Origin of the sequence: Eubacterium sp. 1001713B170207_170306_E7, assembly GCF_015547515.1 — a bacterium.
GTDB lineage: Bacteria > Bacillota > Clostridia > Eubacteriales > Eubacteriaceae > Eubacterium.
In genome coordinates this window covers 822,385-880,055 of sequence record NZ_JADMVE010000001.1, presented here as the reverse complement: position 1 = coordinate 880,055, position 57,671 = coordinate 822,385, and the positions used below count along the sequence as shown (strand labels likewise).

The window sequence follows — 57,671 nt, the reverse complement described above, 5'->3', positions numbered from 1 at the left end:
TATCCATATGAACATTGAATCCATACTCACCGAACGCATCGGTGAAACCGGGAAAAAACTGCATACCGGCCGCAGCCGTAACGATCAGGTTGCCACCGATATGCGTCTTTACGTTAAGGACATTTCCATGGAGCTCAAGGATCTGATCCGGAATCTGGGCCTTACACTGCTGGATATGGCCAGCAAGCACACCAAAACCATCATGCCGGGTTACACCCATCTGCAGCGCGCGCAGCCCATCACCTTTGCCCATCACCTCATGGCTTATGTCGAAATGTTCAGACGCGACATGAAGCGCCTTGACCAGGTTTATGACATGGCGGATACGCTCCCCCTTGGTTCCGGCGCTCTGGCCACCACCACCTACCCGCTGGACCGCTACTATGTTGCCAGTGAGCTGGGTTTTAAAAATGTATCCATGAACAGCCTTGACGGCGTGTCTGACCGGGACTTCTGTATTGATTTTCTGGAAGCCGTGTCTGTTTTTATGATGCATCTGAGCCGTTTTTCGGAAGAAATTATTCTGTGGTGTTCTTCAGAATTTAACTTTATTACACTGGACGATGCCTTCTCCACCGGCTCCAGCATTATGCCCCAGAAGAAAAATCCGGATATCGCGGAGCTGGTCCGTGGCAAAGCAGGCCGCACCTACGGTGACCTGCTGGGCTTTTTAACCACCATGAAGGGGATTCCTCTGGCCTATAATAAGGATATGCAGGAGGATAAGGAGCCCGTTTTTGACGCCTACGACACCGCTAAAATCTGCGCCATTACCTTTGAGAAAATGATCGGCACCATGACGGTTAACGGTGAGGTGATGCGCAAATCAGCCGCGGGCGGCTTCTCCAACGCGACTGACGCCGCAGACTGGCTTGTGAAGCACGGCGTGGCCTTCCGTGACGCCCACGCCATTATCGGAAAGCTGGTTTTCTATGCTTTGGAAAAGGGCAAAAGCCTGGATGAGCTGACACTGGAAGAATACAATGCCGTCGATCCGGTTTTCGACGAAAGCATTTACGAGGCCATCGACCTGCAGACCTGCGTTAATCAGCGCGATATTATCGGCGGTCCGGCAGAGAGCACGATCCGCCGCGCCATCGCTGTCAACCGGAGCCTTTTTCAGAAAGCTTAAACAAATCAACAATAAAAAACCAGGTACACAGCGGTAAGGCTGTGCACCTGGTTTTTTCGCATCGTTCTTTTAAGAGGGACTTGCCGTATCAGGAAATTTCGGACGCGCCGGTACAGCCGACAACATTCCCGCAGCATGGACAAAGGTTTTGTGGTGTCTGTATGATATTTTCCTTGACTGTGCCCCAGGGGGCTGCCTTACAATAAAGAAAAGGCCCATTCACAAAACAGGAGGAATACACATGCAAATCAAGGAGGCGTGCGGAAACTGCCATCTGACTAAAAAATCAATCCAATATTACGAGGATAAAGGCTTGATTTCACCCCGAAAGCTCGAAAATGGCTATCGGGATTACAGCATGGAGGATATTCGGACGCTCAAAGAAATCTTTGTACTCAGACGGCTTGACCTGAATGTCCGGGAGATCAAAGGCATCTTAGAGAGCACCGATAAACAGGCTGCCCTTAAGAAATACCAATATCTGGCAGATTTAAAGCAGGACCACCTTAAAACTCAGCGGGCGTCAGTCATGAAGCTTATTGCGGACGATGATATCGAGAAAGCGTTTCAGATTCTGCAAGCCTCTGAAAACCAGTGGTATACAGTCAAAGAGCGGCTTTTGTTCTCTTTTCCAGGGAATTATGGCCTGTTTATCGCACTGCATTTTGGAAAATTTCTCAACGGAAGAATTGATACAAAAGAAAAGGAATCTGCCTATCGTGCAGTGATTGAGTATCTGGACAGCGTCGAGCTTTACCTGGATCCTGAGCTTTCAGTCTGTCTGGAGGAAATAACCAGTGTCATGGATCCCGAATTGATGGCGACAGAAACAAGCCAGGCGTTAGACACAGCCTGTCAGGACATCGATGCCTATATGGCTCAAAACGGCGAAGCCATTGCCGCTTATTTCGAATATAAAAAAACCGACGCCTTTAAAAACAGTTTGGCAGGGCGTCTTGAACGCAGTCTTCTTGATTTTCAAAATAAAAGCGGCTACCTGAAAAATTTTATTCGCAATATGGAGATACTCAGCCCTGAGTATCAGACTTATCTTGCACAGCTGGAAAAAGCGAATGAATTGTTTATGGAAAAAATTCCGGAAGCCAAAGACTTGTACAGCGACAAAATATAAAACAAGCACGGCACATTTTTGCGCCGTGCTCATTATTTTTAAAAGCCAAGAAATACAATTTCGGACAATGCCGTATCGTATTCGCCGTCCTCAGGACCGGAGTAGGTATCCTCAATGGTAAAGCTCAGGGTATCGCCGCCGTGGACAGTTACCACTTCGGGTAACATAAAATACTGCGCGCCCCGGTCATTTTCCAGCTGCAAGGTGCAAAGTGGTGACCCGTCATACAGGTGTACCTTTAAGAGGCGGACACGCCCGTTTTCGGCAAATGCCTGGTCACTTTTGCAATATCCGTTTCGGATGAGAAAGCCTTTCATTTCCATGCTGTGGGCCGGCGTGATTAAAAGCCGTTCCCCTACACCAGAGCCAGACGCGCCTTCGACCCATGCTGTATCAAGGCTGTTATCCTTTAAATTTTCAGCGCCGTAGGAAATACCGGCCATCGGTGCCTTGGTTGAGGAAGCGCTGATCTGGTAGTCCTGTGTTCTCGGAATATTTTCTCCGCCAGAGGCCGCCCGCAATGTGCCGTAATCCTCATAGGCTTTGGCAGAGCCGGTATCCATTTCTGAGGCGGCAGTGGGCTGGACTGTAGCGGTGGGAGTTGGCGATTCTGCCTTCTCCTTTCCCTTGCTGCCATCAGTATAAATATTGACACAACCCGAAAAACAAAGACAGGCCGCCAAAATAAGCGCCGTTGCCGTTAACCTTTTCATTTCTGGTCCTCGCTTTCAAAAGTTTTTCTTTTTTTCATCATAGCACCTTTTTAAAGTCCTTGCAACTAAAAAATGAGCACGGCACATTTTTGCGCCGTGCTCATTTCTTTCGGTTCTCGTACGCTTCCATCTGCATGCGGTCTGCAATTTCAAGATCACGCATACCGGCCCGGGATTCCATATGGTGCCGGAACTCATGCCGCAGTGTTTTTTCCATCTGCTTTTTTAAAGCCTCGTCACTCAGGTAACCGTATACCCGCTCAAAGGATCCATAATAAATGACAATATAGCGCCCCATGATCGAATCGCGGTGATACTCCCCCATGATATAGAGGTCGTCCCCTGTGGCCTTGGGGTGGCGTTTGACTTCCGGCAAAAGCAGAATGCCCCCATTCAGCTCTTCGTAAAAAGCCGGCGGCAGTGTATTGGCAATGGCGTCCAGTGTTGTTTCAAATTGATCAATATCCATCATTTTATCCGCCTCCCTTCTTCAAATGCCATTTTGTATTCTTTACGGCGGTTCTTTAGTATGGTATAGTAAGACTATCATACCATGACATAAGGAGACCATCAAATGAATTGTGAAGAAACCTTAAATAAGCTGGATACTCTGGGCATTACCTATGAAAAAACAGACCACCCCGCTGTCTATACCATTGACGAGATGGATAATCTGGGCATTACGCTTAAGTGCAATGTCGTTAAAAACCTGTTTTTGCGCGACGCCAAAGGAAAACGCCATTTTCTCGTAGTGCTTGACAAGGATAAAAAAGCGGATCTGGCAGGAATCCGTGAGCAGCTGGGCTGCTCCAAACTCAGCTTTGCCTCAGAGGATCGCCTCATGAAGCATCTCCAGCTGACAAAGGGCGCGGTGACGCCACTGGGTGTATTCGGCAACCCTGAGGCCAATGTAGAGGTGGTTCTGGATAAGGATCTGGTGGGCTGCCCAAACCTTGGCGTACACCCCTGCGACAATACGGCAACGGTTATCCTCAGTTATGAGGATCTTATGAAATGCATTGAGGACAATGGCAACAGCATTGTTTTATTAAATATATAAAAGAAAGGCGGCGACACAATGCGTAAAGCAAATCGAGAAATTAAAGACGAACAGCTCATGCGGCAGATCCTGGAAACAGCGGATACCTGCCGTCTGGCATTAAACACCGGCGGGGCACCTTATATTGTTCCGCTCAGTTATGGATATACCCTGGAGGGCGGTGCGCTAACCCTCTTCTTTCATTGTGCCGATGAAGGCCGCAAGCTTGAGCTCATGGCCGGCGATAACCGGGTTGGATTTGAGCTGGACTGTGGACAAAAGCTGGTCACCGGGCCCAAAGCCTGTCATTACTCTACTCAGTTCATGAGTATCGTAGGATGGGGACTTCTGGAAAAGGTGACTGATTCTGACGCTAAAAAGACCGCTCTCAGCCACTTAATGCGCCATTACAGCGGCCGTGACGACTGGGATTTTGATGAAAAGGTGCTGAGCCACACCGCCGTTTTAAGGCTGGCAGTCCATGAATTTACTGGCAAGGCTAACCGAAAGGAGCGCGTATGATTCTTTTCAGCAGTGACTATTGTGAGGGGGCACATCCGAGAATTCTGGAAGCGTTAGCCCACACCAATTTTGAGCAGACCGAGGGTTATGAGGAAGACCCCCATTGCGACAACGCGCGCGCGTTAATCAAAAAAGCCATCGGCTGTCTGGCCTGCGATATCTATTTTTTATCTGGCGGTACCCAGACCAACATGGCTTTTATCGCCCATGCGTTAAAGCCCTGGCAGGCAGTGATTGCCGCTGAAACCGGCCATATCTGCACCCATGAGACCGGCGCCATCGAGGCGGCCGGGCATAAGATTATCACCATGCCGGCAGAGGACGGCAAGCTGACCCCGCAGTTAATCCAGTCGGGGGTTGATGCCCACACCGATCACCATATGGTCGCGCCCAAAATGGTTTACCTGTCCGATTCCACAGAAATCGGCACGGTTTATACAAAGGCTGAGCTGACCGCCATACGGCGTGTCTGCGACCAAAACAGCTTGTATCTTTATGTGGACGGCGCGCGCCTATCCTCTGCCCTTACAGCACCCGGAAACGATCTGGCGCTGTCTGATTTTCCGGAGCTCTGCGACGCCTTTTATATCGGAGGCACGAAATGCGGCGCCCTGTTCGGCGAGGCGCTGATCCTTGTCAACCCGGCGCTGGCGGAGGATTTTAATTTTACGCTGAAGCAGCGCGGCGGCCTTTTTGCCAAAGGGCGTATTCTTGGCATTCAGTTTGAGGAGCTTTTTAAAGACGGGCTTTATCTGGAACTTGGCGCTCACGCCAACGCGCTGGCCGCCCGGCTGAAGGCAGCCTTTGAGGACAAGGGCTTTCCCTTCCTGGTCGACTCCCACAGCAACCAGATTTTTCCGATACTGCCCAATGAGCTGATCACTGCGCTGAGAGAAAAAATCTCCTTCAGAGATCAGGAAGTTATCGACGATGGACATACCGCTGTGCGGTTTGTAACCTCCTGGGCCATGACCGATGCCATGGTGGACGTGTTGATAGAGGCTTTAGACAGGCTGTGCCATGAATAAATTACATCTGGCCTTCAGGGTATTCCTTCTGGCCACTGGCGTTATGGCGCTTGTAATCCGCCTCTCCACCCTGGTGGTGGATACCGCGCTGTCCATTGACTTTACAGGCTTTCAGACCTTTGCCCTTGTGAGCTTTGCCCTGTATGCGGCTCTTGCGGTTATCACGCTGGTTCTGTCCTTTTTATCGCTGAAAAAGACAAGCGGCTCGGCCATCCCGGGCCAGATCCTGTACATCGCCTGTCTGTTTGTGCTGCTGGCCGTTGTTTTAAACATGCCCGCCTTTTTTAAAGCCGCCACTTTAGACTTCTCCAGCGCTTCACCGGCATTTGTGGCGGTCAATTCGCCGTTTCTTTTTAATTACGGAAAGGGCTTTGGCAGTATCGCCATCGGTGATTTCACCAATTACTTTTTAGGCCTTGCCATAACGGTCAGTATGGTCATGGGCATTATCGCGCTGGCGCTTCTGGTGCGCTCCGCCAGAGAGACCCGCGGCTCTGTACGTTCCTCTCTGGGCGGCAAAACAGCGCCGCCGTCAATGCGTTATTCCAGGCCGGGCAGAACCGCGGATTACCGCCGGCCACGCGCGGCTGCAAAACGTGTGAGCTCTGAGGGGCAGGTGGACATATTTGACAGCAGCAATGTATTTTTTTCGCGTCACACCGAGGATGATATCTTTTAATCCTGATTTCTGTATTCTAAGTTAAAGGCATTGCGGAGTCAATGCCTTTTCTTTATAATAAGATTAAATGAATCCTGAAAGGAGTCTTTTATATGAAACTGACCGTACTTGTTGATAATCATACCAGCATCGACCATTACTACCTGGGTGAGCCAGGCCTGTGTTACTATATTGAGGACGAGGGCTCGCGCTTTCTTCTGGATACAGGCTATTCAGATATTTACATCGAAAACGCCAGACGCCTCGGCATTGATTTGTCAGCCATTGACACCATCGTGCTCTCCCACGGCCACAACGACCACACCGGCGGACTTCCAGCCTATTTTGATCATTTCGACAATCCCGGGCTTAAAATCATCGCCCATCCCGAGGCCCTGTCCGAAAAACAGTTTGACGGCGAAAGCATCGGGATCACCCTGTCTGAGATGACCCTGCATGAAAAAAGCCAGCTGATTTTAACCAAAGCGCCCTACAAGGTCAGCCCAAATTTTACTTTTTTAGGTGAAATTCCTCAGCTTATGGATTTCGAGCCGCGAAAGGCCATTGGAACCACCGGAGGAGAAAGCTGTAAAGATAATTCCGACTTTCTTTTTGACGATTCTGCGCTGGTCTACACCACGGCGGCAGGCATCTATATTGTGACAGGCTGCTCACATTCCGGGATCTGCAACATTGTAGAACACGCCAAAGCTGTTGCGGGCGACAGCCGGGTGCTTGGCATTATCGGGGGCTTTCATTTGTTCAAGCTGGGCGAACAGGTCGACCAGACAATCCAGTATTTTAAAGACAACCATATCGAAAGCCTGCTTCCCTGCCACTGCACCTCTTTCCGGGTAAGGGCCGCCATCCATCAGGCCGTTCCGCTTAAGCGGGAGGTTGGTGTCGGGCTGACCCTGGAGTGGTGAGGCCATGGACGATAAAGTTCGCTGGACCATCAGCCAGAAAATTCTGCTGGCCCTTACGCTGATCAGCTTTTTCGGGATGATCATTTATCTGATTGTCTGCTGGGACCAGATTCCTGAACGGCTGATCTCAAAATTTAACGCTGAGGGTGAGGTGATCCGCTACAGTAAAAAAGCCTTTACGCTGGTACCCATGATCATGATCGAAAGCATTATGTTTGTAATCATCACCATCATCAGCTTTTTTCCAGCGGCGGTCACAAATATCAATGCCACCAGGCACATTGAGGATGGCCTGAACATTTACAACGCATCCGCTTTTGAGCGCATACGCCTCTTGACACGCACCATTATCCTCATTGCGGACCTGCTTTTTGTCAATCTTTTTAACACCATTTTTCTGTCCATGATTTATTCGGGCGATGTTATGGTGCAGAACAGAGTAACACTCTATATTATTATTGGTTTTGCAGTTTTGCTTGCCGCTGCCATTCTTTTTTATTATTTTCGCCTGCGGCAGATTATGAAAGGACATTCACGCTGAACATGAAAAAATACACGACGCTTCTGTTTGATGCCGACGGCACGCTGATGGATTTTAAAAAAACAGAGGCCCAGGCTCTGGACCAGACCTTTAGAAAATATGGCGTTCATCCGACAAGGGAGATTCTGGACCTTTACGCGGACATCAACCACGGCCTCTGGAAAGATTTTGAGCATGGGCTGATTGACAAGGATACGCTGGTTACCAGCCGCTTCCGGCTTTTATTTCTTGAGCTCGGGCTGGATATTGACGGCGATGCCTTTGAGGCCGATTATCAGCCGGCTTTGGGACGGGGGGCCTTTCTCATTGACGGGGCCTATGACCTCTGCCGTGCTTTAAAGCCGGATTTCAGGCTGTATATTATCACGAATGGTGTTTCGAGCACCCAGTACAGCCGCCTCTCAGCCACCGGCCTTGACAAGCTCATGGACGGTGTCTTTGTCTCTGAGGATGCCGGGGCGCAAAAGCCTCAGAAAGAATTTTTTGAGTATATGGCCGCCCGTATTCCCAGCTACAATCCAGCCGAGTCGCTGGTCATCGGAGACTCCTTGACCTCTGATATTCAGGGCGGCATAAACGCCGGTATTGATACCTGCTGGTATAATCCGGGCAGGGAGAAAAACTCCCTTGGCATTCATGCTGATTACGAAATACACACGCTCGGGGCGTTACCCTCCCTGTTAAAAAGTTAAGAATCAGTGCAAGTAAAATCAAGCGGCGGACGCTCACTTTCCCTATAATAAATGTAGAGCGGTTGAAACGAGGTGAACGGAAGAATGTACGAGTGGCAAAAGCAAATTCAGATAATTGTTGATGAAATTGATCAGTGCATTAAAAACTATAACGACGAGGCTTTGACCTTACGTTTTCTTTCACAAAAGCTGGGATATTCCGAGTTTTATACAACGAGGAAATTCAAAGAAATATCCGGTATGGCGTTCAGGGATTACCTGAGGCACCGAAAATTGGCTTTTGCGCTGAAAGAGGTTCGCGACAGTAAAAAAAACATTTTGAATATTGCTTTTGATTACGGATTTTCTTCACACGAGGCTTTTACCAGGGCTTTTAAAAAAACGTATGGTATCACGCCAAGTGCATACCGGAAAAACCCCAGACTGGTCGTTCTCCGCACAAAGCTAACCCCTTTTGACCGCTACTTTTTAGGATTTGGAGAGATCGGTATGGTAAAATCTACAGAGGATATTAAAATTTATTTTGTAACCATCTCAGCGCACAAGTTTTTGCATATAAAAAACAGTGAGAGCAATGGTTATTGGGATTTTTGGGAAAAGCAGCGTCTTATTCCAGGACAGGACTGCGAAACAATCTGCGGCTTACTCGACAGCATTAAGGGAAAATTAGATGATGACGGCGGCAGTGAAACAAACAGCGGCAGCGGCCAGATTATGGCCTATATCAATGACCCGGCGGGCCGGCTCTGCGACTGGGGCTTTCCGCGTACGGAGTGCTACGGTGTGCGGCTTCCCATTGACTACAAAGGCGAGGTGCCGCCGCAAATGCTTATGATTGACGTGCCCGAGGCTGAGTACATTGTTTTTGAGCACGGCCCCTTCGATTATGAGCAGGAAAACCGTACCGTGGAGGAGAAGATTGAAAAGGCCATGTCCAATTTTGATTTTAAAGGTACCGGCTACTGTTTTGATACCTCCCCTGACCGAATCATTTATCTGTATTACAATCCGGAACAGTTCTGTAAATATGTCAGACCTGTGCGGAAACAGGCATAAAAAACGCCGGCCTCCGATGTTATGCGAAGCGCCGGCGTTTTTTATCATATTATCCGTTATTATTTAGTTTTGCTGGCTTTTCAGACTGTCCTTGATGGCGTTCATGATGTCTGCGCTCATAATATTGCCGAAAACAGCGTTGACGGCACCTGTATCCATGTTTACCATCCATTTGCCATTTTCCTTCACCACAGGAAGATCGAGCTCATTGGTCACGGTTTTTCCCTTGGCTTCCTTTACCAGGTTTAAAAACCGGTCTTCAGAGGGATCCTCGCCGATCAGTTTATTGATCACCTGGGACAGGTCGCGGTTCGTTACCTGAACCTTAACCGTTGCCTGGTCGCCGTTTGTCTGGCTCTCGAGGATCTTATAGGAAAAATCCTCAGTCAGGTTTGTAAGAAGCTCCTGAGACTCAGGGTCCTGGGCATCGGTAAGCAGCTGATTATCATTTGAGGTCAGACCGCTCAGTGCCCCGAATTCCCCGCCGAGGCTTATCTTGATATTTTCGTTCAGGGTTTTTGCGTCCTTGTCTTTAAACGCGTCAAAAACGATTTTTACTGTCCCCTCTGGTGTCGATGGATCTGCGGTTACTTCCATACCGGGGGTATCGCCTGTCTGTGCCGGGGCGTTCTTTTTTGCGCAGGCGGTCAAAGAGAAAACCATGAGCGCCGCAATGGCAAAGGTTAAAATTCTTTTTGCTTTCATTATTTGTACTCCTCCTTATCATTTGTCTCTATTCTACCAGAATTCTCCAGAAAAAGCTTAGAATTTCAGATTTCTTCAGAATTCTTTAGAAATGAATTCGGAAATAAAAAAGAGCCCGGAGGCTCCTTTTAAGGCAATCTATTCAATGACTTTTAAGTCCATGTTGATGTTCTGTGTAACATCTTTTTTAAACCATTTCTGGGAGAGCTCAGCCAATTTGCCGTTGTCTCTTAATTTTTGCAGTGTTTCATTCATTTTTGCTGCAAATTCAGTATCGTTTTTACGCATGGTCACACCAATCGGTTCATTGGATAAAATATCAGAAGTAACGCTGTAAACATCAGGCTTCAGACCGGTATAAAACTGACCGACGGGCTGGTCTGTCAAAATATAATCAATGGTCTTTCCTTCCAGAGCCGCAAAGGCATCGAGCATGGCGTCAAATTTGTTCAGGTTCATGGTATTTCCGTCATTGTCGATCATGGCCTGTGCCGCGATATCGGCAGTGGTTTCGATCTGAACGCCGACTTTTTTACCCTTCAGGTCTTCCGCTGTTTTAGCCGGTGTTTCGTCATTTCTGGATACGATAACGATCCCGTTTACCATATAAGGATCAGACATGCTGAAACCATTCTGGCGGTCCGGAGTAATGCTGGTTCCTGAAATAATGGTTTCATACTGGTTTGCGTTCAAGCCGTTAAAAATACCATCCCAGGCAGTGTCTACCCATTCAGCCTTAACACCCATTTCTTCGGCGATGGCGTTTCCAAGGTCGATGTCAAAACCGATCATTTCATTATTTTCGTCACGGTATTCCAGTGGAACATAGGTTGCGTTTGTACCAATTTTTAATACACCGTCAGCCAGAGGATCTTCGGCCTGTTTCTTTTCACCGCCACTGCAGCCTGCCAGTGTCAGGGATGCCGTGAGCAGCAGCGCTACGGAAGCGCCGATAAGTTTCTTATTCATTTTCATTTCTCTCCTCCTAATGATTTTAAACTCAAGTCCTATTATACAGCATTATGCATAATAATTCAAGCAGATAAGCTGATGACGGATTCAAATGAATAAAAGTACCCTGATTATACGATTGTATACAATGTTTTTAACAGTTCTTAACTTAAGGCCTATGCCTGTTCAAGCGCTTCCAGGGCTTTGGAAAGCTGGTCGGGGCACGAAGTGGTTTTATAGCCGCAGGTGATGCCCTTTAGCTTTGGAATGACCTCCTCGACCCGTAAGCCTTCTACCAGGGCGGCGATTCCCTTGGCATTACCATTACAGCCTCCCAGAAACTCAAGATTCTTAATGATGCCGTCCTCCACTTCAAAAGTGATGGAGCGGGAGCATACGCCCTGTGTCGTATATTCGTATCGCATGATAATCTCCTTTTAGTTTAAAAAATTCCAGAGATAACCTTACCACAAAATATTTTTTTTGACAAGCGCCTGCGTCCAAAAGAAAACACAAAAAATAACTAGAACCGATCTGCCCTTTTATTTACGTCTGGCAAACCGGCTCTAGCGTTCAATCTCGGTTAGCATGTCTTTTGGACTCACTCCCTTCAATTGGCTTTCAAATCTCAAAATCTTCATTTGTTGTTAAGTAAACACCATCCCAACCTTATTCCCTATTCAATTGTAATGCTCTACTCGTATTTTTCAGTTTATCCTGTGTCTATCTTTATCATTTATCTTTGTGAGACGCCTTACTCAACAACTTTCACATTTAAGACTCGATATGCTATAAATATAATACTCATTGTCCTTCAGATTTGTCTGCACACGCTTTAAAGGCTACCTACTAAATTACTTTCGATTATCCGTTTCAATCCATTATTCAACCGAAACATTAACGATAATTTGTGTAAAATAATGATGATCAAAATATATGATGAACGTGTCCTACTGTTTTATAATAAATTATTGTTTCCGAGTAAGCCACTGTTGCTCTTTATAGTTTAATCCTTGGTCGTTGGGACTTATTTACTTTTCAATGACCTTCCAAATCTGTCATTTTCAACTTTTGTTGATCTTGATCTTTGATTTGTCTATATTATAATACGATTACATGCAAATGTAAAGGTTTTTCTTGTAACAAATTTGTAAAATTAAGAAATATTTAATTCCTACGAAATCTTGAGAATGAGTGTAAAGGCCATGCCGTTTTCCAGAATCTCAGCGGTAAGCTCCCCTTCCATTTGTCTGAGGTAGGTTCTGCTGATGTACAGCCCCAGCCCGTTTCCAGTCTGGCCCTGCACATTACTGCCTCTCCAGAAGCTGTTAAAGAGGCTGGTGATCTCATTTTCACGAACCGGTCTGCCGGAATTCTGGATACGGATGAGCTCATGCCCTTCTTCCTGCGCGCACTTTATCTGAATTTCCCGGCCGTCTCCGTATTTTACAGCATTTTCAACAATATTTTCGATCACCTCTGTCAAACGCTCGGGGTCTCCGTACACCAGGCGGTTTTCATCACATATCATCTTAAAGAGAATATGCCGCTGTTCCATCTGGCGGTGCAGGCCATCTCCGAGCCCTTTCATAAAATCGCCCACATAAAAATCCCGGTTACAGATCTCAGCTTCACTTATCGCCTCCGATGAGCTTTTGATAATCTCATCAACCAGTCCCTCAATCTGCACCACCTTAGCCTCAATTAACCGGGCACATTCGTCCTGTTTTTCCGGGGTCTGGTACAGGTGGGTGTAAAGGGCGCTGGCATAAAGGCGGATAGCGGCCAGTGGCGTACGGATATTGTGAGAGAGAGAAGCTACCAGGGTTTTGCGGTCCCGCTCAAGCTTCAGACGCTTCTGCCGCTCGTCACCAAGCGTTTCCCGCAACATATCAAGTCCCCAGATGAACCGTCCGAAATACCGGTTTTTTTCTTCCTTAAGGCCTTCACTCAGCTTTCCCTTTGCCAATGCTTCAGGAAGACTTGAAGCCCGGTTAAAAGGCTTCAGTATTTTCTGGCCGACATAAATAAGCGCGCTCAAAGCAATCAGCGTGAGCAGCGCCATACAGACAACCGCTGTTTTTAAAAGCCGGTAGAGACTGCTCTGCTCAGGTGTGTAGGTAAACCGCGCATAGCCAGCCAGAACCCCGTCGCGGTAAACGGGCATTATCTTATAATCCCCGTTCATACCAGCACCGGTAAAAAAAGACGCGGTCTCCTGTTCGTCTGCCCCTTCCGGCAGCCAGTCACAGGTTTTTACCCGTTTCATCTGAGGGAGCATCGTGCTTATGGCGCCCTCGTCTGCCGAGAGTGCGTCCGTCAGGCGGTTGATCTCGATCAGGTATTCCCGGCTGCTCTGCTCGAACGAACGCCGTGCCTCCAAGGCTAAAAGGATAACAGCCGCCATTCCCGCGAAAAATACCGCAAAAATCAAAAGTCTATAATGTCTCATAGCGATAGCCTACGCCCCAAACCGTCTTGATGCGCCGGGGATTTTTGGGATCTGCTTCAATTTTTTCGCGAAGCTTGCCGATATGCACTGTTAAGGTGGAGGGCTCGCTGAAGCAGTCCACACCCCATACCTTATCAAAAATCCAGTCCTTTTGCAGGGTTTTCCCGGCGTTTTCCAAAAGCAGCACCAGAAGTTCATATTCTTTAAGGGTTATGTCGAGGGGCGCCCCCTTCAGGCACACTGTACGGGAAGCGGTGTCAACCACCAGGTCCTTATCGCGTAAAAGCGGGTTTTCCGCCCGGTTCCCATAGCTGCGGCGCAGCTGGGATTTTATCTTGGCCAGAAGCAGGCCGATGGAAAACGGCTTACCCATATAATCATCCGCGCCCAGGTTAAGACCTGTGATCTGGTCATCATCGCCGCTGCGGGCGCTGATGATAATCACCGGCAGATTCTGGCGGCTCCGGATTCTTGTGCACACGGTAAAACCGTCGATATCCGGCAGCATAATGTCCAGCAGTACCAGCTTTACCGCAGCGTGCTCAAGATAAGCCAGTCCCTGCTCACCGGCAGTACACCATTTAACCGGATAACCCTCCCGTTCTAAAAAGTCTTTTATGATTGAGCCCAGGGCTTTGTCATCCTCAATGAGCAGAATATCCGTTTCCATATGTCCTCCTTTATTTCTCTGTTTTTACCATCCCATATCCATGAGCCAGTGGTTTAGGCCGCGCTCACGATCTTTTGCACAATCAGGTGCTTTGGGCAGATGGTATTCGCCGTTGATGTTTCCATCTCTTATGTAAAGTACCCGGTCCGCCCGGGCCGCAACGGCCGGGTCGTGGGTCACCACCATGAGCGCGGTTCCCTGGGCGTTCACCTGATCGAGTACATTCATTACCTCTCTCGCCGCCCTTGAATTAAGGGCGCCTGTTGGCTCGTCCGCAAAAAGAATTTTTGGCCGGTTGATGAGCGCGCGGCAGATACAGGCTCTCTGAAGCTGGCCGCCGGAGGTTTCAGAAATATCATTGTCGGCGAGCTCGATGATGCCGAGCTGCTTCATAAGCACATCGGCATCGGCGTTTATCTCCGGCCGGCTGCGCTTATTCGCCATATAAGCGGATAAGATGATATTATCATAGATAGACAGGTTTTTCAAAAGATACATCTGCTGAAAGATAAAGCCCATCTCCGTGAGTCTGAGAGACGCCATGGCTTCCTCGTTCATGGATGAAAGCCTCCGTCCATCAAACGTAATTTCTCCGGCTGTCAGCCGGTCCATGCCGCTGACCGTGTAAAGCAGCGTAGATTTTCCGGAACCGGAAGGCCCCATCACCGCGGTGTATTCCCCTTCCCCAATGCTCAGATTTACGTTGCGCAGCACATTGTTCTGCTGCTTATTGACAATATAGGTTTTACAGAGGTCCCTGACTTCGAGTAATGTTTTCATAATTATTCTCCTGTGATATCCCAGATATGTATCCGCTTTATTTTGCCGCAGCCGGTGAAAACAGCGGTCATTACAACGGCTAAAAGCGCGAGCGGACAAAGGATATAAATTTCAAAAAAGTTTCCGCTAAAGCTGATATGGCCGCCGACACCAAAGAGGCTGAACAGGCTGTTCATCATCGGCTCACCAAAAACCCCCGATAAAAGGCTTCCCGCAATGGCTGAGGCCATGAGCACCAGAAAAATCTGTAGTGCCAGACCGTTTCTGATCTGTGAGACGCGGAAACCGCTGCTTCTCATAATGGCAATGCTCTGTTTCTGTTCCAGAATTCTGAGGCGGATAAACAGGGCCGTGATCAGGAAAACAATGAGCGCAATGATCATCAGAACGATCAGAACAATGGTGTTGAGCTGGTCTGCGAATCCGCCGCTGTATTGCGCTGAGTAATCCGCCGGGGTCATAACCTTCAGGTCTTTATGGTTTGCCTTTAACGTATCAATCATGGCCTCATGATCCCCTTCCGGCAGTCTGCCCACAAAATTTACGTTGTAGCCCTGTTTTAAGGAATTATCCGGCCCCAGCCGCAGCACATTCCCAAGGTTCATCCCGCTGTTATACAGGCCTGTGATTATGAAATCCCTTTCTTCCTGGCTGTCTGTCGTGATGCGGATGGTGTTTCCAACGGTTTTTCCGTAACGCGCTGCAATGCTTTCAGTCAAGGCAACTTCGTTTTTCAGCTGCGGTGCTGTTCCGCTTGTGTAGGCGTACTGGTCAAGGGGCCAGGCCATCATGGTTTCACTGACTGTTTCCTTTGTTTTTTCATCATCGGTACTGATTTTAACGGAGGAGATGTATTCACTCTGCACCTCAAGCTCTGGTATATCCTTTTTCAGGGCATCTTCGATTGATCGCCGCAGGGCTTCAATATCTGCGGTATCCATATAGCTGTTGCTGCCGGCAACATAAAAATCGCCACCGCTCATGCCCAGGTAGGTCATCATTTCTGTGCCGGTGATAAAATGCCGCAGATTGAGCGGAATAATCATCACAGCGATACAGAGGACAAAGGTGATGGCCAGAACCGTATAGCTCTTAAAACGTGATATGAGATCATTCAGCGCTATAAATACCACTGGCGGCATTTTTTTTCTGCGGTACAGAGCGCTGCGCCCAACCGGCTTGAAGCGCTCGCCGGTATTGCCCTGGCGGATGGCGTCTACAGGCGAGATCCGGGCAAGCCTTCTCAGGCAGAGCTGGCAGAACAGAAGGGTCAGGCCAACGACCAGCGCGGCTCCAAGGGCAGCCATGAGCAGACCCAGTCTATTTTGAGGCATGATCAGCGATTCAGAGATGCTTTTGGACATATAGCCCGCAAAGGGAATGCTGAGCAGAAAACCGGCTGTCCCTGCCATCAGCGACAGAATAATGTATTTAGAAAGATACAGCCTCCTGATCTGCCGGTTTTTAAAGCCGAGTGCCTTCATAACGCCGATTTCCCGATAGTCATCCTCCACTGCCGAGACAATGGTGAAGCGCAGGATCAGAAAACCGATGGCCGTCAGAAAAATACAGACCAGAAACAGAAAAGCAGCGACCACACCATCCACCGCCATATAGGCAACGCGTACCAGTCCCTTGGTCAGATTTCCCACATCCGGCAGTCCAGCATCGCTATAGCTGGTAAAAAGGTCAATGTCCTTTGTTCCAGGAGCCGTCTGTACCGAGAGCAGGCTTCCCTGTATCTGGCCGCTTTCCTCCGAAAGCTGTTTAAGAACCCTGAAATCAGTATCTGAAACCATAAGCCTCTTAACGCCAACCATTGCGGCGCCCCAGGCAGCATCCTTTGTAAAGGCTGTGATCCGGAAAGCCTTCTCGGTACCGCCGATTTTTATTTTGACCGTATCCCCCATTTCCAGATCGTACTGGCTTTTCAGGTATACTGGAACCGCCATTTCACCGGGGTTCAGTTTGAAAAGAGCGTTCTGCTCATTGAAAACCAGGTTCATATCCTCTGGAATGGTCTGGAGATAGAGCATCATGGAGGAGGCTATCGCCTTATCCGAAGAAGCTCCTGGCAGCAGAAATTCCTCAGGCTTTATACTGACCACCCGGGCATTTTGATAATCTGTGATGACTGGGCTGCTCTCAACCCATTTCTGTATTCTGCCAGTCATTTCCGCTTCACCTTCTATGGGATAATTAATGGTGAAAGCCGCGTCAGATATTTTGGCCGCGTCAAAGAAATAGTCCAGCGCGGTGGCAGTTGTGACCATGAGATTCATGCTTCCGGCTGCCAGCATGGCAGACAATACAATAAAAATCAGCAGCACGCTGTTGGTGGTTTTCTTTTTGCGCAGGTCATTCTTGAAAATTCTGAAAAACAAATTGACACCTCTCTCTTAAGTGATGTCCTTAGTATAAACGGAAAATTGTTAAAAAATCCTAAAGTAAAAAAATATTTCAAAAAATCGAAAACGCCCAAAGCTATTTTAAAAAATAGTCTTGGGCGTTCTCGATAATTTGGATTAGTTTTTCTTACATTTACAGCTCGCCAGGATGGCTTCTTCGTTTCGGGTTTCTCTGGATTCCTGAAGCGGGTTGTGGTAGCCTGCGCCTGGCGCCTTATCCACTGCATCCTCGTCTAAAAGGGGATTGGCATACATTTCTGCCTTTACTTCGCTGGCAGGTTTTTCTTCTGCTGCGGCTTCTGGTGCGACGTCATTGGGATCATTCTTTTTACACTTACAGCTCGCCAGGATGGCTTCTTCGTTTCGGGTTTCTCTGGATTCCTGAAGCGGGTTGTGGTAGCCTGCGCCTGGTGCCTTATCCACTGCATCCTCGTCTAAAAGCGGGTTGGCATACATTTCTGCCTTTACTTCGCTGGCGGGTTTTTCTTCTGCTGCAGCTTCTGGTGCGGCGTCATTGGGATCATTCTTCTTACACTTACAGCTCGCCAGAATGGCTTCTTCGTTTCGGGTTTCTCTGGATTCCTGAAGCGGATTGTGATAGCCTGCGCCTGGTGCCTTGTCAACTGCGTTTTCGTCCAACAATGGGTTTACATACAATTTTTCTTCCTGTGATTTCATTTCTCTTACTCCTTCAACTTTAAAAAATTTTTACGGTAATAAACTTGCCGATTTATTTGTAACTTGTTTTGTTACTGTTTATACTGTAATTATATTTGTTACATATCGTTTTGTCAAGTACTTTTTAAAATATTTTTTAAAAAAGCTGAAAAAAGCCGGAAATAAAAAAAACCGGTCGGTTTCTCCTAGAAACAGGCTCGGTCTCAAAAAATGACTAAGACCAGTTTTACTTCGTTTCGGTGTTTCTGTAAAACTGGTCTTAGCGTTCAGATTCAGTTAGCATGTCTTTTGGACTCACTCCTTTCGAATCTTTAAACCAAATATCAAATGCTGCATTCAGTATCTTTTATCTTTTTTGAATAGTTCCTCAACTTGCGATCCTTACAGTCCTTTACTAGGCTACACGTTCAAAATCCTTTTTGATATGGAACACGTTTATGTAATATCACCTACTCCATGGATTCTTCGACGCTTAAGTCTCTATATGCTATAAGTCGTGTACTCCTCCAGCTTTAGGCTATGTCCCTATCTGATTTTTTACTTATGTACTTTTCAAGCCAGCAAGTGATACCATTAGATTGTTGTTATCTTAGGGTTTATTAAATTCTGAAATTCCATTCGACCATTAACATCTTACTACGATTATTGACTTATTGCATCAACATCTTGTTACGGATATTTTTTGGTTTTCCTTTTTTTCATACTCTTAATAAAAATCTTTTGGGGTTTACTTCTTTTAGGTGTTGATACAACCTATTTTCAATAATCACCATTTTTGATTTTCATTACCAAAGCTGAGCTTCTATTCACTTGTTAAAGACCTTTCAAAGATTACTGATGTTTCTTTGATCTTTGATTTGTCTATATTATACCACGATCTCAGTCTTTGTAAACGGTTTTTTCGTAAACAAAGCGTAACAGTTTTGTAAACGTGCACATTAAAGCAATAAACTAACGCGAAACCCCTTATAACACTGGGTTCCGCGGTTTAGCAGACGTCTTAAACATTCCTGTAAACAGTATCAGGAATTAAGATTCAGCTCTTTTCGGGTCATAACAACGGTTGGATCTATGATAAAGCATGGCTTTACAGACTGGTTAACCGTCTGTAAAACCAGCTCGGGCTTCACGCTCTGCTGCTCAATATATTTAAGCTTAAGCTCCAGCACAGCTGTTTCCTCCTCTATAGAAAGAACCTTGATGTCTTTGATAAAAGGCCGGATGTTCTTAGGTACCAGCTTTCCTTTTTTATTTCTTTTTTCAAGGATCACCTCGTCCAGAGACAAATATGTTTTTAATAATTCATCCAGAGACGCTGCATTGATTCCAGCCGCAAGCATCACCTCGATCCGGTAGCTGCTGTCTGTCAGCGACGCGCTCAGGGAGGCTTTTCCCTGCGGAATCTTCCGGGCCTCAACGACCTTCAGGCCTTTGGGTAATGCGGCGTTCAGCCTTTTGGTAAACGCCATCAGGTCAATATCAGAAGTCAGTACCACATCGCCGTACTCACTGTCGCTCATGAGCCCAACGGACATGGCCAAAGCAAAGGATAGCTTGGGATGCGGGTTAAAACCGTTGGAATGGGCGATATTCAGCCCGGCACGCCGGAAGGCGCGCTGGAACAGACGCTGTTGATCTAAATGTGATATGAAGCGCAGCTCCTCGCCGCGTGTAAATTTAAACCGTATAGTGCTCATGGCATTTCCATCCTTTATTGAATTGCATAACGCCGCAATCGCTGCAGCCCTCGCGGCAATAGGGTGTCCGCGCTTCTTCTGCAGATTTTTCCCATTCTTTCTGCAGAAACGCCTTGGTGACGCCGATATCAATAAAATCCCAGGGCAGCAGTTCCTCAAAGCTTCGGCTGCGCAGAGCGTAAAAATCCGGATCAACGCCTGTTTTCTCAAAAACAGACAACCATTTCTGATGGTCATAGTGCTCCTGCCAGCCGTCAAATTTACAGCCGGCCTCGTGAGCGGCCAGAAGAACCTTGCCTAAACGGCGGTCACCTCTGGCGAACACGGCTTCCAGATAACTCAGGGAGCCGTCGTGCCAGTTATAGGAGATTTTCCGGTCTTTGATCAGGGATTTCAGCATCTTCTGTTTTTCGATGAACTGCCCGCCGGTGTTTTGTCCAAACCACTGGAAGGGTGTAAAAGGCTTGGGCACAAAGCAGGAGGTACTCAATACGATTTTTACAGCCTTATTGCGGTTTTCTCTCGGCACAGCAGCGTATTCGTCCAAAACTTTCTGCCCCAGAGCGGCAATGCCGGCAATATCTTCCGCGGTTTCTGTGGGCAGGCCGATCATAAAATAGAGCTTGATATGGCCCCAGCCGCGTTCAAAGGCGGTGCGGACTGTGCTCAGGAGGTTTTCTTCGGTAACGCCCTTGTTAATGACGTCGCGCATACGCTGGGTACCAGCCTCCGGCGCAAGGGTAATGCCTGTTTTCCGGATTTTCTGGATTTGTTCCAGCATGTCAATGCTCAGGGAATCGATACGGAGGGACGGCAGGGACACGCCAATGCACTGATCCTCGTAGTCGAAAACCAGATCCTCGATAAGTGTTTCGATTTTTGAGTAATCTCCGGAGCTTAGGGATGCCAGAGAGATTTCCTCATAACCGGTGGTTTTGAGCAGTGTTTTGATGCCTTCCTCGATGGTGCTCAGGCCCTTTTCGCGGATCGGGCGGTAAATCATACCGGCCTGACAGAAGCGGCAGCCACGCCCGCAGCCACGGAAGATTTCATAGCTTACCCGGTCGTGGACCGTTTCGGTATAAGGTACGATATAGGTCTCTGGATAATAAGCGCTGTCGAGGTCCTTTATGTAGCGCTTGCGGATTTTTTCCGGCGCTTCCCCAACAACCGGGGTGAAAGCCTTTAAGGTTCCGTCCTCATGGTAAGAGGCCTCGTAAAAAGCCGGAACATAGACGCCCTCGATGGCTGCGGCCTTTTTCAGGAAGTCAATTCGCGCGCCGCCCTCTGCCTTAAAGCTCCGGTAGGCGTCCATGAGCTCCAGAATGGATTCCTCCGCCTCGCCGATGACAAAAATATCCACAAAATCAGCCAGAGGCTCCGGATTGTAGGAGCAGGGGCCGCCCGCCATAATAAAGGGCGTCGCTTCATCCCGGTCCTTTGAGAGCAGGGGGATCCCCCCCAGCTCCAGCATATTGATGAGGTTGGTATAGCTCATCTCATACTGGAGGGTAAAACCCACAAAATCAAATTCGGAAACAGGGTCCATGGATTCCAGCGCGTAAAGGGGAATCTCCCGGCTGCGCAGCTGTTCCTCCATATCAACCCAGGGCGCAAATACGCGCTCACACCAGATATCCTTCTGGTCATTGAGCAGGCTGTACAATATTTTCATCCCCAGATGTGACATCCCCACCTCATAGGTATCGGGAAAAGCAAAGGCGTACCGGATCATACCAGGTGTCAGGTCTTTGTGTACAGCGCCCACCTCATTGCCCTGATAGGTGATCGGCTTGGTGACCAGGGGCAGCACCTTTTTATTAATCATCTCTTTATCGTAATGCATTGTATCCTCTTTAATTTTTTATTTCGTTAGCCTTCCTATCTTACAATAAGTGCAGGTAAAAGTCAAAAGGGAATCCAAAAAGAGCACGGCGCAAAAGTGTGCCGTGCTCCAATCCTGACTCAGGGTTCGACGATATTAAAGAAATATTCAAAGGTCACCATGTGCTCGGTCAGCTTTTTGAGAATGTCCTGGTTCCCTTCGATACTGGTGTTGGCTTTAAGCGCTGTGTCGGTGGTGGTTCCATCCCGAAGCTCCTTAGCGCCGGATAAATAGGCGTTACGCCAGGTTCCGGATTCCGCCTGATAGGCCAGCTGTTCAAGGGCGTCGGCGCAGGGTAAAGATAACGCCACGAGCTTTCTCGTGGCGGAGGCGCATTTTGCTTATCAGAACTCGGATTGATCAACTAAAACAAGAGACCTGTGCAAAGCTGCGTGGGTCTCTTGTTTATTTTTAATTCGGGCGGTATATTTTAAATAAAACCATCGCTATTTCGGACAAATTCTGATATAATATTAAACAAAAACTTGATGTCGACTTCATTTCATAAAAAAAGTACATCATTTATCTACAGGGGGTAGAGTATTGGAGAAATCAAAGGGGCGGCATCCTTTTCTTGAAGCCGTTAAAGGGTACCGTTGGGTTTTTTTGACGCTGATCGGCGTCTGTGTCGTCACCGTTCTTTTTTGCTTTCAATATTACCAGAGGCTGTACTCAACCATTCGTGATGAGAGCAAAACCTATCTTCAGGAAGTTTCATCCCGGATCTGTAAAAATATCGACCTTATTCTGGCCGATAATTTTAACGTTCTGTACACCATGGCGTCGTCACAGGAAGGTAAGGCATATCCCGCTTTTTCCGATATCCAGCCCGTTCTCCAGAGTCAGCGCGCGCACTCAAATTACAAAAGTCTGATGCTCATTGATACCGATGGTAACGCCTTTAATGTGGATGACAGCACAGGTATTTTTTTAAATCTGGACGCCGAGGCCCGGGAAAAGATCCTTGGTAAAAGCGAGATCCTGTCTACGACCCAGATGATCAACAATCAGGAATACATCATCTTTTCGGTGCCGCTGAACGGCCTGAGAGTCGGCGGCCGGGAGATGATTGCCCTGATGGCCAGCTATGACCCGGCGGCCTTTGACCAGGTTCTTTCCATGTCGTCCTTTGGTGAAAAGGCTTACTCACAGCTCATTACCAAATCCGGCACCTCTGTGACCCGGCCCACCTCTAAATACGCCATGCAGACCGGCTATAATATTTTCGCCTCGATCAAAGACGCCAGCTTCGACGATGGGAGCAGCCTGGAAAAATTAAAGGCCGATATCGACGCAGACCGGTCCGACCAGCTGAGCTTTACCGCCGACGGCGTCCACCGGTATATGATCTATACCCCGATCACCCAGGGGGACTGGTATCTCCTGAACTTTGTGCCCGTACAGGTGGTTAACCAGAAATCGGAGGCGCTGCTCAGAAGCACCCTCGTTATCTGCGGCTTTATCAGTCTGGCTTTCCTCTTTTTAATCGCTTTTATCCTGTACACCTTCAACAAACACCGGAAAAAGCTGGAGGAAATCGCTTATGTTGACCGGGTGACCGGCGGTAACACCATTCAGCGGTTTTACGATCTCGCCCGTGGGTTTCTGGAAAAGGCTGAGCCCGGCACCTACGCCGTTGTTTTTACAAATATCGAGAAATTCAAGGTATTAAATGAGCAGTTCGGCCGTAAAAACTGTGACCTGATCCTGCGTCTTTTTGACCAGCACATCCAGTCCCGCCTGTCAGAGGAGGAATGTATGGGGCGCCTCTCAGCAGACAATTTCTGTATCCTGATGCAGTATCAGGACGACGCTTCCCTGCTGTCACGGTTTTCTGAGTGGTATTTTTCGGCCAATGCCAAAATACACGCTGAAAACGCCTCGATGACGCTGCCCGTCACAGAATACGGTATTTATGTGGTCATCGACCCTTCCCTGCCTGTCACTCAGATGATTGACCGCGCCAGGCTGGCGCTGCGCAGTCCGGCCAAGGCCATTGAAAACAAGCTGCATTATTCTTTCTATGACGATGCCACAAGGCAGCAGCTCCTGCGTGAAAAACAGCTGGAGGACATGATGGAGGCCGCCATTCAAAAAAAGGAGTTTCAGGTTTACCTTCAGCCCAAATACCATCTGCCGGAAGAGGTGATCGGCGGGGCCGAGGCCCTTGTCCGCTGGTTTAACACTCCCAGCAAAATGATTTTTCCAGATGAGTTTATTCCGCTTTTTGAAAGAAACGGGTTTATCATACAGCTTGACCTCTACGTGTTCGAGGAGGTCTGCCGCACGCTCCGGAAGTGGCTGGATCATGGCCTGACACCGGTCAAAATATCCATCAACTGTTCCAGAATGCACCTGAAGGACCCCCATTTCCTGAAGCCCTATATTGAGCTGTCGGAAAAATACAGCATTGACCGCAAGTATCTGGAAATTGAGCTGACCGAGAGTATCGTGCTCGAAAATACCGATCAGCTTGCCCAAATCATCGAGACCATCCGGAGCGCCGGTTTTGGCTGCTCCATGGATGACTTTGGCAGCGGCTATTCCTCGCTGAACCTTATCCGCACCATTCCAGTGGACACGCTGAAGCTGGACCGCATCTTTTTCTACGGAAGCGCCGCCCAGTCTACTAAAAGCGAGGCCGTGGTCAAAAACATCATCAGCATGGCCAAGGCGCTCTCCATGGAGGCGGTTGCCGAGGGGATTGAGGAGCGCGCCCAGGTTGAAATGCTGAAAAAGGCCGGCTGCGATTATATTCAGGGGTATGTGTTTGCAAAGCCCATGAGCATAAAGGATTTTGAACGTCTGCTTTTTGGTAAAAATATTGAATAGACAAGGAGGGCACCGCTGTGCAATCTGAAAAAAAAGTGTTTTTTATCCGGGTGTTACTGGTTTTTACCGCCATTGCGCTGCTGCTTTTTCTGGCCTCCTGCAGCGCGCCTGAGAAAACAGAAAACGCCGAGATCCTGTCGCAGAAGGCCGCTGATCCCTCACGGACACAGCTGACCATTCTGGTTAAATACGCCTTTAGCATCAACCGCTTTGAAGAGGCCGTGGAGGCAAAATTCCCGGACATTGATATTGTGCAGGTCGGCAACTATACCCACAGTATGGGCACAGACGAGTACAAAAAAAGGTTAGAGCATGACGACCTGACCGATATTGTTATGACCTGGCCCATGAGCGTGGGCGAAGAATACCTTGAGGACCGCCTTCTGGACCTCTCAGGAATGGCTTTCACCAGCCGGTACAACCTGTCGACGCTCAATGAAATGTCCCAGGACGGCAGCCTCTACTACCTCCCCGGTCCCGCCCAGGTCAGGGGAATTATCTACAATAAAACCCTTTTTCAGGAAAAGGGCTGGAATGTTCCGACGGATTACAGCAGCTTCATCGCGCTCTGCAAAACCATCGAGGACAGCGGTATGCGTTCCATCCAGTTTGGCTTTGAAAATGAGGAGGTCCTGGATACAGCCTTTGTGGGCTACAATTACGGAAATTTTTACAGTAAGCCCCAGGACGCCCAGTGGCTGGACAGCTATAACGCCGGAAACGGGAGCTTTGGCGACCATTTTGGCGCGGCGCTCGATGTATTTAAGGAAATGTGCGACGCGGGTGTATGGAAAAAGAGCGACCTGGATATTTCCTACTCTGACCGGGAGCGCATGCTCACAACCCGCGAATGCGCCATGGTGGAGGATTCGGTTTTAATGGCGAGGATGGCAAGTTCACTGTTGGGCTCCGAGGATGAGTTTGCCCTGATGCCCTTTTTTAATCCCGGCATTGACAACGAATGGGCACGGCTGTACCGGGTCTGCTATATCGGCATGAATAAGCACCTCGCGGAGCCTGAAAATAAAGAAAAGTACGAGTTGGCGCTTAAGCTCATGGATTATATCTCCACCCCGGAAGGCCAGGAGGCCCTGGGCGCGGATACCGGCGCCATGTTCTCGAGTCTCGTTGGTGTGGCGCCGCCGGATGTCCCCGAAATTCAGGCGCTGCTCCCCACCCTCAATCACGGGCGCTACACCACCTTTCCAGAACTGGAAAACGCTCAGCCTGCCCTGCGAAAGGGCTTGAGTGGTCTGCTGCGGGGAGATATGACCAAGGAAGATGTCATTAAAATGGTGGACGCTCAGAATACCTCGCCGCCAGAGGCTGAGGACGAGACGGCCATCGGCACGGCCGACTCGGATTTTACCCTGATTGAGACCGGGAATTTTGTCACCGACGCCATGCGCAGCCAGAGCGGCTGTGATATCGCCCTCTTTCTGGACAACGGAAAGGACGGAAAATACAATGGCAAGGGCATCAGCGCACGCTTTTACAGCGGACCCGTTACCTCGGCCGATGTCCTGCGCATCCTGCCCGACCTCAAGCACGATGAGACCGGTACGCTCTGGAAGGTAAGCATGACCGGCGAAAACCTGATTCAAACGCTGGAATACGCCATTCCTGTGGATAATAACGTGACCGGCTGGTTTTACTACTTTTCCGGCCTCCGGGCCGAGTACGCGCCGTCAGCCGAGCCCGGGCAGCGTATCCGTAAGATCATAACAGACGATGGCCGGGCCATTGACCCGGATCAGATGTACACAGTCGCTGTCATGGATGAAACGGTCCCGGCGGAATTTTTCATTACCTGTGAAAAAACCGGAGATTCCATTGCTGCGGTTGTCGAGCAGGCCATCAGCGGCAGCGGTGCCATTGCCCCGAGCGGAGACGGCCGCTTCACCGTCATTCAGAATTAGGATAAGCAAAAAGGACAGCCGCGTACATTACGCGTGGCTGTCCTTTTTTCAGTCGGCTTTTTTCCTGAGGATTATAAAAAACAAGACGATTCCAACTCCGAGTAAAATATGTCCGATCCCGGCGATACCAGAAATGGATGCGCTCAAGGCGCCGCTGACCGGAATCGACAGCACCTGAATAATCCCCCGCCAGGCCAGTGTTACGGCTGTGATACAGAGGCCGGTGTTGTACAGAATATAAAACGCCTTGAATTTCCTGTCGGTTATAACGTCGGGCAGGTTTTTGACAAACAGCGCCACGATCAGAAAGCCGATCATCCCAAGCACAAAGAGATGCGTGTGGACAAAGCCCAGGTTGGTCTGGCCGGTAAAATGGTTAAATTTTGTAAATTCCCTGTAAAACACACCGCCTGCCATGGCGAGCAGCGCGTAGGTAAAAGCGGTGTTGATCATTTTCTTCATTTTCAGACACTCCTTTCAATATGAACATCGTTCATGATCAATCATAGTGTATCGCCGGACCTTTGTCAAGCAGATACAAAAAGCACAGCGCAAAATTGTGCTGTGCCCTCCGCTTCGTTAATTTTCGATCCCCAGCTGGGTTTTGTACATACGGCAGTAAACGCCGCCCAAAGCCATGAGCTCCTGATGGCTGCCCATCTCAGCGACACGGCCGTTTTCCAGCAGAAGTATCTGGTCTGCGTCACGGATTGTCGAGAGCCGGTGGGCGATCATAAAGGAGGTGCGCCCCTGTGTAAGGCGCCGCATGGCCTCCTGGATGCGCCGTTCGGTACGTGTGTCCACAGAGCTGGTGGCTTCGTCCAGAATCAGGATGGGCGCGTCGGCCAGAATCGCGCGGGCAATGGTGAGGAGCTGGCGCTCGCCCTGGCTCAGGCTTCCCCCGCCGTCGGTGATGACTGTCTGATAGCCCTCGGACAGGCGGCTGATAAACCCGTGAGCCCCTGCGGCCCTTGCGGCTTCGATTACTTCGCTGTCCGCGGCGTCCTCCCGCCCATAGCGGATATTTTCCAAAATGCTCATATGAAACAGGGCCGTATCCTGAAGCACGACGCCAAAGCACCGTCTCAAATCCGCCAGGCGGTAATGCCTCAGGTCGCGGCCGTCTAGCAGAATACGTCCGTCCGTTACATCATAAAACCTTGTCAGCAGGCTGATGATGGTGGTTTTTCCCGCTCCGGTCGCGCCGACAACCGCCACGCGGGTTCCGGCTTTGGCCTCAAAGCTCACATCCTTCAGGATCATCGTATCCGGCGTGTAGCCAAAAAATACATGGTCGAAAGCGATGTCGCCCCTGGGATGGACAATGGGCATTGCGTCCGGAGGGTCTGGCGGCTCTGGGATTTCGTCGAAGATTTCAAAGATCCGCTCAGCGCCGGCCACGGCGGTCTGAAAAACATTGTAAATATTGGCGATTTCATTGAGAGGGCGTGTAAACTGCCTGGAGTACAGCAGAAAGCTCGAGATGGTCCCGATGCTTACCAGCCCCTGGGCGGCCATAACACCGCTGACAATGGAGACCGATATAAAGCTGAGGTTTTTGATCACATTCATGAGCGGCATGAGGTAGCCGGACCAGACCTGGGCTCTGGTGCCCACATCACAGAGCGCGTCGTTGTTTTTCTCAAATTCCGCGATAACAGCTTCCTCCCTGCCATAGGCCTTGACCAGAGCCAGCCCTGAGATGGTCTCCTCGATTTCGCCGTCCAGCCGGCCGAGCGCCGCCTGCTGTTGCTTATACAGCTTTCGGGTAACGCGGGTAACGGTGCGGGTCAGCAAAAAAACCAGAGGCACGACGGCCAGGGCCGCCAGCGTCAGCCAGATATTGAGGGCAAGCATAATGCCAAGCACCCCCACAAAGGTAAAGACCAGCATCATGAGCTGCGCCAGGGAATCGGAAATGGTGGAGCTGATATTGTCGATGTCATTGGTGAGACGGCTCATGAGGTCGCCGTGGGGGCTCCGGTCAAAAAAGGCCAGCGGCAGCTCCTTCATCACGTCAAACAACGCTTTGCGGATATAACAGATCATGCGCTGGGATACCGAGGCCATGACAAAATTCTGCGCGAAACGGACGGCCCAGTCGCCCGTGTAGGTGAGCAGCAGAAAAACGAGGAGCGAAACAGACAGATGGCCGTTGTTGATGCTGTCGATGATTTTTCCGATCAGCAGCGGCGCCAGCATGGCGGAAAGAGAGGCCAGTCCAGATAAAACAAAGACCAGCCACAGGCCCTGGCGGTGGCCTCTGGTCAGGCTCCAGAGCCGGGACAGCGTTCCCTTCATGTTTTGGGGCTTAACCACCTCGGCCATCCTGTGTTTGCCGGGTGAGCGCCGGGCTGGCGGCAGTCCTGCGGGATTAGCGGCGGGCATGTTCATCATCTCCTATCTGGGATTTATAAATTTCCCGGTAGACCGGGCTCTCTGCCATGAGCGTTTCATGGCTGCCGAGTCCGGAGACACGGCCCTCGTCCATACAGAGGATTTTATCCGCCCGCATGACCGAGGCGATACGCTGGCTGATGAGGATCACGGTGGCGCCCCTGGCGTATTCCCGGATCCGGCTCATGACTGCCGCCTCAGTGGTGGCGTCAAGGGCACTGGTGCTGTCGTCCATTATCAAAACCGCGGGGCGGCGGATCAGGGCCCGCGCGATGGAAAGCCGCTGCCGCTGCCCGCCGGACAGGTTCACCCCGCCCTGTCCCAGAACCGTGTCGCAGCCCTTGGGAAAGCTGCTGATAAATTCATCGGCGCAGGCGGCATGGGCGGCGGCATCCAGGGTTTTATCGTCCGCGTCCGGATCGCCCCATTTTAAATTCTCCCGGATGGTGCCGGAAAACAGCAGGGCTTTCTGAGGTACCATGCCAATGAGGGCCCGCAGCTCCGCGGTTTTGAGGCTGCGCACATCCCTGCCGCCCACCAGCACCCGCCCTCCGGCAGCGTCATAAAACCTTGGAATCAGGCTGACCAGTGTGGACTTGCCGGAGCCGGTAGCCCCGATGATGCCCAAAACCTGCCCGCTGTCCAGACTGAAGGATACGTCCTCCAGCGCCTTCTCAGGCGAATGGCTGTAGGAGAAGGAAACATGCTCAAAGGCAACACTGCCGCCGGCCGCGGCGGACATGGGCGTTTCCGGCTCGGACATGGCCGGCCTTTCGGAGAGCACCTCCTGGACACGCTCGGCCGAGGCGGTGGCCCGTACCATGGTATTGAGGATATTGGAAACCATGGACAGGGCAAACAGCACCTGGGTCATATAATTGACCGAGGCCATGAGCTTCCCCACATCCTGATGTCCTCCGGTACCCCCCAGCCACAGCAGCACCACAATCCCAATGTTGACAGTCAGGTTGATCAGTGGGCCAAACACCGCGCTCACACGGGTGGCTGAGACGCCGGCCCCTGCCAGTTCTTCGGCGGCGGTGGCAAAGCGGCTGGTTTCATAGGCTTCTCTGCCAAAGGACTTGACCACTCTGATGGCGCTCAGAAACTCACGGCTTACACTGTTCAGACGGTCCAGCCTGCGCTGGAGCCGTACAAACCTCGGATAGCCGAAGCGCATATTTCCCAGGATAAGCAGCGTCGAAACCACCAGGATGATCAGAATCATCGGGGTCTGTCTGGGCGTTTGGGTAATGATGAGGAGGATGGCGCCAATGCAGGTGATGGGCGCTTTGACCAGTATGCGCATGGTACCGTTAATGAAATTCTGTATCTGGGTGACGTCGTTGGTAATGCGGGTGATCAGAGACGCGGGATGAAGCCGGTCGATGTTTTCAAAGGAAAAGGACTGGATTTTCCGGTACAGCTCTGAGCGGAGCTCTTTCCCGATCTGCTGGGAGGTGCGGACCGAAAGGTTGTTCCGGATGACCGCGCCTGCCGCGCCCACAAAAGCCACCCCCAGCATAATGGCGCCAAAATAGAGCACGGTGCCCACGTCCTGGTTTTTTACCCCGTCGTCCACAATGTGAGACATGAGCGTGGGCTGCAGAAGATCACTGAGGGACTCGACCGTCAGAAAAAAGATGGCGGTGAGAAACAGCCCAAGGTGTTCTTTGATTTTTGTTAGGATCAGCTTCATGGTAATTCCTGCCTTTTAATTTCAGATGTCTCTATTGTAGCATAAAAAAAGCGTCAAGCGGGTAAAAGCAAATCCGTTATTCCGCTTTTCAAAGCATTTTTATGTTTGTAACAGGCGCAGCTTTATTGATTGCAAAAATTTTTTGAGCCCTAAAAGACCATATTCTATTTATTTCCTTTAATTTGCATTAATTTTGTGTTAAAATTGGCTTGTTTGTGGAAGCAAATATAAAAAAATAAGGAGGAGTATTTATGGAAACAATCGATGTTGGTTTCTTATCGCTGTTACCACCGATCATCGCGATCGTTCTGGCGTTATGCACCAAAGAAGTTATTTCATCGTTGTTAATCGGAATACTTTCAGGGGGACTTATCTACGCGTTAAACACAGGCGGCGGCATCATCGAGATGAGCAGCGTAGCCTTTGGCGTTACTGCTGAGACCGTTGGTTCGCCTGGCAAGTTTAACATCATTCTCTTTTTGGCCCTGCTGGGGGCGCTGGTTTATGTGGTCACCATGGCCGGGGGCTCAAAAGCCTACGGGAACTGGGCCTCAACCAAGCTGAAAAGCAAAAGAAGCGCACAGCTGGCAACCAGCTTTCTGGGAATGCTGATTTTCATCGACGACTACTTCAACTGCTTAACGGTCGGTACGGTTATGAAACCCGTTACGGACAAGTACAATGTATCCCGTGCAAAGCTGGCCTACATCATCGACGCCACCGCGGCGCCGGTCTGCATTATCGCCCCGATTTCAAGCTGGGCGGCAGCGGTTGGATCAACCTTGTATGAAACCGGAGCCTTCACCAATGAATTACAGGCATTCTTCGCGACCATCCCATACAATCTTTACGCTATTTTATCCATTATCATGGTACTGGCGCTGGCCGCAACCAATCTGGAATTCGGGCCCATGGCCAAGGAAGAATACAAAGCTGAGAAAGAAGGTGACCTGGGCGCTGTCGCGGACGATATGGAGAGCAACCAGGAGGTCTCCGACAAAGGAACCGTCTGGGATCTGATCATCCCCATCGGCGCGCTGATTGTGTTCTCAATCATTTCCATGCTGTGGAACGGCGGCTACTGGGCCGGCGAAGGCCTGAGCATCGGCGAAGCCTTTGGGAACTGCGACGCTTCTGCAGCCCTGGTACTGGGCGGCTTCTGGGCGCTCGTCGTAACCTTCCTGCTGTTTATCCCGAGAAAGCTTGTGACCTTTAAGGAATTCATGGGCGGCATCGGCGAAGGCGTTAAGAGCATGGTGCCGGCTTACATTATCCTGACACTGGCATGGACCATCGGTTCCTTATGCCAGGATTACCTGGGTACCGGTATCTACGTTGGCCAGCTGGTAGAAGCCAGCCACCTGCCAATGGGCCTGATTCCGGCCATCGTATTCCTGGTGGCTGCCGGCCTGTCCTTCTCGATCGGTACTGCCTGGGGAACCTTTGGGATTTTTATCCCAATCGTCGTATTCATCTGTCAGGCATCCGCACCGGAGCTGATGGTCGTTACCCTGTCCGCCACGCTGGCAGGCTCTGTTTTCGGTGATCACTGCTCGCCGATCTCTGATACCACCATCCTGTCTTCTACCGGCGCGGGCTGCGACCATATTAAGCATGTGGCCACTCAGATGCCCTATGCCTGCCTGGTAGCGGCGTGCTGCTTTGTCGGCTACATTGTCGCCGGGTTCTCATACGGCAACATTGCCCTGACACTCGGCACTGGCATCATTCTGCTGGGCGTTACCCTGTTCGTGCTTCACCGTCTTTCCAGCAGAAAGCTGGACAGAACCGACGTGACTGCGGAACCGGAGGTTTAAAACCAGTCTTTAAACCCTATGGAGAAGCCAGAGCTTTCTGCTCTGACTTCTCCATTTTTTTACCCTTAATAAAAGGATTTTTTCAAGCAAGACGTTTACAGATATGTTATAATAAAGAAAAAAGGGGGCTTGAAAATGGGCGAAAAAATATTATTTAAAGAGTGGCTCTGTGCCAGATACTCCGGTGACGCGTCATATTTTGGTGATCTTGCAAAGGATGTAGCCGGGGATAAAAGCTTTCCGGACGACGGCTCAGCCGATGATTTTATCAGCTATATTGAGAGCCAGGGCGCCAGTGAGGAAGCTTTGAAGGTGATGAGCGACGCCTACGCGCTTTTTACTAAGGGAGACAACTAAACCAAACAGAACCTGTCTTTTAAAGACGGGTTTATTTTTTTGCCCGGAGCACAGCGCAAAAATGTGCCGTGCTCCCCTGCCGCCTGCGCCGCAGCCGGATGTTCCTGCCCATGTCCCTCATTGAGCGTCTTGCTCAGAGCGGTCAAGGGTATGACCCGAAAAAGCCCGCAGGGCGGTTTTATCTTTACAGGCATGTCCAAGTTGAAGCGAACGTTTTTCCGGCTGTTTTTCCGGCTTAAAATGAAAAATACGGCCATCATAGGTATTATGATAACGGAGTCGTGTTCTGCACTGCCGGAAAACAAAAAAAGAAAAGCGGAGACCCGTAAAAGGTCTCCGCCCGGTTTCCTATAGAAAAAGGGGAGTAATTCTAAAGGAAAAAGGATTATATGTGATGTCTTTATTATAGGATTATTGATCCCAACTTGCAAGGTCAATTTTTGCAATATCGTTTGCAGATTTTAATTTGTGAAATGAGATAAATAAAAAGAAAAACCTGTGAACAGAATGCCTCTGTTTTACAGGTTTTTCTTAGCTTTCGAGGGACTTTTCCGCCCCTGTCAGATTCCAAGATTTTTATTGGCGGTTTCCATCATCAGCTTAATCCGGTTAATCTGATTGACCTCGGAAGCGCCGGGGTCATAATCGATGGGAGCAATATTGGCCTTCGGATAGCGCTTGCGGATCGGCTTGATCATTCCCTTGCCCATGACGTGATTGGGCAGGCAGGCAAAGGGCTGTACGCAGACGATGTTTTCGACGCCCGACTCGATAAGCTCCATCATTTCAGCGGTCAGGAACCAGCCTTCCCCGCCCTGGTTCCCCAGCGCGATGAGCTCACTGGCTTTTTCCGCTTTTTTGTAAATGGTAGACGGCGCGTGGAAATGGCGGCTTTTATCCAGAGCCTTTTTCATGTTCCGCCGGTACATTTCAAGCAGTTTAATCCCGGCCACTCCGGCTGTCTTGCCGGATTTGCTGCCAGACAGCTCGTCGTATTTGTAAATGGCGTTATAGCAGCAGTACAGGAAGAAGTCAATAAGATCCGGCACCACCACCTCAGCGCCTTCGTTTTCCAGCACCTCGATGAGGTTGTTATTGGCGGTCGGGTGGTACTTGACCAGAATCTCCCCGACGATGGCGACCTTCGGGAGCTTTTTCTCAATTCTCGGCAGCCGGTCAAAATCCTCGACGATCTGGGCTACGTTGCGTTTAAAGACCGACCATTTTGGCTTGCGGATATCAATTTTGACCCGCTCCTTCCACTTATTGTACAGGGCCACGGCCGAGCCGGGCACCTGCTCGTAGGGCTTGGTGGCGTAAAGCACACGCTGGAACAGGTCGCCGTAGACCATGCCGATCAGGGCGCGGTTGGCCAGCCCGGGTGTGATCTTAAAGCCCGGGTTATCCTCCAGCCCCACCAGGTTCAGGGAGATAACCGGTATCTGCTCCATACCCGCTTCCTTAAGCGCCTTGCGGATAAAGCCCACATAGTTGGAGGCACGGCAGGGGCCGCCGGTCTGGGTCATGAGTACGGATACGTTGTCCAGGTCATACTTGCCGGATTTCAGCGCCGCCATGATCTGCCCGGTGGTGATGATGGTCGGATAGCAGGCGTCATTGTTGACATAGGTCAGCCCTTCGTCCACAGCCTTTTCGTCCACACTCGGCAGCACCTCGACGTTGTAGCCGCTGGTGGCCATGGCGTCCGCGATAAACTCAAAGTGAATGGGTGACATCTGGGGTGCCAGAAGCGTGTGGCGTTTTCGCATTTCCTTGGTGAATACCACCTTTTCAGGCAGCTGCTGGCAGGGGAGCTTGACATGGTTCTTTTCACGTTCCTCCATGGCCGCCTTTAATGAGCGCATACGGATACGGACCGCGCCCAGGTTGTTGACCTCGTCGATTTTGATAAGGGTATAGATATTGCCCTTGCTTTCCAGAATTTCCTGAGTCTGTTCGGAGGTGACCGCATCCAGGCCGCAGCCAAAGGAGGTCAGCTGCACCAGCTCCAGAAAATCATACTGCGCGACCACCTCTGCCGCCTTGTACAGACGGCTGTGGTATTTCCACTGGTCCAGCACGCGGAAGTTTTCCTCGTCAAGGTCCGTGGCCAGATGGGCGATGGCATCCTCTGTGAGCACCGCCATGCCCAGGCTGGTGATGATATTGTCAAGGCCGTGGTTGATCTCAGGGTCGATATGGTATGGGCGTCCGGCCAGCACGACGCCTTTTTTATTGTTCTTCTTCAGCCATTCGATGGTTTCCTCGCCCTTTGCGCGCATGTCGTCCCGGAAGCGGTCCTTTTCGCCCAGGGCCAGCTTGAGCGCGACGCTGATTTCCTCCTTTGGAATGCCCAGCTCACCAAAGATTTCAATGAGCCGTTCCTCCAGGCGTTTATGGTCGTCCAGCGCGATGAAAGGATTCAGGAAGGTCACGCCGTGATCATTCAGGGATTCCATATTGTGCTTGATGGTTTCCGGGTAGGACATGACAATCGGGCAGTTGTACCAGTTATCCACCTTTTCAAATTCCCGTTCCTCATAAGGAATGCAGGGATAGAAAATGGTGGTGATGCCCCGGTCGATCAGGTCCTGGATATGGCCGTGCACCAGCTTGGCCGGATAGCAGACCGATTCGGACGGGATACTGGCCATGCCCTTTTCATAAACCTTGCGGTTCGACTCCTCGGACAGCTCGACCCGGTAGCCGAGGCTGGTCAGGAAGATAAACCAGAAGGGGTAATTCTCATACTGGTTGAGCACGCGCGGTATCCCGATCGCACCGCGGGACGCCTGGTTGGTGGGCAGCGGCTGGTAATCGAAAACGCGCTTGTATTTATACTGGTACAGGTTGGGCAGATCCTTGTTCTTGCGTCCCTCACCCGCCCCGATCTCACAGCGGTTACCGGTAATGTGGCGGCTGCCGTCATTGAAGCGGTTGATTGTGAGCAGACAGTTGTTGCTGCACCCGCCGCAGCGGCGGTGGCTGACCTCAACCTCAAAGCTGTAGAGCTTGTCCAGATTCAGAAGGGTGCTCCGGTCTCCCTCGGTATAATTTTCCCGGGCGATCAGGGCTGCGCCAAAGGCGCCCATGAGTCCGGCGATGTCGGGCCGCACCACGTCCTTATCCGTGATCTTTTCAAAAGCGCGCAGCACCGCGTTATTGTTAAAGGTGCCGCCCTGGACGATGATGTTCTCACCCAGATCCTTGGGGTTGTGCACCTTGATTACCTTCTGCAGTGCATTCTTGATAACCGAATAAGACAAGCCGGCGGAAATTTCCCCGACCTCGGCCCCTTCCTTCTGGGCCTGCTTAACCTTGGAATTCATGAAAACCGTACAGCGGGTTCCCAGATCCACGGGCTTTTCAGCCAGCAGCGCCTGAGATACAAAGGCCTCCATGCCCAGGTTTAAGGATTTTGCAAAGGTCTCGAGGAAGGAACCGCAGCCCGATGAGCAGGCCTCGTTGAGGATAATGCTGTCAATGGTGCCGTTTCTTATCTTCATGCACTTCATGTCCTGACCGCCGATGTCCAGAATGAAATCGACCTTGGGCATAAAATACTTCGCGCCCTTGTAATGGGCAATGGTCTCAATCTCGCCGATATCCACCTTGAGCGCCGTCTTGATCAGTCCCTCACCATAGCCGGTGACCGCGGATTTGCCGATGACCGCGCCGTCGGGCAGCTTGTTGTAAACATCCTCCACAATCTTGATGGCCTGGTTGAGCGGGCTGCCCTCATTGCTGCCGTAGTAGTTGTATAAAAGCTCACCCTCACGGCCGATCAGCACCGCCTTGGTGGTCGTGGAGCCCACATCGATCCCTAAAAAGCATGTCCCGGTATAGTCTTCAAGGCTTCCCCGTTCCACGCGGTGTTTCTGGTGGCGGGATAAAAAGCGGTCCAGCTCATCCGGGTCTTTAAAGAGTGGATCGAGCCGGCCGACCTCGCTGTCACCTGCTCCGTCCGTGTTCTGTACCCGTGTAACCAGCTCAGAGAGCGGCAGGGTATCGTATTTTTCCGAGGAGTAGGCTGAGCCCACAGCCACAAACAGGTTGGAGCCCTCAGGAAAGATTACCTGCTCCGGCGTCAGCTTCAGCGTTTCGATAAAACGCTGTCTGAGCTCAGACAGGAAGAACAGCGGCCCGCCTAAAAAGGCGACATTTCCGCGGATCGGATGCCCGCAGGCCAGTCCGCTGATGGTCTGGTTGACCACCGCCTGAAAAATCGAGGCTGCGATGTCCTCCTTGGCAGCGCCCTCGTTAAGCAGGGGCTGTATGTCCGTTTTGGAGAATACCCCGCAGCGCGAAGCGATGGGATAAATGGTCTGGTGCGTTTTCGCCAGCTCGTTAAGGCCGGTGGCGTCGGTTTTGAGCAGGGTCGCCATCTGATCGATAAACGCCCCGGTACCGCCCGCGCAGGTACCGTTCATCCGCTGCTCAATATTGCCCTCAAAGAAGGTGATCTTGGCGTCCTCGCCGCCCAGCTCAATGGCGCAGTCCGTCTCTGGAATCAGGCGCTCAACAGCCACGGTTCCCGACACAACCTCCTGGATAAAAGGGATGTCCAGCCATTTTGAGATCATCAGCCCGCCGGAGCCGGTCACACAGACCCTGGTGGTAATGTCCCCCACCGCCTCAAAGGTTTCCTTTAAGAGCTCCGCCATAATCAGCTTGATGTTGGACAGGTGGCGGCGGTATTCTTTGTAAATAATCGTGTCGTTCTCATCCATCACCACCACTTTGATGGTGGTTGAGCCTACGTCAAGGCCCATTTTATAAGTTTTGTTCATGTATTATGCCTCATTTTTATTAATCATCAATCATTGTCAGGAATGTCGGTTACTGCATGTTCTCTATTTTCTGCAGCCTTTTAAAAAGCGGTTTATACCGCTTATACGCCTTTTTATACACTTCACGGTAAATATCTGTGTACTGTTTGTTTTCTTCGGGATCAGGCGTAAAACAGCGCGATTTCCGCACCATCCTTTCCCCGGCCGCTTCGAGGTCCGGGTAAACGCCCAGGCCGACATAGGTGGCCATGGCGCCGCCGAGCCCGGTGGTCTCAAAGGTCTGGACCCGGTAGACCTCCCGGCCAAAAACATTGGCCATGATCTGGGCAATGTTGTCGCTGCGGGAGCCGCCGCCGGACAGGCCGATGGTTTCCACCCGCACGCCGGATTTTTTCTCGATGGTCTCAAGACCCTCCAGAAGCGCGAAGGCCAGCCCCTCGATGATGCTGCGGTAAATATGGTATTTGGTGTGGCGCTCGCTGAAGCCGATAATCGAGCCCTTTGCCTCAGGCTTAAAGGACTCCTGTCCCCAGTAGGGCTGCAATACCAGCCCGCCGGATCCCGCGGGCACGGTGGGCAGTTTCCCGTTCAGAAAATCAAACAGGTCCTCACCCCGTTTTGCGCAGTCCTCCCGCTCTTTTTCCGCAAAGGTTTCGACAAACCAGTTGATCATCCAGAAGCCGTGGTAAACCGTGATCTCTGGGTTATAGGTCTCTGGGTCTACCCCCGGGAAGGGCGGATAAAAAGGGACCAGCTCATAATAACGGCTGCTGGTCGTCTCCACTGTGGACTGGGTGCCGAGCGATACGCTGGCGCAGCCCTCGTGCACACAGCCCACGCCAATGGTCTCACAGCCCTTGTCGGTGCCGGAGCCAACGAGGGGCAGTCCCTCAGGCAGGCCTGTCTTTTCGGCGGCCTCACGGGTAAGGACACCGATGACCTGGCAGGAATCCACCAGGTCACAAAGCTTTTCGCGCTCGATCTGAATGATCTGGCGCTTGATTTCGTAAGGACCGCACCATTTCTTATGTTTGAAATCAAAGGGAAAGTGTCCCGCGATATTGGAGGTCGCGTCCACCATCCGGCCGGTCAGTTTATTGATCAGGTAAGTTGAAAGAAAAATATATTTATCCGCGGCGCTCCACAGCTCCGGCTCGTGCACCTTGATCCAGTGCGCGTGGGTGCCGGTGTTAAAGCTCTCTGTAAAGGCCTTTTTGCCCGCTATCCAGAAAGCAAAGCGGTAAGGCTGCGGAATCGTAAGCGGCTTCTCCAGGGTCCGCCGGTCCATCCAGCTGATGAAATCCCGCAGTCCCTCGCCTTTCTCGTCCACAATGGTGGCGGTATCGCGCTGCACCGCGATATTCATACCCGAAAGCGCCCCGGTGTATTCAGGATAACGGCGTTTCATCTCCAGGGTGACTGCGGCCAGATCTTCCCAGAACATGGCAGGCGGCGCCTCCACGTAATGCGGCTTCTTTGAGTAGTAGCCCTCAAACCTTTTCTCGGTTTTTGCCAGCGCCCGGCCCGTTTTGTCAAACACAATGGCCCGAATGCCCTGGGTGCCACAATCAATGGTTAAAACTAATTCTTTCTCCAAACCCTAACCTCAAAATCAAATTTCTACTTATTTATTATATATTACTTCTTAAACGACCACTATTATAACAAATCTTCAAGAATTTATCAAAGTTTTATTTGGAACTATTTAAATTAGGAAAGGGTTACAATTAATTGAAGTTTTCCCTAAGCGATTAAAAACTTCTTTCAGTCTTTTCAGATATAATAAACAGAACACTGTAAAAGAAAAAAGAAACCGGAGGTTTCCCATGAAAATGAAGCTTGCCTGCTGCCAGATGCCCCTGACGGCCGATAAAGAAAACAATCTGAACACTGCTGAAAAAATGGTCCGGGCCGCTGTGAAAGACGGCGCCGAAATGGTGCTGCTGCCTGAAATGTATACCTGCCCCTACGCGGGGAGTGATTTTGTGGCCGCGGCCGAGCCGGCGGACGGGCCGGCCAATGCCCGCATGGCCGCCCTGGCCAGAGAGCTCAGCATCACCCTCTTTGCCGGCTCCATCCCGGAAAAGGAGGACGGGCATATCTATAACTCCTGTTTCGTGTTTGGTCCGGACGGCAGCCTGCTTGGACGGCACCGAAAGGTGCACCTCTTTGATGTTGATGTCAAGAACGGAATCTCCTTTAAAGAGTCCAATGTTTTAACTGCTGGCGATACCCTTACCGTTGTGGACACATCCTTTGGCCCGGTGGGCGTGGCCGTCTGCTTTGACGTCCGCTTTCCTGAGCAATTTCGTATCATGGCCGACCGCGGCGCAAGGCTGGTGGTGCTTCCCGCGGCCTTTAACATGACCACCGGCCCCATGCACTGGGAGCTGGCCCTGCGTTCCCGGGCCGTAGACAACCAGCTCTATCTCGCGGCCTGCTCCTCCGCAAGGGATATGAACGCCAAGTATTTTTCCTGGGGCCACTCCTGTATCGTTGATCCCTGGGGCCGCATAGCCGCCGGTCTTGACGAAAAACCAGGGACCGTGAGCGCTGAAATCGACACCCGTGTCGTTACCGAGGCGCGGGAGCAGCTGCCGATTTTGTCCGCCAGAAGGGCGGATTTGTACAGGCTGGAGGAACTGAAATGATTGAGCTTATCTTTGGAAACAGCTCCGCAGCAAGTCTGAGCTGCGCAAAGTCCATGAAACATGGCCAAGAGATAAAGGAAGCGTCAATGCTGCGTGGTAGGGATCATACCACACCTACCCATTGGCCCGGGCTATCCCTTGACGGCAGCCCCGGGGATGTGGCCCCCCTGTGGCAGTCTCTGGATATCGGAGAGCTTGACAACGCTGAAACAAAAGGCGGTACCCGGTTTTCCGTACTGAAAATCCTGTACGGCGGCACGCCCGGCGTGGCTGAGGAAATCGCAGCGCTGAACCGAAAAACCCTGGACCGTCTGGAAAGAGCCGCAGAAACCCTTGAGCCCATCCGTGTCTGGCTGTCCGAGAACAATCCCGGTGATGTCTGCGAATTTCTTTTTATCTGCTATTTTTTAAGAGAGAGCCCAGTCCACCTGTCTGCGGTATTTGTCTCACGTCAGACTGTATTTGACGGTAAAGCCCGCCAATACCTGAGCACCGGTGAGATTTTACCCGAGGACTTTGGTACCCTTGCACAGCTTGAAGAGCCTGTCACCCCAGTCCAGAGAGAAGCCAGCGCAGCGCTGTGGGAACAGCTTGTCAAAGAAAACGCCCCTCTGCGCGCAGTGGTAAACGGCCGTGTTATGAGCGTCCGGGCGAATTTCTATGACGCGGTCCTCCGGGCCAATATACCCGATGGCGATTTCATGGCAGCTTTTGCCATCGGAGGAACCCTGGCCCGCGTTCCGGGCGTGAGCGCACAGTGGCTGTTGATGCGGCTGCAGGCCATGGTGAACGCCGGAGAGCTTGTAGAGATTGCTCCGCCAGAGGGAGAAAATCCCTATAGCGGAATGATGCGGCGAAAAGCCTGAGCAACGTAAAAACGACCGGATTACTCCGGCCGTTTTTGGTTTCGCTTACTGATCTACTGGTCCTGCCCGGAATATTTATTCCGCATTTTAAAATAGAACAGGCGCCAATATATCGACTCGATTAAGGTTTTTAACACTACTTTTCTTTCCTCGATTCTTTTAGATTTTGTAAACGAATTTTGTACTTGTATTATATACCCTGAACTCAGAAAAATCAATTCTATTCAAAAAAATGCTGTAAGACTTTAAGGGATGGCACCACTGTCGTTGTGTTACGTAATGTATGACTGTAATTATATCTCTGATATTGTGTTTTGCACTCATTTGGTGTAAAATATACAAAAGCGGAGGTGTACGATGGATAAAAAACATACGGTCGATAAGCAGGTTTTTGGCCAGCGGCTTAAGTATTTGATGACTAATTTCAATGAAACCACCTATTCGATGTCCCGAAAATTCAACCTTTCTCCCCCCAGTATCTCGCGCTACACAAGGGGTGAGATGGCCCCGAAGATCACGACCATCCGGGAGATGGCAGCCTATTTTGACGTCAGCCCCCTGTGGCTCATGGGCTGTCCTGTCGCCATGTACGAGAGGGAGGTGCTTGACGATACCGAACCCTTTGGCTCTGAGGTAACCCTTTCGGTTTTCGGGAGCATTCAATACCAGCTGCCTGTTTTTTCCAATGAGAAAACCATCCATACCCTTACCCTGCCCAGCGACCAGCTGGCAAAATGGGGCCCGGTGTTCGCCATGGAAATCACCGACACCAGCATGGAGCCCACGCTGATGAAGGGCGATCATGTGGTGGTTAAGCTCAACACCTTTTTAAAATCCGGCGATCTGACGGCGCTGCATGTGGGTGAGTCCGATCTTAAAATAAGGAAGGTCTCCTTCTTGAAAAACCAGGTCATTCTTCAGCCCCATAATCCCTCCTTTGAAGTGGAGGTTTATGACCTTAATAAGGATCATGTCCAGATCATCGGTTCTGTTGTCTATCAGAAACGCATTTACGAGCGCTTCTTTGATTTATATTAATATTATTTATAGGAGGACTTATGAAATCTTACCGTAAGGAACTGCATTTTAACCTGCCGACCCGCAGAGGTCTTGTCAATATTACACCAGACGTCGAAGCCGCCCTGGCCGACAGCGGCATTAAAGAAGGGCTGATCCTGGTCAACGCCATGAACATCACGGCCAGCGTGTTCATCAACGACGACGAGAGCGGCCTGCATCACGACTACGAGGTCTGGCTCGAAAAGCTGGCGCCGGAAAAGCCCTACAGCCAGTACCACCACAACGGCTTTGAGGATAACGCCGATGCCCATCTCAAGCGGACTGTTATGGGCCGTGAGGTGGTGGTTGCCGTCACAAACGGCCGGCTGGACTTTGGCACCTGGGAACAGATCTTTTATTTTGAGTTTGACGGTAAGCGCGATAAACACGCGCTCATTAAAATCATAGGCGAATAGATAAAAAGCACGGCACATTTTTGCGCCGTGCTTTTTTAGTAAACTTTCTGTCTTTTGCTATGCATTAGGTGACCTGCCGACCCTTGTGGGACAGTATGGTCAGCAGGACAAACAGGGGGATCTCCACCGCGGCAAAGAGGATATAGGCGTAAGGCAGCCACAGGGTAAAGCTCCCAAGGTGAAGGAAGTTCGTGCTGTTGAGCGTCAGGGCATAGTAAAAGCTGTTTTCCATGGCTATGCCGCCCGAGGGCAGCAGCGCGTACAGCCATTTTACATTAACACCCGCAAAGCCCAGGAAAATGGGCAGCAGGCTGACGCAGAAGCTGATGATGAGCGCCGTCGTGGGCGATTTACACCGGGAGGATACAAACAGGCTGCAGGACGCTGTGGCCAGCAGGGTGAGAATCCCGGCAAAAAACGTCACGCGTACCATATCCCCCACACTCATGGGCGCGATGCCCCAGGCCACAAAGGCGGTCTGAAGGGAGGATGACAGGCCCTCCCAGCCAAAAATACTGTTCAGAATGATCAGATATGCGCCGGTGCTGACCACCGTCACTGCCAGGACGAGGATCAGCAAAGCCAGTGCCCTCGCGGCGCTCAGCTTTCCCCTGCCGTAGCGGGTACAGCGCTGAATATCATCGGCCCGGCTGTGGTAGTCGGCGGCGAAAGCGGGTGCGGTCATGGCGGTGCAGAACAGAATGAGCACCAGGAGCAGTAAAATGATTATATCCGGGCTGGTATCACCATAGCCGTAAACATAATTGAAAGGGGTCTCCACCTTACTGTTAAGCTCCATGGCCGCCTGCTTTGCCTGCGGCGCGTCGGGGTATTTATCCTCAAGCTGGTTCTCAATATTATGGAGGCGCTGGGCGTAGAAGCCTCCCACCTGATCCACGCTGGTGATTTCAGAATCGTCAAAGGCACTGAAAATCCAGTTGAGGGCGGGCTGGACCGGCACTATTTTCTCTTTATAAACCGAGGCCGGCATTTTTTCCTCGTAGGCGTTTGAGGCGTCGATATAGGTCTCAAAGGCGGACTCAAGCTTTTCGGGCGTAACCGCTCCGTAAAGGGGCTTATAGGCTTCCTTGAGGGCCGGGATGGCCGGCAGCCCGACTTTATAATCCGGATCATCCCGGCGTCCGTAGCTCACGTTATTCACAACCATCACACACAACAGCAGGGCGACCACCAGAGACGCCGCGCTCAGTATCCACACCATGCGGCTTTTAAAAAGGCGTTTAAACTCCATGCAAAATACGTTAAGCATCACTGCACCTCCTCTGTTCCTGAATCCTCCGGGAAAAGCCAGAGGTATAAATCCTCAAGCCGCGGCGTTTCCGGGGCTGAGCCCGGCAGCACGGCGGTGTCGGCCAGATAACGGAGCGAGGCCCGCCCCCCGGATTCGCTGCGGATATTGGCGACACGGACAAGGCGCTCACATTTCAGCAGATCCCTTTCAGGCACCTCGGTACGCCATACACGCCCTTTCATGGCTGCCACCAGCTCATCGGTGCTGCCCGCCGCGATGATCCGCCCGTCCTTCATGACTGCGTTGCGGGTGGCGATGTTTTCTACGTCGGACACGATATGAGTGGAAATGAGCACGATGCGCTCTTTCGCGAACTCGGCCAGGATATTGCGGAAACGCACCCGCTCGCCCGGGTCCAGGCCGCTGGTGGGCTCGTCCAGAATCAGGATTTCCGGATCGTTGAGCAGGGCCTGGGCAATGCCCACCCGGCGCTGCATGCCGCCGGACAGTTTGCGGATTTTTTTGTTTTTCACATCACTCAGGGCGAGGGTCTGGAGCAGGTTCCCGATTTTTAAAGACGCGTCCTTTCTGCCAATGCCCTTGAGGGCGCTCATGTATTCCAGATAGCTTCTCACTGTAAATTCAGGGTAAAAGCCAAAGGTCTGGGGCAGATAGCCGAAAATATTCCGGTAGCTTTCCCCCAGGTCGGCGATGTTTATACCATCGTAAAACACGCCGCCGGAGGTGGGCTTTAAAATGCCGGCCACCATGCGCATCATGGTGGTTTTTCCTGCGCCGTTGGCGCCCAGAAGCCCCCAGATTCCCGGCGTTAATTTCAGACTGACACCATCCACGGCCAGCTTGTCCTTATATTGCTTGGTCAATCGGTTGATTTTAAGTTCCATCATTTCACTTCCTATTCAATGTTATAATCTCTGACGAGCTTCCGGCACTGGGTGTAAACAGCGGCTCCGCAGAGCAGCGTAAGCGCGGCCAGAAGCCCGGTCTGCTGATAAAAGCCTGAATCCAGGCTTCCGGCCAGCCACAGGGCCAGGAAAAGCACGCCGCAGAACAAGGTGCAGAAAAACAGCAGCCGCTCTCCGGGGGCATGCCGGATAATCAGAAGGCTGCCAAAGCAGGCGGCCAGAAAGGGCAGCAGCAGGTAGACAGCGGCGTTTAAGCCGCTCAGGCTGGTCTGCCAGAGCGCTGCGGAAAAGGCGGCGGCCAGAATAAAAAAATCCACCAGTCCCAAAATAAGCAGCCGGCACAATATGAGGCCGGGCAGGGATAAACGTGTGGCCGCCTCTGTCTCGTACATCCGGTATTGCCAGGAGCGGCTGATACCCGGCAGGCTTGTGGCCGCGACCACCACCGCGCAGAGGCTGAGCAGCCCAGGCAGATGATGCGGTTTTATGGCGCTGACATCGCCGCCGAGAACGCTGTTTAAAATCAGAAAAAGGGCAAACAGGGCGCCGCCCTGTAAAAGCCACACCCAGACGCCGCAGAAGCGTATCTGGGCAAACAAAAACGCCGGAAAGGAAATTTTCTGCTGCGGACTGCGGTCGTTGTAAAGACTGACCGCGGCTTTTTTTGCAGCCTCCAGCCGCTCCTCAGATATGGGGACCGGTGTTTTTAAGGCCTGTCTCATTCTCTTTTCTAATTTATGCTTCATGGTATATTTCTCCTTTTAAGAGCTGTTTTTTGATTTTTTTCAGGGCTGCGCGCAGACGCGACTGGACAGTGCGCATGGGCAGCCCGGTAACCTGGGCGATTTCGCGCAGGGTAAGGTCCTGGGCAAAGCGCAGAAGCACCAGCTCACGGGCTTCCTCGGGCAGCTCCCCCACCATGCGGATAAAATCCGCGTCCGATTCGGCACGCGCAAATCCCGCTTCATCATAGGTGAGGTTCTCCGGCAGGGGCTCCTCATCCGTTCTGCGCCACGCGTCACGGCACACATTGGCGGCAATTTTATAGAGCCATGCCCTGAAATGCCCCTGGTGCCGGTAGCCGTCCAGAAAGCGCACTGCCTTCAGAAAGGTTTCCTGGGTCGCGTCCTCAGCGGCGGCACGGTCTCTGGTGTGCCAGAGGCAATACCTTAAAATATCCGGATAATAGGCTGTGATCAGCCCCTCGAGCGCCTGCCGGTCTCCGTTTTCAGTTTTTTTCAGTAAAATATCTTCACGCGTCAAGTTTTTCCTCCTCCGGGCGTCCCCTTGTATTATATAACGTTTGAGAAGGCCATAAGGATTTAATTTAAGAAAACTTTTTTTGACCATAAAAAGGCACGGCGCAAAATTGTGCCGTGCCGGAATGCCCTCACAGGTATTCCCGATAGAGGGTCATCACAAAATGGCCAGTGGGACAGGCCTTTTCCTCGGGCAGCGGCACGCCGAAGTACCGGGTAAGCTGATCCAGAGTATAGGCGCTGAGGGACTCGCCCCGCTCAGCCCTGAAGATGGTTTTATGGCTCACGCCCACAGCTTCCGCAAGCTGAGGCTGCGTGAGGCCCCTGGCGCGTCTGTTGTCACGGACCCAGCGGGCCAGCTCGCTGCCGCTCATTGCTCATCTACCCACCGGAGCCGGAGCACCAGGCCGGGCACTTCGCTCTCGGCGTTATCCAGCAGCTCGGCAAAGGTATCCTCAGCTTCGGACAGGGTGCGTGCCCGCAGGCTGATGTGCAGGGCGCCCTCAGCCATACAGTCGTAATCGGTATAGGCGGGGTTGGTGTCAAACCGCTCGCCGTAAAGGTCGGCGTAGGTATCCTTTAGTAAACCCATTTTTCTTCCTCCTCTCTTGCTTTCTGCTCTCTCAGGGCCTGCTCAGCCCAGAACCGCTGGACATCATCCGGGTATTTCAGCGCCAGGGCCCTGCGCTCCTCCTCGGACAGGGCGGGCGGAATCCAGAAGCCGCAGGGATTATCATCTCTGCCAGGGCCTGCGCTGTTATCCCCCGCGGCTGTCCATACACGCAGGCTGGTGTGGTCCTCCAGGCGGATGGTGGTCTGGACGGTCTTATGGTCAAAGGGCTTGAGGGCATACTGGTAGCCGCTGCCGGCTTTCTGGTAGCCGATGCGGCCGTCCCGGATCAGGCGGCTCCTGTAATAGGCCACCTGCCGCCGGTCCTCAATGTTTAAAAAAGCCTTGAGCCCAGGGTTGTCCACCTCGAACCATACCGGCCAGTGCCAGTCGCCAGCCGGATCCCGGACAGCGCTCTGGTTGTTCTGATACAGCAGGTAAATCCAGAAGCCCTTGTATTCCAGCGCCCTTTTGGGGTGGCGGTTCAGCCAGGCAAAGAAGGCGAGAAACTCAGTCAGCAGATTCATGCTGTCCACGCTCCAGTACTGGGTACAGGTTGTTCTTTGCCAGCAGGTCGTACAGGAAACGCCGGCCCTTCGGCGTCCACTGCAGGCTCTCCACCACCTTGGCGGTGCCGTCCTTTTTATAAATGGTGTCTGACTTGGTGGCCGCGTAGCCCTCGGCCTGGTAATCCGAATAAAGATACCAGCGTTTGCCGATGCGGTACTGCACGCCCAGGCTGTGTAAAAGGCGGTTCATGAACCCAGCGGTCATGCCGTAATCCTTGGCAATGCTGGTAATGGGCGTAAGGGCCTGGTTGTCGAGGACCTTTCGGGCATAGTCGGCCTCGGGCTTCAGGTTTTTAATGATGGCTTTTGCCTCCAGCACCGCCATGGCCATGAGGGCGTCGCCCTCAGGCAGCGTGGGCCTGGTGCTGTGCAGCCTTTCTTCCATCTGGTTAAAGGCCTGCATATAACGGATCTTCCATTCCAGGGCCCGGGCGCCCGTAAAGCTCATGATGAGCAGGGTGAAGCCGTCCCGGGTAATCTGATAAGCCTTGCGCTTTCTGCCTGCCGCGTCGGCGTAGGACCAAGGGATAAAGAGACCGGCGCAATTCTGCGCTGTGGTCTCCCGGTTAAGCTGGGCAATGCGCCGCAGCACACTCTTGTGCTCCTTGCCGAAATCCGCGGCCACCCGCCGGCTGGACACCACGGGCTGTTCGCCGCACAGGGTGACCACCACATTGGCCGCGGACAGGTCTGCCGGAGCCGTATTTTCCATTATTTCCTGATTTTTTGCACAATGAACAAGGCCACGGGCTTTTTCCGGGCGTTCTTTGTTTTCTTTCATCACTGTACCTCCAGTTTTGATTTGAAATTTCATCCCTTATTGGATGATACGGGCATCTTATCACGTCGGCTTACCCTGTGTCGCTGCATTGCCAGTGCAAAGCACCAAATCGGTTAACCGTCATTTTGAGCGCCAGGAGGTACCAGCGCTCAAAACCTGCCGTCGCGGCCCGCAGGGCGGACCAGAAATCCCAGGCTTTACCATCCTCTTCGCAAAAGGTCAGGCGAATCCCCAACTGGGTGAGCGCCCATAAGAACAGCATGAGCTGGTCCGCCATCTTTTTGAGCAGCCGCCGGATCGTGCCTGGTGTGCAGGGCACCTCAGTGCTGCCGTCGGCAACCGCCTGGTGCACTTCGGCGTCGTAATGGCTGTAGGGCACCAGTATGTCGGGAAGGTCGCGTTTGGGGTGGTTATGATTATAACAGGCTTTATTGTCACAGACCACACGGCGTATCTCCACCTTACTCTCGATGCCGTCCATACCGGTAAAGCCCCGGGCTTTTTTACCGGTGAGACGCTCTCTTTCGTGCATGGGCGCGCCGCAATCGGGGCAGCAGGGCATTTCACCATAGATGAATTGATAGTAGTTCAGCGGGGTTTTCCCATCCTCCTTCAGGGTTTCCTCCACCAGCTTCAGTTTTCCCTTTGAGATCAGCATCGCACTGCTCCCGGCGGGATGTTAAGTTTTTCACAATAAAAAAGGAACCGCCAGCGCTCAGCCTTCAGTTCCTTTTTGGGTGACAGCCATTGTCCCTTTAGTGTTTTATTCGATTACGCCCGGTGTGCGGCGGGAACAAATGGATACAAGCGTCTCCCTGCATGACTCTCCCCTTTGTTTTAATTTAAGTATGATATTTTTCTCTTTAATTAATGTGCTTTTATTTTAACATATTTTTATCAGAAAAGGCAATCTTTTTTTATTATAAACCGCGATATTTCCGAAAAAAATTTAAACCCGCCGGTGCATTGCCCCCGGGGCTGTTCTGGATTATAATAGGATTACTTTATGAACAGGAGGTTCACAGCATTGGGAACTTTTGAATTTAATGGTGAAAAATACGCGCAGGCTTCCAGACACCAGAAGGAATGGGGCGGCCGCCTCATATCCGGGCTCAGCCTCAGGGGCAGCGAGTCCATTCTGGATCTGGGCTGCGGCGACGGCGCGCTGACCGAACAGCTGGCCCTGCTGGTGCCGGAGGGTACGGTTTTGGGCATTGACGCCTCACAGGGGATGATTAACGCCGCTGAGAAGCACGTGCAGGATAATCTGAAGTTTATGCGGGCGGACATCAATCGTTTGAATTTCGCCAATACCTTCGACGTTATTTTTTCCAACGCGGCGCTGCACTGGGTCAAGGATCACGAGCTGCTCCTGAAAAATGCCCTGGCCGCGCTGAAGCCAGGGGGTGTTATCTCCTGGAATTTCGCGGGAGACGGCACCTGCTCCCGCTTTTTTGAAGTCATCCGAGAGAAAATGGCGGCTGAGCCCTACCGCGCCTTTTTTCAGGGGTTTGTATGGCCCTGGTACATGCCCTTAAGGCCGGCTTATGAAGAGAAGGTCCGGGACGCAGGCTTTTCGACGTTTTCGGTGCTTGAGGAAAAGGCCGACCGTTTTTTCGCAGACCCGGATGAGATGATCCGGTGGCTGGACCAGCCGACTCTCGTTCCCTTTATGGATTGTGTTCCCCCTGCTCTCAAGGCTGATTTCCGGGACGACGTCATCAAAGCCATGCTTCATAAAACGCAGCAGGCGGACGGCACCTGCTTTGAGACCTTCCGCCGGATTAAGGTAACCGCGGTAAAATAAGGCAGAGCACGGCGCAGAAATGTGCCGTGCTCTTTAATTTCTAAAAATAAAACAGCTCCTCAAATTTCTTATCCAGCGCGATGCACAGAATCAACGCCAGCTTTGCCGTCGGGTTAAACTGGCCGGTTTCGATGGAGCTGATGGTGTTGCGGGAGACGCCGACCAGCTGGGCCAGGGCGGACTGGGAGAGCTTTTTTTCTTTTCGGATTTCCTTTAAGCGGTTTTTTAAAATTAATTCCTCATTCAAAACCCTTTACCCCAATACAGACAGTACAAAGCTTGCGAGCGATGCCAGCGACGCAACCCCGCCCGCGATGGTGGTGACAAGATAGGCCTTCTGTTTTGTAAAACGGTATTTAGGATAAGCCTCAGCTGAGAGAAAGGCCCAGAACATGGCCATTGGCGCGTAATTGGGCTGGCCCTTAAACAGGTTAAACAGCACGATAAAGACGAAAACAGCTGAGAACGCCACTACCCCGATCCTGCGTCCTCTGTTTTCGGCCTCGGTCATACCCTCATCCTTTTTTTCCTGACGGCTTCTGGCTAATATTTCTTCTTTATCCATGATGGTGACTCCTTTACTTTTGCCAAGTTTTATTGGCATTATCATTGTATCACCGCCAAGTATACTTGTCAATAATCAAATCCTATTTTTATTGAAATACAAAAAAGCAGGAGGCTTCTCCTGCTTTTGGTGCCGCCGTTTTACCGCACGGGCGTGTAGTTTATCTGCCCCTGCTCGTCGGTGGCTTCCAGCTTAAAAATCACTGGACGCAGCCCGTCGTTGCAGCTGCAGATGGCCACGCCGGGTTTTTTGATCCAGTCGCCATAGTAAAACAGCTCCTTATCCGCGCCGTGGGCCAGGGCAAAAACGTACTGGTAAATGGCTTTCCAGGCCTCGTCGCAGAGCCCGTCAGGCTTTGCGTAATCGGCATAGAAGGTCTGGCCTTCTTTGAGCATCGGACAGGCGGTGAGGCCATCCACACCGTATTCCTGTGCCAGATCCTGGTTTAACATTGTCCTGAGAACGGTAATTTTCACTTTCTTCATGGTGTTTCCTCCTTTAATCTAAAACATAGGCTTTTTCAAAGCCGCTGTGCACGGCTGCCTGAACCCGGCCTGCTTTAACAGTATCCCCCAATGGGATCACTCTGTCAAACGTTTTTCTGAGCACATCGTACAAGGTGGTATCCGGGCGGTTGCCCACAGACAGGATCAGGCAGTCTGTGCCGATGCTCTGCTCTTCGCCGGTCCGCAGGTTTCTCACGACCACCGACCCGGGGCTGGCTTTGAGGAGCTGGGTTTCCATAAGAATATCTGCGTTTTGCGCTTTCAGGTTTTTCAGCACTGTAAACAGGTTGTCCCGGCAGACTTCCGGGGCGAGCTTATCCTGCATTTCCACCAGCGTGACCGTATTGCCCATCCGCGCGAAATGCTCTGCGACCTCACAGCCGGTCATGCCGCCGCCGATGACGGTCACCCGTTTGCCGTTGATTTTAAAGTCCGGCGCCAGAGCCTCCCCGACGGTTTTATAAGCCACAGTCTCCAGCCCGTCAACCTTTGGGATAAAAGGCCTGGCCCCGGTGGCCACAAAGACGGCGTAGGGATTAAGGCTCCGGATGGCTTCGGGCGTTCCTTCGGTTTCAAGGCGCAGGTCAATGCCCAGCTTTTCTGCCTGGGCGGCGTAATATCCGGCCAGCAGCTTCAGGGGTTCCTTGTCTGGTGTCCGGGAGCCCAGCTCCGACGCGCCGCCCACATGATCCTGTTTTTCAAAGACAACGACCCTTGCGCCGCGTTTTTTCATTAGGATGGCGGCCTCCATGCCTGCCGGTCCGGCGCCCACGACAGCAATGGTCCGGCCCGTCATATCCGCACTGTGTTCTGGAAATTCATTCTCTCTGACGGCCTCGGGGTTGACGGCACAGGTACTCTGCCTGAAGGCCGCGGTCTGGTCCAGACAGTACAGGCACCCAATGCAGGGCTTGATGTCGCTGCTGCGCCCTTTTGCCGCTTTTTGAGCCCAGTGGGCATCGGCGAAATTAGCGCGCCCGACAGCCGCGTAATCCATGATCCCCTCTGCCAGGAAGCGCTCCGCCTCCTCAGGCATTTTAATGGCGTTGGTGGCAATGACCGGGACAGCTACCGCGTCCTTAACGGCTTTGGTGATATAGGACTTCCAGCCAGGCTTAAACCCAATGGGCTCGATAATATAATAGCGGCTTTCCTGGTTGGCGTTATTGACACTCAGACAATCCACCCCGATTTCTTCCAGTGCCCTGGCGATCCGGACCCCCTCCTCCAGACCGTAGCCACCCTCTGTAAACTCATCGGCGCTGAAGCGCACACTGATTATAAAATCTGCGCCGCACGCTCTCCTGACGGCCTCAACCACTTCCCTCAAAAAGCGGAACCGGTTTTCAAAGGAGCCGCCATATTCGTCGGTCCGCTGATTGCTGTAGGGGCTTAAAAACTGGTTGATGAGGTAGCCGCCGGCAGCCAGGATCTCAACCCCGTCGATCATGGCGTCCTTAAGGATACGTGCGGAAAATACAAACTTCTCAACCGAGCGTTTTATCTCTTCTCTGGTCATTTCCTCCGGTACCTGATCATGAAGCGAATAACCGATGGGGCTTGGAGCGATCATACGCTTGCCCGTGACCGCCGTGGGCACTGCCTGCCGTCCGGCCTGATAAATCTGAACCAGAACCCGGCAATCGTATTTGTGCAGGGTGCGCGCCAGCCTGCTCATACCGGAGGTATGCCGGGCGTCGGTAACCCGGAGCTGCGCCCCGGCGAAGGACTGGCTGAAAACATCGTCCACGCTCGCGTAGGCGGTGACAATAAGACCAACTCCTGCCTTTGCCCGCTCCTCATAATAGCGGATCAGCCCGTCGGTCATTTCTCCGTTAAAGCCTGCGGCCAGCACCTCCATAGCAGGCATAACAATCCGGTTCTTGATGGTGACATTTCCAATTTTCCCACTTTCAAAAAGCTTAGAATCATTCATTTTAATACCTCTTTCGTTCTTTCATGCTTTTATTCTAACGCATGGAGCCTTTCCAGAGTCAACCCCTGGGATTTCGCGCAAAAAAGCGGGAAACCTCAAGGATTTCCCGCTTTTCATCATGATAACATCCAAATTTTAACCGGAACTGTCCTGGAACCGTTCCAGGGCTTAATCCTCCCGAACGGGCACCCACAGCTCGTAAACACGCTGCTCCTGTCCCTTTTCATGGCGCACCATGGCCATCCGTCCCAGAATATCGCCGGCCGGCTCAAAACAGTGCGCTTTCATCCACGCGTAGACAGGCACAAGCCCCTGGGCATTGATAACCCCTGAAGTCTCCAGCACCGTATGGACAGCCATGACCGGCGGCCGCTTTTCGGCGATGGGCCCAAGGTCAATCCCGTAACGCGCTGCCAGCGCCGCGTTGATGGTGAACCCAAAGCGGCTCTGATTTTCGATGGGCTCAGCGCTCTGCCTTTCCGGTATGACCACCGCGCAGTCAAAAAGATTGTGGTTATCCATGACCTGGGTAAAATAAGGGCTCTCGATATTGCCGCGCACCAGCTCGCCACCGTCGGCATAGGCGCACAGGTAAAGCTCCGGGGTAAGCCCGATGGTAAAGCGTCCCGCGCGCTGTCTGCGCAGCTCCGCCGCCTCCAGCAGCCTGTCAATTTTGTATAAAGCCATCTCCTCCCGCCGCCGCTCCTCGGTGATCACTTTACGCTTCTCCCGCAGATGGCGGCAGATGTCCTCCTCAGAATAATCCGAGAATATTTCCACAATCTCTGCCAGGGTAAAGCCCATATTCAGGAAAATACGGCTGTCATACAGGGTGCGGATATCATCCATGGAATACTTGCGGTAATGGTTGTCTGATTGCCGCTCAGGGTGAATGATGCCCTTCTTTTCATAAAACCGGATCGAATCCGCTGAGAGGCGCAGCATGCTGGCCACCTCGTTTATTTTCAGTTCTTTCATTTTAATAACCGTTCCCTTTCAGATTAGCCAGATAAACGCCGCCGATGACAAACAAGGTTCCAAGCACCTGAAGCGCGGAAAAGCTTTCCCTCAGGAAAACCACGCCAGCCAGAATGGAGACCACCGTGGATATTCCTACAAAAGAGGCCGACCGGTTGGTGCCGATGGTAGCGATGGCCAGATTGTTAAGTAAAAAGGCCAGGATCGAACAGCCGATGCCCTGGTATAAAACTGCGGTAAGAAAACCGCGGTTAGTAAAAGGCGCCGTTAAAAGTTCCATGACCGCCGAGGTCTGGAAACTCTGTATCAGAGCGGCGGCCGTGAAGGCAAAGGCGCCAAAGGCGATCATCACATAGGTTTTTTCCGCGCTGGAAAAGGAAACCGCCTTTTGGGAAAAAACAGCGTACAGGCTGTAGGAAACCACGGCCACTAACAGCATGAGATACCCCATCGGATTAAAGGAGGCCTCCATCCCCTTGGATAAAACACAGGCCAACACACCGGCCATGGTGACGCACACCCCTGTTACCTGCAGCTTTGTGGGTTTTTCCTTTAAAATCAGTGCCCCGGCCATCAAGGTCACTACCGGAATGATGGAGAGGAACGCACCGCTCTCCGAAGCGGTCGTCAGGCGGATACCTGCCGTCTCACCCACGAAATAGATGACCGGCTGAAAAACAGCGATCAAAAATAAAGGCCACAGCCCCTTGCCCTTCAAATGAACCCGGACCACCCCGGCTGCTACACACAGGTTCATGACCAGAAAAGCAGTGATAAACCGCCAGCTGAGCAGCGTCAGCGGACTGGCCGAGGCGGTTGCCTGCTTAGTGAATAAATAGCTCAGTCCAAAGAGCGCCTCACAGACAATGGCACACAGGCTGCCCTTGATGATTTTCTTTTTTTCCACAGTTTTACTGCCAATTCCTCTTTCCTACTGCTCCGGCACCACAGTAAACAAAACCAAGTCCTCATTTCCGGTATTGATGATGCTGTGAGATGAGCCCTTAGGACAGTACTGGCAGCAGCCGGGCTCCAGCACTTCCTCGTCTCCGTCACAGACAGCCATGCCGGTGCCGCTGAGCACATAATTGACCTCGCTGCTTGTCGTGTGGGCGTGCATCCCAATGGAGACGCCAACGGGCAGGCGGCTGATCATCATCTTGTTGGAGGGCTCCATATACATTTTCGCGGACACCGAGCCCGCGCCGTCATTTAAATGTGGAATCGTTACTTCCTTCATTTCATCAAATCGAATTAACATATTCAATCACGCATCCTTATCGTTTTTTTAATACGGTTACCGCGGCGTAGTGTAAAACCTCAAATCGCTGCGGCGCAATCCTATCCAAAAGCTCACGGTGCTCTTTGTCGAAGGCGGCCGTCTCTTCTTCGGACAGTGACGCCTCAATGCCCCGGCAGGCTTTTATCCGGCCGTTCCAGCTCTCTCGGGTAAAGGGAACCTTCAGATCAAAAACCTCCTGGTGCTCAAGGGTGAAGTACTCGTTATAGGCCCCGGGCACGCCGATTAAATGCCTTTCCTCCCGGCGCCCGGTCCAGTCAGGATTGTACTTAAGCACAAGGGCCTCGCTCTGCCCGGCGACGGCATCCTCAAAGGGGAGCCACGCCATGTACAGAATGATCAGCCGCCCCTGGGGCCGGAGTATGGCAGAAAGCCTGGGTGCAAGGGCTTCATGGTCCAAATAGGTAAAGCACTGGCACGCGGTTATCACGTCAAAGCTGCTGTCCGGGAACGCCATCTCCTCGGCGGGTACGCATAAAAAGTCAATCTTTGCTTTCTGCTCCTCAGCCAGAAGGATGGCCTGCCGGATCTGGTTTTCTGAAATATCAACGCCTGTAAAATCCGCGCCGCAGGGGTATAAATGGCGGGGCAGCACACCCGTGCCCGTACCCATATCCAGCACCTTCTGGCCCGCGGTGCACGCGCCCATATCCAGAAGCTTCTGGTAAAACGCCTGGGGATAGATATCCCGGTATCTCGCGTAATCCTCCGAGGTGCGCCCCCAGTCAAAGCCGCGGCCATTATCAATTCCTGCTTTTTTAATCATTTCCTCTCCTGCCTTCCCACAACGACTGAACCTCAAAATCTGCCAGCTTAATCCGTTTTTGTCTAAGCTAAGTATAGCATAAAAACAAGGCACAGCGCAAAATTGTGCTGTGCTGCCAGCCCGGTTTGAGCCCAAAAAGTAGCTGTCAGGGTTCAACGGAGCCTTTTTAAAAAGCCGGACAAACAGGATACACCCCTGCTTGTCCGGCTTTTTGACAGCTCAGAATACGCTTCGCACCTTTGGCACCAGGTAATGGCTGCCGCCGCGGTCCTTGACGTCCTCTACCATGCTGACGACCAGCAGCGGATCCGGGCTGTCCGGGTCGGCGGTAAAAGCGTTAAACCAGCCGATTTCAGTGCCGCCTGTATCGTCCTGGGAGGCTTTGATTTCTGCCGTCCCTGTTTTACCCGCCAGGGTCACGCCGTCGATATACGCTTCGTGAGCAGTGCCGGCCGGGTTTTCAACCACCTGGATCAGGTCATTGCGGATAGTATCGGCCGCCGCACTGGAAAACACGTCCCTATACCAGAACTGCGGGGTTCCACTGTATTCCAGCACTGGCTTGATCATACTGCCCTCATTGACAAAGGCCGAGTAGACCGAGGCCATGTGTACCGGATTGACTAAAACCTCGCCCTGTCCGTAGCCGCTCTGGGCCAGCTGTCCCTCGTTCGCGAAATCACCGGAATTGGAAACCTGGGACGGGGACAGGGCCAGCGGGAAATCGAGGACCTTGCCAAAGCCGGATTTTTCCAGCCCCTCTTTAAAGGCCGTGCCGCCCATCTGGAGCGCCGCCTTGGCAAAATAGATATTGTCTGAGTAAACCAGGGCGTTTTCAAGATTTGCCGGGCCGTCATAGGCCTGGAGCGTCGTGATCATTAGACCGCCCCAGGAGGCGTCCTTCTGCCAGCTGGTACCGCTTGCGCCAAAATCCGCCGCGGGATCAAGGTTTCCGCTTGTCATGCCCACACCCGCGGTGAGGGGCTTAAAGGATGAGCCCGGCGCATAGGCGGCTTCAAACCGGTTTTGAAGCGGCATTGAGGGGTCTGTACTCAACGCGTTCCACGCTTCCTCTGAGAAGCCGCTGATAAAGGCATTGGCGTCAAAGGAGGGCGTACTGACAAGGGCCAGCACCTCGCCGGTTTTGGGGTTTATGGCTACTGAGCTGCTCTTATCAGAGGCGAATTGGTCGTAAAGCCGGGTCTGGAGCGAGGCGTCAATGGTCACCGTGACATCCTCTCCCTTTTCAGCCTTGTCCTCGACAAGCGTCCAGATTCTCGGCTTTTGAGTCCAGTTTCCCGCCTCATCCTGATAATTGTCAAAGCCACCCTTGTCAACCTGAATCTTACAGCCGTCCTTTCCCCGGAGCCGGCTTTCATAGGCGGCCTCCAAGCCGGATTTGCCAATGACAGAGCTCTCCGTGTAGCCCTCATCGCCGCGGGTCTCCAGCTCCTCAGCCGATATCCCCTGCACGTAGCCGGTCAGCTGAGAGGCTTTTTCGCCGTAGGGGTAGGTCCGTACCTCGGCCGTATCCGTGTACACACCCGGGATAGCCAGGAGCTGCGCTTCAAGAGCGGTGTCCGCCATGTTGATGTTGGCCATGGGCACACGCACATCATCGGTCACCCAGCTTTGGGAAAGCTTTGACTGGATAGCCTCTGTTTTCATGCCAAGCAGAGCCGCCATGGACTGGAGATCAGCGTCTTTTGTTTCAGCGCTCAGTTTTTCCGGGACAATGCCGATCTCCAGAACCTGCCCCTTTCCTGCCAGCAGATTGCCGTTGCGGTCATAAATGCTGCCGCGTTCCGCCGTGACCGGCACCACCGATACGGTCTGTCCCTTTGAAAGGCTGGGAATAATCATGCCCTCATTCCAGTCGATGGCCCAGCCGTTTGGTTTTTTTGTAATACGCGCACTGGTACCTCCCCTATAATGGCCTGCAACCGTA

The 57,671-nt window shown here is 51.7% G+C and carries 55 protein-coding genes (2 of these 55 only partly in view); 19 read left to right on the top strand and 36 right to left on the bottom strand.

All coding sequences use genetic code 11. The features are described 5' to 3' along the window. Together argH and I2B62_RS04335 are read left to right on the top strand one after the other, a co-directional pair. Positions 1-1,132 carry the 3' portion of an argininosuccinate lyase gene (argH, locus tag I2B62_RS04340; RefSeq protein ID WP_195267730.1) on the top strand. Its footprint begins 248 nt before the window's first position, so 1,132 of the gene's 1,380 nt are visible here — the last part of the coding sequence; its start codon lies beyond the left edge, outside the window; its stop codon occupies positions 1,130-1,132. A gap of 241 nt (positions 1,133-1,373) precedes the next feature. Beyond that, the gene (locus I2B62_RS04335) at positions 1,374-2,264 is read left to right on the top strand and encodes a MerR family transcriptional regulator (RefSeq protein WP_195267729.1); all 891 of its coding nucleotides are present in this window, start codon (positions 1,374-1,376) and stop codon (positions 2,262-2,264) included. A gap of 38 nt (positions 2,265-2,302) precedes the next feature. Here the strand turns inward: I2B62_RS04335 and I2B62_RS04330 are convergent, their stop codons facing one another. Further along, positions 2,303-2,977, bottom strand: coding sequence for a hypothetical protein (locus tag I2B62_RS04330; protein WP_195267728.1), 675 nt, complete (start codon positions 2,975-2,977; stop codon positions 2,303-2,305). A 100-nt stretch (positions 2,978-3,077) separates the two neighbouring features. Further along, positions 3,078-3,449, bottom strand: coding sequence for a metallopeptidase family protein (locus I2B62_RS04325; protein WP_195267727.1), 372 nt, complete (start codon positions 3,447-3,449; stop codon positions 3,078-3,080). Between the two features lie 102 nt (positions 3,450-3,551). Between I2B62_RS04325 and I2B62_RS04320 the strand changes: the two genes are divergently transcribed. The 8 genes from I2B62_RS04320 to I2B62_RS04285 all read left to right on the top strand — a co-directional run bounded on the left by I2B62_RS04320 (position 3,552) and on the right by I2B62_RS04285 (position 9,439). Then, positions 3,552-4,037, top strand: a complete 486-nt coding sequence (locus I2B62_RS04320; RefSeq protein ID WP_195267726.1) for a prolyl-tRNA synthetase associated domain-containing protein — start codon at positions 3,552-3,554, stop codon at positions 4,035-4,037. A gap of 18 nt (positions 4,038-4,055) precedes the next feature. After that, complete coding sequence (locus tag I2B62_RS04315; RefSeq protein WP_195267725.1) at positions 4,056-4,538, top strand: pyridoxamine 5'-phosphate oxidase family protein; 483 nt, start codon at positions 4,056-4,058, stop codon at positions 4,536-4,538. Then, a complete protein-coding gene (locus tag I2B62_RS04310) occupies positions 4,535-5,566 on the top strand; it encodes a low specificity L-threonine aldolase (protein WP_195267724.1) in 1,032 nt (343 codons plus the stop codon). Before I2B62_RS04315 ends, I2B62_RS04310 begins: the two co-directional genes overlap by 4 nt. After that, the gene (locus tag I2B62_RS04305) at positions 5,559-6,245 is read left to right on the top strand and encodes a hypothetical protein (RefSeq protein ID WP_195267723.1); all 687 of its coding nucleotides are present in this window, start codon (positions 5,559-5,561) and stop codon (positions 6,243-6,245) included. Before I2B62_RS04310 ends, I2B62_RS04305 begins: the two co-directional genes overlap by 8 nt. Before the next feature lie 92 nt (positions 6,246-6,337). Further along, entirely contained in the window at positions 6,338-7,150 is an 813-nt protein-coding gene (locus I2B62_RS04300; protein ID WP_195267722.1) for an MBL fold metallo-hydrolase, read from the top strand. A gap of 4 nt (positions 7,151-7,154) precedes the next feature. Further along, positions 7,155-7,691 (top strand): DUF1648 domain-containing protein, encoded by a 537-nt coding sequence (locus I2B62_RS04295; protein ID WP_195267721.1) that lies wholly within the window; start codon positions 7,155-7,157, stop codon positions 7,689-7,691. A gap of 2 nt (positions 7,692-7,693) precedes the next feature. Then, entirely contained in the window at positions 7,694-8,383 is a 690-nt protein-coding gene (locus I2B62_RS04290; RefSeq protein ID WP_195267720.1) for a YjjG family noncanonical pyrimidine nucleotidase, read from the top strand. 84 nt (positions 8,384-8,467) lie between these two features. Further along, positions 8,468-9,439, top strand: a complete 972-nt coding sequence (locus tag I2B62_RS04285; RefSeq protein WP_195267719.1) for a response regulator transcription factor — start codon at positions 8,468-8,470, stop codon at positions 9,437-9,439. Positions 9,440-9,502: 63 nt separating this feature from the next. Here I2B62_RS04285 and I2B62_RS04280 read toward each other — a convergent pair whose 3' ends face one another. The 11 genes from I2B62_RS04280 to I2B62_RS04230 form a co-directional block, all read right to left on the bottom strand. Continuing rightward, positions 9,503-10,144 carry a hypothetical protein gene (locus I2B62_RS04280; protein ID WP_195267718.1) on the bottom strand — a complete coding sequence of 214 codons (642 nt, stop codon included), beginning with the start codon at positions 10,142-10,144 and terminating at the stop codon, positions 9,503-9,505. A 138-nt stretch (positions 10,145-10,282) separates the two neighbouring features. Beyond that, on the bottom strand, positions 10,283-11,113 hold the full coding sequence (locus I2B62_RS04275; protein WP_243259405.1) for a transporter substrate-binding domain-containing protein: 831 nt from the start codon (positions 11,111-11,113) through the stop codon (positions 10,283-10,285). A gap of 158 nt (positions 11,114-11,271) precedes the next feature. Further along, positions 11,272-11,520 (bottom strand): TIGR03905 family TSCPD domain-containing protein, encoded by a 249-nt coding sequence (locus I2B62_RS04270; protein WP_195267716.1) that lies wholly within the window; start codon positions 11,518-11,520, stop codon positions 11,272-11,274. A gap of 749 nt (positions 11,521-12,269) precedes the next feature. Further along, complete coding sequence (locus I2B62_RS04265; protein ID WP_195267715.1) at positions 12,270-13,547, bottom strand: HAMP domain-containing sensor histidine kinase; 1,278 nt, start codon at positions 13,545-13,547, stop codon at positions 12,270-12,272. After that, positions 13,534-14,217, bottom strand: coding sequence for a response regulator transcription factor (locus tag I2B62_RS04260; protein WP_195267714.1), 684 nt, complete (start codon positions 14,215-14,217; stop codon positions 13,534-13,536). Before I2B62_RS04260 ends, I2B62_RS04265 begins: the two co-directional genes overlap by 14 nt. A gap of 24 nt (positions 14,218-14,241) precedes the next feature. Beyond that, positions 14,242-14,997 carry an ABC transporter ATP-binding protein gene (locus I2B62_RS04255; protein ID WP_195267713.1) on the bottom strand — a complete coding sequence of 252 codons (756 nt, stop codon included), beginning with the start codon at positions 14,995-14,997 and terminating at the stop codon, positions 14,242-14,244. Between the two features lie 2 nt (positions 14,998-14,999). Continuing rightward, complete coding sequence (locus I2B62_RS04250; protein ID WP_195267712.1) at positions 15,000-17,381, bottom strand: ABC transporter permease; 2,382 nt, start codon at positions 17,379-17,381, stop codon at positions 15,000-15,002. 141 nt (positions 17,382-17,522) lie between these two features. Further along, positions 17,523-18,083 (bottom strand): hypothetical protein, encoded by a 561-nt coding sequence (locus I2B62_RS04245; protein WP_195267711.1) that lies wholly within the window; start codon positions 18,081-18,083, stop codon positions 17,523-17,525. A gap of 1,022 nt (positions 18,084-19,105) precedes the next feature. Beyond that, on the bottom strand, positions 19,106-19,780 hold the full coding sequence (locus I2B62_RS04240) for a TIGR03936 family radical SAM-associated protein (protein WP_195267710.1): 675 nt from the start codon (positions 19,778-19,780) through the stop codon (positions 19,106-19,108). After that, complete coding sequence (locus I2B62_RS04235; RefSeq protein ID WP_243259404.1) at positions 19,761-21,626, bottom strand: TIGR03960 family B12-binding radical SAM protein; 1,866 nt, start codon at positions 21,624-21,626, stop codon at positions 19,761-19,763. The genes I2B62_RS04240 and I2B62_RS04235 overlap by 20 nt, the downstream gene beginning before the upstream one ends. A 119-nt stretch (positions 21,627-21,745) precedes the next feature. Continuing rightward, entirely contained in the window at positions 21,746-21,976 is a 231-nt protein-coding gene (locus I2B62_RS04230) for an alkyl sulfatase dimerization domain-containing protein (protein WP_347707789.1), read from the bottom strand. 232 nt (positions 21,977-22,208) lie between these two features. Here I2B62_RS04230 and I2B62_RS04225 point away from each other — a divergent pair, with 232 nt between their 5' ends. After that, positions 22,209-24,497 carry an EAL domain-containing protein gene (locus I2B62_RS04225; protein WP_195267709.1) on the top strand — a complete coding sequence of 763 codons (2,289 nt, stop codon included), beginning with the start codon at positions 22,209-22,211 and terminating at the stop codon, positions 24,495-24,497. Between the two features lie 17 nt (positions 24,498-24,514). Beyond that, entirely contained in the window at positions 24,515-26,416 is a 1,902-nt protein-coding gene (locus I2B62_RS04220; RefSeq protein ID WP_347707788.1) for an extracellular solute-binding protein, read from the top strand. 48 nt (positions 26,417-26,464) lie between these two features. Here the strand turns inward: I2B62_RS04220 and I2B62_RS04215 are convergent, their stop codons facing one another. From I2B62_RS04215 to I2B62_RS04205, 3 genes are all read right to left on the bottom strand, one after another. Next, a complete protein-coding gene (locus tag I2B62_RS04215) occupies positions 26,465-26,878 on the bottom strand; it encodes a DUF2871 domain-containing protein (protein ID WP_195267708.1) in 414 nt (137 codons plus the stop codon). Positions 26,879-26,995: 117 nt separating this feature from the next. Beyond that, positions 26,996-28,804, bottom strand: a complete 1,809-nt coding sequence (locus I2B62_RS04210; protein ID WP_195267707.1) for an ABC transporter ATP-binding protein — start codon at positions 28,802-28,804, stop codon at positions 26,996-26,998. Further along, positions 28,791-30,512: an ABC transporter ATP-binding protein gene (locus I2B62_RS04205; RefSeq protein ID WP_195267706.1), complete on the bottom strand. Its 1,722-nt coding sequence runs from the start codon at positions 30,510-30,512 to the stop codon at positions 28,791-28,793. The genes I2B62_RS04210 and I2B62_RS04205 overlap by 14 nt, the downstream gene beginning before the upstream one ends. 251 nt (positions 30,513-30,763) lie before the next feature. Here I2B62_RS04205 and I2B62_RS04200 point away from each other — a divergent pair, with 251 nt between their 5' ends. Then, the gene (locus tag I2B62_RS04200) at positions 30,764-32,329 is read left to right on the top strand and encodes a Na+/H+ antiporter NhaC family protein (RefSeq protein WP_195267705.1); all 1,566 of its coding nucleotides are present in this window, start codon (positions 30,764-30,766) and stop codon (positions 32,327-32,329) included. A gap of 135 nt (positions 32,330-32,464) precedes the next feature. Continuing rightward, positions 32,465-32,686, top strand: coding sequence for a YozE family protein (locus tag I2B62_RS04195; RefSeq protein ID WP_195267704.1), 222 nt, complete (start codon positions 32,465-32,467; stop codon positions 32,684-32,686). A gap of 560 nt (positions 32,687-33,246) precedes the next feature. Here I2B62_RS04195 and I2B62_RS04190 read toward each other — a convergent pair. After that, complete coding sequence (locus I2B62_RS04190) at positions 33,247-37,476, bottom strand: 2-hydroxyacyl-CoA dehydratase (RefSeq protein WP_195267703.1); 4,230 nt, start codon at positions 37,474-37,476, stop codon at positions 33,247-33,249. A gap of 49 nt (positions 37,477-37,525) precedes the next feature. Further along, complete coding sequence (locus tag I2B62_RS04185) at positions 37,526-39,073, bottom strand: FGGY-family carbohydrate kinase (RefSeq protein WP_195267702.1); 1,548 nt, start codon at positions 39,071-39,073, stop codon at positions 37,526-37,528. A gap of 229 nt (positions 39,074-39,302) precedes the next feature. On the opposite strand from I2B62_RS04185, the gene I2B62_RS04180 reads away from it, so the two are divergent. The 4 genes from I2B62_RS04180 to I2B62_RS04165 all read left to right on the top strand — a co-directional run bounded on the left by I2B62_RS04180 (position 39,303) and on the right by I2B62_RS04165 (position 42,468). Next, complete coding sequence (locus I2B62_RS04180; RefSeq protein ID WP_195267701.1) at positions 39,303-40,127, top strand: carbon-nitrogen hydrolase family protein; 825 nt, start codon at positions 39,303-39,305, stop codon at positions 40,125-40,127. Further along, complete coding sequence (locus tag I2B62_RS04175; RefSeq protein ID WP_195267700.1) at positions 40,124-40,993, top strand: DUF3658 domain-containing protein; 870 nt, start codon at positions 40,124-40,126, stop codon at positions 40,991-40,993. Before I2B62_RS04180 ends, I2B62_RS04175 begins: the two co-directional genes overlap by 4 nt. 357 nt (positions 40,994-41,350) lie before the next feature. Continuing rightward, complete coding sequence (locus I2B62_RS04170) at positions 41,351-42,031, top strand: XRE family transcriptional regulator (protein WP_195267699.1); 681 nt, start codon at positions 41,351-41,353, stop codon at positions 42,029-42,031. Positions 42,032-42,051: 20 nt separating this feature from the next. After that, positions 42,052-42,468, top strand: coding sequence for a secondary thiamine-phosphate synthase enzyme YjbQ (locus tag I2B62_RS04165; RefSeq protein WP_195267698.1), 417 nt, complete (start codon positions 42,052-42,054; stop codon positions 42,466-42,468). A gap of 64 nt (positions 42,469-42,532) precedes the next feature. Here I2B62_RS04165 and I2B62_RS04160 read toward each other — a convergent pair whose 3' ends face one another. The 9 genes from I2B62_RS04160 to I2B62_RS04120 form a co-directional block, all read right to left on the bottom strand. Continuing rightward, on the bottom strand, positions 42,533-43,738 hold the full coding sequence (locus I2B62_RS04160; RefSeq protein WP_195267697.1) for an ABC transporter permease: 1,206 nt from the start codon (positions 43,736-43,738) through the stop codon (positions 42,533-42,535). Beyond that, positions 43,738-44,625 carry an ABC transporter ATP-binding protein gene (locus I2B62_RS04155; RefSeq protein WP_195267964.1) on the bottom strand — a complete coding sequence of 296 codons (888 nt, stop codon included), beginning with the start codon at positions 44,623-44,625 and terminating at the stop codon, positions 43,738-43,740. Before I2B62_RS04155 ends, I2B62_RS04160 begins: the two co-directional genes overlap by 1 nt. Positions 44,626-44,636: 11 nt before the next feature. Further along, positions 44,637-45,392, bottom strand: a complete 756-nt coding sequence (locus I2B62_RS04150) for a hypothetical protein (protein ID WP_195267696.1) — start codon at positions 45,390-45,392, stop codon at positions 44,637-44,639. Then, entirely contained in the window at positions 45,382-45,909 is a 528-nt protein-coding gene (locus I2B62_RS04145) for a sigma-70 family RNA polymerase sigma factor (protein WP_195267695.1), read from the bottom strand. The genes I2B62_RS04150 and I2B62_RS04145 overlap by 11 nt, the downstream gene beginning before the upstream one ends. A gap of 127 nt (positions 45,910-46,036) precedes the next feature. Then, a complete protein-coding gene (locus I2B62_RS04140; protein WP_195267694.1) occupies positions 46,037-46,279 on the bottom strand; it encodes a helix-turn-helix transcriptional regulator in 243 nt (80 codons plus the stop codon). Beyond that, on the bottom strand, positions 46,276-46,497 hold the full coding sequence (locus tag I2B62_RS04135; protein WP_195267693.1) for a hypothetical protein: 222 nt from the start codon (positions 46,495-46,497) through the stop codon (positions 46,276-46,278). Before I2B62_RS04135 ends, I2B62_RS04140 begins: the two co-directional genes overlap by 4 nt. Continuing rightward, positions 46,485-47,042, bottom strand: coding sequence for a hypothetical protein (locus I2B62_RS04130; protein WP_195267692.1), 558 nt, complete (start codon positions 47,040-47,042; stop codon positions 46,485-46,487). Before I2B62_RS04130 ends, I2B62_RS04135 begins: the two co-directional genes overlap by 13 nt. Further along, positions 47,026-47,865, bottom strand: a complete 840-nt coding sequence (locus tag I2B62_RS04125) for a phage regulatory protein/antirepressor Ant (protein WP_195267691.1) — start codon at positions 47,863-47,865, stop codon at positions 47,026-47,028. The genes I2B62_RS04130 and I2B62_RS04125 overlap by 17 nt, the downstream gene beginning before the upstream one ends. A gap of 70 nt (positions 47,866-47,935) precedes the next feature. Then, positions 47,936-48,523, bottom strand: a complete 588-nt coding sequence (locus tag I2B62_RS04120; RefSeq protein ID WP_195267690.1) for a DUF6431 domain-containing protein — start codon at positions 48,521-48,523, stop codon at positions 47,936-47,938. A gap of 369 nt (positions 48,524-48,892) precedes the next feature. Between I2B62_RS04120 and I2B62_RS04115 the strand changes: the two genes are divergently transcribed. After that, positions 48,893-49,672 (top strand): methyltransferase domain-containing protein, encoded by a 780-nt coding sequence (locus I2B62_RS04115; protein ID WP_207735930.1) that lies wholly within the window; start codon positions 48,893-48,895, stop codon positions 49,670-49,672. A gap of 40 nt (positions 49,673-49,712) precedes the next feature. Here the strand turns inward: I2B62_RS04115 and I2B62_RS04110 are convergent, their stop codons facing one another. From I2B62_RS04110 to I2B62_RS04070, 9 genes are all read right to left on the bottom strand, one after another. Next, positions 49,713-49,919 (bottom strand): helix-turn-helix transcriptional regulator, encoded by a 207-nt coding sequence (locus I2B62_RS04110; protein ID WP_058694660.1) that lies wholly within the window; start codon positions 49,917-49,919, stop codon positions 49,713-49,715. A 6-nt stretch (positions 49,920-49,925) separates the two neighbouring features. Then, positions 49,926-50,237 (bottom strand): DUF6442 family protein, encoded by a 312-nt coding sequence (locus I2B62_RS04105; RefSeq protein ID WP_058694661.1) that lies wholly within the window; start codon positions 50,235-50,237, stop codon positions 49,926-49,928. 140 nt (positions 50,238-50,377) lie between these two features. Beyond that, positions 50,378-50,722, bottom strand: a complete 345-nt coding sequence (locus I2B62_RS04100) for a TIGR04076 family protein (RefSeq protein WP_195267688.1) — start codon at positions 50,720-50,722, stop codon at positions 50,378-50,380. Between the two features lie 13 nt (positions 50,723-50,735). Beyond that, positions 50,736-52,679 (bottom strand): NAD(P)/FAD-dependent oxidoreductase, encoded by a 1,944-nt coding sequence (locus I2B62_RS04095; protein WP_195267687.1) that lies wholly within the window; start codon positions 52,677-52,679, stop codon positions 50,736-50,738. Positions 52,680-52,847: 168 nt separating this feature from the next. Then, positions 52,848-53,657: a MerR family transcriptional regulator gene (locus I2B62_RS04090; protein ID WP_195267686.1), complete on the bottom strand. Its 810-nt coding sequence runs from the start codon at positions 53,655-53,657 to the stop codon at positions 52,848-52,850. A 1-nt stretch (position 53,658) separates the two neighbouring features. Further along, the gene (locus I2B62_RS04085) at positions 53,659-54,564 is read right to left on the bottom strand and encodes a DMT family transporter (RefSeq protein WP_195267685.1); all 906 of its coding nucleotides are present in this window, start codon (positions 54,562-54,564) and stop codon (positions 53,659-53,661) included. A 24-nt stretch (positions 54,565-54,588) separates the two neighbouring features. After that, positions 54,589-54,918: a cupin domain-containing protein gene (locus tag I2B62_RS04080; protein ID WP_195267684.1), complete on the bottom strand. Its 330-nt coding sequence runs from the start codon at positions 54,916-54,918 to the stop codon at positions 54,589-54,591. A gap of 16 nt (positions 54,919-54,934) precedes the next feature. Then, positions 54,935-55,723 (bottom strand): class I SAM-dependent methyltransferase, encoded by a 789-nt coding sequence (locus I2B62_RS04075; protein WP_195267683.1) that lies wholly within the window; start codon positions 55,721-55,723, stop codon positions 54,935-54,937. A 219-nt stretch (positions 55,724-55,942) separates the two neighbouring features. Next, on the bottom strand, positions 55,943-57,671 hold the 3' portion of the coding sequence (locus I2B62_RS04070) for a penicillin-binding transpeptidase domain-containing protein (RefSeq protein WP_195267682.1). The gene runs 329 nt beyond the window's last position; only the last 1,729 of its 2,058 coding nucleotides appear in the window; its start codon lies beyond the right edge, outside the window — the gene reads right to left on this strand; its stop codon occupies positions 55,943-55,945.

What these genes read in the sequence shown, in the direction of transcription:
- I2B62_RS04075 (WP_195267683.1), bottom strand. Translation starts at nt 55,723, where the DNA reads ATGATTAAAAAAGCAGGAATTGATAATGGCCGCGGCTTTGACTGGGGG.
- I2B62_RS04285 (WP_195267719.1), top strand. Translation starts at nt 8,468, where the DNA reads ATGTACGAGTGGCAAAAGCAAATTCAGATAATTGTTGATGAAATTGAT.
- I2B62_RS04125 (WP_195267691.1), bottom strand. Translation starts at nt 47,865, where the DNA reads ATGAAAGAAAACAAAGAACGCCCGGAAAAAGCCCGTGGCCTTGTTCAT.
- I2B62_RS04175 (WP_195267700.1), top strand. Translation starts at nt 40,124, where the DNA reads ATGATTGAGCTTATCTTTGGAAACAGCTCCGCAGCAAGTCTGAGCTGC.
- I2B62_RS04300 (WP_195267722.1), top strand. Translation starts at nt 6,338, where the DNA reads ATGAAACTGACCGTACTTGTTGATAATCATACCAGCATCGACCATTAC.
- I2B62_RS04135 (WP_195267693.1), bottom strand. Translation starts at nt 46,497, where the DNA reads ATGGGTTTACTAAAGGATACCTACGCCGACCTTTACGGCGAGCGGTTT.
- I2B62_RS04120 (WP_195267690.1), bottom strand. Translation starts at nt 48,523, where the DNA reads ATGCTGATCTCAAAGGGAAAACTGAAGCTGGTGGAGGAAACCCTGAAG.
- I2B62_RS04205 (WP_195267706.1), bottom strand. Translation starts at nt 30,512, where the DNA reads ATGAAGCTGATCCTAACAAAAATCAAAGAACACCTTGGGCTGTTTCTC.
- I2B62_RS04330 (WP_195267728.1), bottom strand. Translation starts at nt 2,977, where the DNA reads ATGAAAAGGTTAACGGCAACGGCGCTTATTTTGGCGGCCTGTCTTTGT.
- I2B62_RS04090 (WP_195267686.1), bottom strand. Translation starts at nt 53,657, where the DNA reads ATGAAAGAACTGAAAATAAACGAGGTGGCCAGCATGCTGCGCCTCTCA.
- I2B62_RS04260 (WP_195267714.1), bottom strand. Translation starts at nt 14,217, where the DNA reads ATGGAAACGGATATTCTGCTCATTGAGGATGACAAAGCCCTGGGCTCA.
- I2B62_RS04170 (WP_195267699.1), top strand. Translation starts at nt 41,351, where the DNA reads ATGGATAAAAAACATACGGTCGATAAGCAGGTTTTTGGCCAGCGGCTT.
- I2B62_RS04245 (WP_195267711.1), bottom strand. Translation starts at nt 18,083, where the DNA reads ATGAAATCACAGGAAGAAAAATTGTATGTAAACCCATTGTTGGACGAA.
- I2B62_RS04290 (WP_195267720.1), top strand. Translation starts at nt 7,694, where the DNA reads ATGAAAAAATACACGACGCTTCTGTTTGATGCCGACGGCACGCTGATG.
- I2B62_RS04150 (WP_195267696.1), bottom strand. Translation starts at nt 45,392, where the DNA reads ATGAAGCATAAATTAGAAAAGAGAATGAGACAGGCCTTAAAAACACCG.
- I2B62_RS04190 (WP_195267703.1), bottom strand. Translation starts at nt 37,476, where the DNA reads ATGAACAAAACTTATAAAATGGGCCTTGACGTAGGCTCAACCACCATC.
- I2B62_RS04210 (WP_195267707.1), bottom strand. Translation starts at nt 28,804, where the DNA reads ATGCCCGCCGCTAATCCCGCAGGACTGCCGCCAGCCCGGCGCTCACCC.
- I2B62_RS04335 (WP_195267729.1), top strand. Translation starts at nt 1,374, where the DNA reads ATGCAAATCAAGGAGGCGTGCGGAAACTGCCATCTGACTAAAAAATCA.
- I2B62_RS04100 (WP_195267688.1), bottom strand. Translation starts at nt 50,722, where the DNA reads ATGAAGAAAGTGAAAATTACCGTTCTCAGGACAATGTTAAACCAGGAT.
- I2B62_RS04180 (WP_195267701.1), top strand. Translation starts at nt 39,303, where the DNA reads ATGAAAATGAAGCTTGCCTGCTGCCAGATGCCCCTGACGGCCGATAAA.
- I2B62_RS04315 (WP_195267725.1), top strand. Translation starts at nt 4,056, where the DNA reads ATGCGTAAAGCAAATCGAGAAATTAAAGACGAACAGCTCATGCGGCAG.
- I2B62_RS04265 (WP_195267715.1), bottom strand. Translation starts at nt 13,547, where the DNA reads ATGAGACATTATAGACTTTTGATTTTTGCGGTATTTTTCGCGGGAATG.
- I2B62_RS04255 (WP_195267713.1), bottom strand. Translation starts at nt 14,997, where the DNA reads ATGAAAACATTACTCGAAGTCAGGGACCTCTGTAAAACCTATATTGTC.
- I2B62_RS04310 (WP_195267724.1), top strand. Translation starts at nt 4,535, where the DNA reads ATGATTCTTTTCAGCAGTGACTATTGTGAGGGGGCACATCCGAGAATT.
- I2B62_RS04140 (WP_195267694.1), bottom strand. Translation starts at nt 46,279, where the DNA reads ATGAGCGGCAGCGAGCTGGCCCGCTGGGTCCGTGACAACAGACGCGCC.
- I2B62_RS04200 (WP_195267705.1), top strand. Translation starts at nt 30,764, where the DNA reads ATGGAAACAATCGATGTTGGTTTCTTATCGCTGTTACCACCGATCATC.
- I2B62_RS04275 (WP_243259405.1), bottom strand. Translation starts at nt 11,113, where the DNA reads ATGAATAAGAAACTTATCGGCGCTTCCGTAGCGCTGCTGCTCACGGCA.
- I2B62_RS04155 (WP_195267964.1), bottom strand. Translation starts at nt 44,625, where the DNA reads ATGGAACTTAAAATCAACCGATTGACCAAGCAATATAAGGACAAGCTG.
- I2B62_RS04195 (WP_195267704.1), top strand. Translation starts at nt 32,465, where the DNA reads ATGGGCGAAAAAATATTATTTAAAGAGTGGCTCTGTGCCAGATACTCC.
- I2B62_RS04105 (WP_058694661.1), bottom strand. Translation starts at nt 50,237, where the DNA reads ATGGATAAAGAAGAAATATTAGCCAGAAGCCGTCAGGAAAAAAAGGAT.
- I2B62_RS04240 (WP_195267710.1), bottom strand. Translation starts at nt 19,780, where the DNA reads ATGAGCACTATACGGTTTAAATTTACACGCGGCGAGGAGCTGCGCTTC.
- I2B62_RS04095 (WP_195267687.1), bottom strand. Translation starts at nt 52,679, where the DNA reads ATGAATGATTCTAAGCTTTTTGAAAGTGGGAAAATTGGAAATGTCACC.
- I2B62_RS04295 (WP_195267721.1), top strand. Translation starts at nt 7,155, where the DNA reads ATGGACGATAAAGTTCGCTGGACCATCAGCCAGAAAATTCTGCTGGCC.
- I2B62_RS04270 (WP_195267716.1), bottom strand. Translation starts at nt 11,520, where the DNA reads ATGCGATACGAATATACGACACAGGGCGTATGCTCCCGCTCCATCACT.
- I2B62_RS04165 (WP_195267698.1), top strand. Translation starts at nt 42,052, where the DNA reads ATGAAATCTTACCGTAAGGAACTGCATTTTAACCTGCCGACCCGCAGA.
- I2B62_RS04130 (WP_195267692.1), bottom strand. Translation starts at nt 47,042, where the DNA reads ATGAATCTGCTGACTGAGTTTCTCGCCTTCTTTGCCTGGCTGAACCGC.
- I2B62_RS04280 (WP_195267718.1), bottom strand. Translation starts at nt 10,144, where the DNA reads ATGAAAGCAAAAAGAATTTTAACCTTTGCCATTGCGGCGCTCATGGTT.
- I2B62_RS04235 (WP_243259404.1), bottom strand. Translation starts at nt 21,626, where the DNA reads ATGCATTACGATAAAGAGATGATTAATAAAAAGGTGCTGCCCCTGGTC.
- I2B62_RS04215 (WP_195267708.1), bottom strand. Translation starts at nt 26,878, where the DNA reads ATGAAGAAAATGATCAACACCGCTTTTACCTACGCGCTGCTCGCCATG.
- I2B62_RS04080 (WP_195267684.1), bottom strand. Translation starts at nt 54,918, where the DNA reads ATGTTAATTCGATTTGATGAAATGAAGGAAGTAACGATTCCACATTTA.
- I2B62_RS04305 (WP_195267723.1), top strand. Translation starts at nt 5,559, where the DNA reads ATGAATAAATTACATCTGGCCTTCAGGGTATTCCTTCTGGCCACTGGC.
- I2B62_RS04325 (WP_195267727.1), bottom strand. Translation starts at nt 3,449, where the DNA reads ATGATGGATATTGATCAATTTGAAACAACACTGGACGCCATTGCCAAT.
- I2B62_RS04320 (WP_195267726.1), top strand. Translation starts at nt 3,552, where the DNA reads ATGAATTGTGAAGAAACCTTAAATAAGCTGGATACTCTGGGCATTACC.
- I2B62_RS04160 (WP_195267697.1), bottom strand. Translation starts at nt 43,738, where the DNA reads ATGCTTAACGTATTTTGCATGGAGTTTAAACGCCTTTTTAAAAGCCGC.